Source organism: Phytopseudomonas seleniipraecipitans (assembly GCF_900102335.1).
Lineage (GTDB): Bacteria > Pseudomonadota > Gammaproteobacteria > Pseudomonadales > Pseudomonadaceae > Aquipseudomonas > Aquipseudomonas seleniipraecipitans.
In genome coordinates this window covers 169,286-225,140 of record NZ_FNBM01000009.1, presented here as the reverse complement: position 1 = coordinate 225,140, position 55,855 = coordinate 169,286, and the positions used below count along the sequence as shown (strand labels likewise).

Below are 55,855 nucleotides of genomic sequence, written 5' to 3'. Positions count from 1 at the left end.
TCGAGTGTAACTGGAATTAGGGGTGGATCACATTTTGGCGCCGGTAATACGGCAGTCCATTCGTAGAATTGTGCAGTTTCGGTGCGGCAATTATTGATGAGTCAGTGGGTAGAGGGTCGCGTTCGAGCTTTTTCGAGGGCATAAAAAACCTGGGCGTCGCTTCGCTCGACCCAGGCTACGGTGGTTGCTGCACAGCGCCGCATCCTTGCGGCGGTCTGTGCAGGCGGCTTAGCTTGCGATCAGTTGGCGCAGCACGTAGTGCAGGATGCCGCCGGCCTTGAAGTACTCCACCTCATTGAGGGTGTCGATACGGCAGAGCACTTCAACGCTCTCTTGCTTGCCGTCCGGGTAAACGATTTCCAGCATCAGCGGCATGTGCGGGCGTACTTCCACGCCGTCCAGGCCTTTGATGGACAGCGTTTCCTTGCCGGTCAGGCCCAGGCTCTTGCGATCGGTGCCTTCGCTGAATTGCAACGGCAGCACGCCCATGCCCACCAGATTGGAGCGGTGGATGCGCTCGAAGCTTTCGGCGATCACCGCCTTGACGCCAAGCAGGTTGGTGCCCTTGGCGGCCCAGTCACGGCTGGAGCCGGTGCCGTATTCCTTGCCGGCGATCACCACCAGTGGCGTGCCTTCTTGCTGGTAGCGCATGGAGGCATCGTAGATGTCCAGCTTCTCGCCGCTGGGCACGTGCAGGGTGACGCCGCCTTCTTCGCCGTCGAGCATTTCGTTGCGGATGCGGATGTTGGCGAAGGTGCCGCGCATCATCACTTCATGGTTGCCGCGGCGCGAGCCGTAGGAGTTGAAGTCGCGCGGCTCGACGCCTTGTTCGCGAAGGTAGCGCCCAGCCGGGCTGTCTGCCTTGATGTTACCGGCCGGGGAGATGTGGTCGGTGGTCACCGAGTCGCCGAGCAGGGCCAGGATGTTGGCGTTCTGCACGTCACCGATGTGCGGTGGCGCATCGGCGATGCCTTCGAAGAACGGCGGGTGCTGGATATAGGTGGAATCGTTCTGCCAGGAATAGGTATCGGCTTCGGGCACGGCGATGGCCTGCCACTGCTCGTCACCGGCGAACACTTCGGCGTATTCCTTGCGGAACATGGCGGTGTCGACCTTCTGCACGGCCTCGGCAATTTCCTTCTGGCTCGGCCAGATATCGCGCAGGTACACCGGCTTGCCGTCGCGGTCTTCGCCCAGCGGCTCTTCGGCGATATTGATCCGCACACTGCCGGCCAGGGCATAGGCGACCACCAAGGGCGGAGAGGCCAGCCAGTTGGTTTTCACCAGCGGGTGCACGCGGCCTTCGAAGTTACGGTTGCCGGAGAGCACCGAGGCGACGGTCAGGTCATGCTCCTGAATGGCTTTCTCGATCGGGTCCGGCAGCGGGCCAGAGTTGCCGATACAGGTGGTGCAGCCGTAACCGACAAGGTCGAAACCCAGCTTGTCGAGGTACTCGGTCAGCCCGGCAGCGGCGAAGTATTCGGTCACCACCTTGGAGCCGGGCGCCAGCGAACTTTTCACCCATGGCTTGCGCTGCAGACCCTTCTCCACGGCCTTCTTGGCCAGCAGGCCGGCGGCCATCATCACGCTCGGGTTGGACGTGTTGGTGCACGAGGTGATCGCAGCGATCACCACGGCGCCGTCGCTCAGCGGGTAGCGATGGCCGTCCATTTCATACTGTATTTCGTTCTGCGCGGCATTGCCGACCGCTACACCGCCACCGCCTTCGCTTTCCAGGCGGCCCTCTTCCTTGCGGCCGGGCTTGAGTTGCAGGCCAAGGAAATCATCGAATGCCTGGCTGATATTGGGCAGCGCGACGCGATCCTGCGGGCGCTTCGGGCCGGCCAGGCTGGCTTCGACGCTGCCCATGTCCAGTTCCAGGCTGTCGGTGAACACCGGCTCGCTGCCGGCGTTGCGCCACATGCCTTGCGCTTTGGAATAGGCCTCGACCAGCTTGACGGTCTCTTCGGGGCGGCCGGACAGGCGCAGGTAGCCGAGGGTGATGTCATCAACCGGGAAGAACCCGCAGGTGGCGCCATATTCCGGCGCCATATTGGCGATGGTGGCGCGATCCGCCAGGGGCAGCTCGGCCAGGCCATCGCCGTAGAATTCGACGAATTTGCCGACCACGCCTTTCTTGCGCAGCATCTGCGTGACGGTGAGCACCAGGTCAGTGGCGGTGATGCCTTCCTTGAGCTTGCCGGTCAGCTTGAAGCCGATCACTTCGGGAATCAGCATGGACACCGGCTGGCCGAGCATCGCCGCTTCCGCTTCGATGCCGCCTACGCCCCAGCCGAGCACGCCGAGGCCGTTGATCATGGTGGTGTGCGAGTCGGTGCCGACCAGGGTGTCGGGGTAGGCGTAGGTCACGCCGTCCTCTTCTTTGGTCCACACGGTGCGGCCCAGGTATTCGAGATTCACTTGGTGGCAGATGCCGGTGCCCGGCGGCACCACGCTGAAATTGTCGAAGGCGCTCTGGCCCCAGCGCAGGAACGCATAGCGTTCGCCGTTACGCTGCATTTCGATCTCGACGTTTTCGCCAAACGCTTCGGGTGAGGCGAACTTATCGACCATCACCGAGTGGTCAATGACCAGATCGACCGGCGACAGCGGGTTGATCTTCTGCGGGTCGCCGCCGGCCTTGGCCATCGCGTCGCGCATGGCGGCGAGGTCGACCACCGCCGGCACGCCGGTAAAGTCCTGCATCAGCACGCGGGCAGGGCGGTACTGGATCTCGCGGTCGGAGCCGCGCTTGTGCAGCCAGTCGCTCATGGCCTGCAGGTCGTCGCGGGTGACGGTCTTGTCATCTTCCCAGCGCAGCAGGTTTTCCAGCAGCACCTTGAGCGACACCGGCAGTTTATCGATGTTGCCGAGTTGCTTGGCGGCGTCGGGGAGGCTGAAGTAATCGTAGGATTTACCGTCCACGTCCAGTGTGCGGCGGCAGTTCAGGCTATCGATGGAAGGCATCGTGCATCTCCTTGTGGCTTGCACGGTACAAGCCGTTGTGATTGTGGCAGAGGCATGTTGCAGCTCTGCGCGACGATTCCCCTTACGGCTTGCGATGAGCCGAAGTCCGGTCTTGCGCCGGGCGTACAAACGCCAGTGTAGCGGAGCCGGCCAATGCTGGGATTGTGTTCACTGGACAGGGAGCAGGCGCCGTGGGTTCCAGTTTTTCGCTATCATGCGCGGCCCAAGGAGAGCCCCGATGAATACTTTGTTGCTGCACTGCCGCCCCGGTTTCGAAAACGAGGTGTGTTCGGAAATTTCCGAGCATGCGGCGCTGCTCGATGTGCCTGGTTATGCCAAGGCCAAACCGAACACTGCTTATGCGGAGTTCATTTGCAGCGACGAGGATGGCGCAGTGCGGTTGATGGCAGGGCTGCGTTTCAGCCAACTGATCTTCATTCGCCAGTGGGCGCGGGGCAGCTTTATCGAGCTGCCGGAAAAGGACCGCATCAGCGTGCTGCTCGAACATCTGGCGTCACTACCGGTATTCGGCAGCCTGTGGCTGGAGGTGCTGGACACCAACGACGGCAAGGAGCTGTCCGGCTTCTGCAAGAAATTCGAAGGCCCGCTGCGCAAGGCGCTGACTGCCGCTGGCAGGCTGGTGGAGAACGAGCGCGCGCCACGGCTGCTGCTGACCTTCAAGAGCGGCCGCGAAGTGTTCCTGGGCATGGCCGAGGCGAACAATTCGGCCATCTGGCCGATGGGTATTCCACGCCTCAAATTCCCCCGCGAGGCGCCCAGCCGCTCGACACTGAAGCTCGAAGAGGCGTGGCACACCTTTATTCCTCGCGATCAATGGGATGAACGCCTGTCGGACGAGATGACCGGTGTCGACCTCGGCGCAGCGCCCGGCGGCTGGACCTATCAGTTGGTTCGCCGCGGCATGCTGGTGACTGCCATCGACAACGGCCCGATGGCCGAGAGCCTGATGGACACCGGCCTGGTGCAGCACCTGATGGTCGACGGTTTCACCTGGAAGCCCAAGCAGCCGGTGGACTGGATGGTCTGCGACATCGTCGAAAAGCCCGCGCGCAGTGCGGCGCTGCTGGAAACCTGGATTGGCGAGGGACATTGCCGCGAAGCGGTGGTCAATCTCAAACTGCCGATGAAGCAGCGCTATGCCGAGGTGCGCCGTTTGCTCGAGCGCATCGCTGATGGCCTGGCGGCGCGCAAGGTCAAGGTCTCGATTTCCTGCAAGCAGCTGTATCACGACCGCGAGGAAGTGACCTGCCACCTGCGGCGGTTGAGCAAATAAGGCGGTGTACCGCCAAGCTCGTTATTGATTCGATACTGCGGAGCCCCTGATGCTGGATTCAACACCCGATGACACCCTCGACGCCACCGGGCTGTTCTGCCCCGAGCCGGTGATGATGCTGCACAACAAGGTGCGCGATCTGCCGGCTGGCGGCCTGCTCAAGGTGATCGCTACCGACCCGTCGACGCGCCGCGATATCCCCAAATTCTGCGTGTTTCTCGGCCACGAGCTGGTCGAGCAGGCGCAGGACGCCGATACCTACCTCTACTGGATTCGCAAGAAGGTCGATTGAGTTGGAGCTTGGATCGCCCCGGGTATCGCTGCGCTCAACCCAGGCTACGAGATGGTTGCTCCGTAGCCTGGCGTCGAGCGCAGCGACACCCAGGGTTCATTGATCAGAGGCCCTGGCTGGCCGCTAGACTCAGCTGAATCCGCCGTCCGGCGCTGCGCTTGAGGCGCAACATGAGCATCAACGCGGCGCAGGTCAGGCCGGCGATCAAGCCTTCCCACAGCCCGGCGGGGCCGCTGGCGGCACCGAGCAGGTCGGTAAGGCCGAGCACGTAGCCGACCGGCAAACCGATACCCCAATAGGCGAACAAGGTCATGATCATCGTCGCGCGAGTGTCCTGATAGCCGCGCAGGGCGCCTGCAGCGGTCACCTGAATGGCATCGGAAAACTGGAACAGCGCGGCATAGACGATCAGGCTCGCCGCCAGGGCAATCACCTCCGGCGCCGGCGTATAGATCTGTGCGATCTGTTCACGCATCAGCAGCATGCCGCTGGCCGATACGCAGGCGTAGGCGAGCGCCGTCACGATGCTCACGCCCGCCGCGAAGCGCGCCTCACGCGGCTCGCCACGGCCCAATGCCTGGCCGATGCGCACCGTCGCGGCCATGCCGATGGAGTAGGGGATCATGAACACCAGCGAGGCAAAGTTGAGGGCAATCTGGTGGCCGGCCACCACGGTCGCACCCAGGCCGCCGATCAACAGGGCAATCACCGAGAAGATGCTCGATTCGGCAAACACCGAAATGCCAATTGGCATGCCGATACCCAGCAGCCGTTTGATCGGCGGCCAGCGTGGCGGCTCGAAGCGCTGCAGCGGCGTGGTGTCTTTATAGATGGGCGCGCGGCGCACCCACCAGACCATGCTGAGTAGCATGAACGCCATGCCCATTGCTGTGGCCCAGCCACAACCGACGGCGCCCAGAGCCGGCAGGCCGAGCTTGCCGTAGATCAGCACGTAGTTGAACGGGATGTTCACCAGCAGGCCGAGCAGGCCGATGACCATGCTTGGGCGCGTACGGCCAAGGCCGTCGCTGTAGCAGCGCAACACATGAAACAGCGCCACGCAGGGAAAGCCGAACGCCACACCACGCAGGTAGCCCATGGCCGGTTCGATCAGCGCCGGGTCGACGTTCATCAGGTGCAGCACGAACTCGGCATTCCACAGCGCCGCGCCTGCCAGGCTGCCGACCACCAGCGCCAGCCACAAGGCCTGGCGTACCAGTGGGCCGATTTCCGCACGCTGCCCGGCGCCGAAGCGCTGCGCTACTTTGGGTGTGGTCGCCAGCAGGATGCCGGTCATCAGCAAAAACACCGGCACCCAGATCGAGTTCCCCAGCGCTACGGCGGCAAGCGCCTGCGCGCTGAAACGGCCGGACATCACCGTGTCGACGAAGCCGATCGCGGTGTAGGCCAGTTGCGCAATGATGATCGGGGTGGCCAGAGCCAGCAGAGCGCGCAATTCGGTGCGCACGCGCTGTAGGCGAGAGAGGGCAGGCATGATGGTTCCGCCGGGCGTGGAAAACCGCACAGTCTACGCGCTGACGGATCGGTCAGGAAAGGCGCCAGGCAGTGCATGCGGTTAGAATGGGCGTCTGATTGTGGAGATCACCATGCGAATAGTCGCTGACGAGAATATTCCCCTGCTCGATGAGTTTTTCGCCGGCTTTGGCGAGATTCGCCGGCTGCCAGGCCGGGCCATCGACCGCGCTGCGCTCGGCGATGCGGAGCTGCTGCTGGTGCGCTCGGTAACGAGGGTTGATCGGGCACTGCTGGAAGGCAGCCGGATTGGTTTTGTGGGCACCTGCACGATCGGCACCGACCATCTGGACGTCGATTACCTTGCCGAGGCCGGTGTCCCCTGGAGCAGCGCGCCGGGCTGCAATGCCCGCGGCGTGGTGGACTATGTGCTGGGCAGTCTGCTGGTGCTTGCCGAGCGCCTTGGCGTTGAATTGCCGCAACGCACGTATGGAGTGGTCGGTGCCGGCCAAGTGGGCGAGCGATTGGTTGGCGTGTTGCGTGGCCTGGGCTGGCGCGTGCTGGTCTGTGATCCTCCACGCCAGCGCGCCGAAGGCGGTGAGTACGTCGATCTCCACCAGATTATCGAGCAGTGTGACGTAATCAGCCTGCACACACCGCTGCTGCGCGACGGCGAATTGGCCACCCGGCACCTGATCGATGCTCAGCGCCTCAAGCAGCTGCGTCCTGGCGCCTGGCTGATTAATGCCAGCCGCGGCGAAGTGATTGATACCGACGCCTTGCGCGAGCATCTGCAGCAAGGTGCCGACCTGCATGTGGTGCTGGACGTCTGGGAAGGCGAGCCGCTGGTTGATCCTGCCCTGGCTGCGCTTTGCCATATCGCCACGCCGCACATCGCTGGCTACAGCCTGGATGGCAAGCTGCGCGGCACGGCGCAGATCTACCAGGCTTTCTGCAGGCACCGCGGCATCACCCCGACGTTACAACTGGAGTCGTTCACCCCGGAGCGCTGGTTGCCGCGCCTGAGCATCAAGGCTGGCAGTGATCCAGCCTGGGTCCTGGCCACCCTGTGCCGGGCGGTTTATGACCCGCGGCGCGACGACAGCGATCTGCGTCGCGGTCTGGGCGGCGATGTGCAGGCGCGCAAGAGTAATTTCGATCTGCTGCGCAAGCGTTATCCAATGCGCCGGGAAGTGCAGGGGCTGGAGGTTGAGCTGATAGGCGAGGATGCACACTTGCGGACGCTGATCACGGCGCTGGGTGCACGCGTAATCAGCGGGTCATAGCGAGGAACGGCTGAGACTATTCAGGCGCGCTGTCTTTCGGCGGCTCGACCAGCTCTTTCTCCAGCTCACTGCAGGCATTCTGAATCATTCCCTCGGTGATCGGTATTTCGCGGCCGCTTGGGTCAATCACCGCACCGTGGGCAATCTCCGTTTCGGTGCTGGGCTGATCGGTGGCTCGTTGGTCAGGGCTGCTCATGGCTGTTTCCTCGTCAGGTTTATGCAGGTCTACCGAATCGGGTGGTGCCGCGCGACACCAGTATGGAACGACGTTGGGGCACTGCGGTAGGGCTTCAAGCGCTTATCGTGTAACTGTTGCAAAAAAAATCCTGTGCAGGTCCCTGGCCGACCAGCGGCGGTGATAGGCGAAGCGCACAGAAACGAAAAAGCCCCGCGCCTGTTGGGCTGCGGGGCTTTTTGTTGGAGCAGGAACTACGCGTGGTGGTAGTTGATCACGCTGTCCTGTTCCTTGAGCATCTTGCGCATTTCAGCCGGGATATTGCCGGCTCTGACAGCGAGCTCCAGGCGGATATCTTCGAGGCTTTGCGCGAAGGCATTCGAATCGTTGAGCTGCAGCTTCTGCAGAACCCGGCTGTAGGCGGTGGTATCGGCTTCATCGATCAGAGAAAGGACGATGCTGCCATCCGGGCGAGGCCGACTGAAGGTGGCGCGTAGGGGGGCGAATAGCTGGTCGACAAGTTGTCGATTACTATTTTCCATTGACGAACTCCAGTTGAAGTATGAATACCTATGAGTAACTGGGATTCATTTAGTTCGACGATGGCTGCTATTTCGCGCCCCAAAAGCTGATTTTATTTACACGCAGCGCTGATGATCAGCGACGCAGTGCCTGACGGGTACGCTCGATCACGCCCTTGAGGGAATCATCACTGTACTGGCCGGGATACAGGCGCTGAGTATGCTGCGCGACACCGGTGTGGTCGACCACGGTGAAGCTGAAGCTGCCTTTGCGAGCTGCGAGGATGTGGCAGGCCAGCGGCGCGAATGCGTTGGACAGGGTGTGGATAGCGGTCTGAATTTGTTGATTGGTATTCATATTCGGGTGTTTCCTGATACTACGGGCGCATGATCGCGCCATATAAAGAGGGCTCCGGGCATTGGCAGGGCCAACGGGATTGATAATCGGAGCGGACTGCGCGCTTTTAAGTTCCACCTATATAGATGAGGTGGAAACTAGAGCGGGTCTGTACTTCGGAAGGCTGGCGAAGGTCGACGCGTGAGCGGGACGGCCAGATCAGTCAGCGGAGGGGGTCTTGGCGAGTAAGCGTGCATCGTTTGGATGCCGATTGCCAGGAAACCATCAGGAAGGCCATAAGGCCGAATGACTTGCAGCGTGGTACGAACGGGACGGACTATACGCTGCTGTATAAAATTTAGCCAGCTCGGATCGTGATCTTTTTACGTCCGCTGATCGGCGTCGCACTGCCAGGCCGATTTGAGCTAGCATTAGCCCTCTTTTGCTTTCCTCTGGCGACGGTTTTCAATGAGTTATCAGGTTCTTGCACGCAAATGGCGCCCGCGTTCGTTTCGCGAAATGGTCGGGCAGACCCATGTGCTGAAAGCGCTGATCAATGCTCTCGACAGCCAGCGCCTGCACCACGCCTACCTGTTTACCGGTACCCGCGGTGTGGGCAAAACCACCATCGCGCGGATCATCGCCAAGTGCCTGAACTGCGAAACCGGCATCAGCTCCACACCCTGCGGCACCTGTTCGGTGTGTCGGGAGATCGACGAGGGTCGTTTCGTCGACCTCATCGAAGTGGATGCTGCCAGCCGTACCAAGGTGGAGGATACCCGCGAGCTGCTCGATAACGTGCAGTACTCGCCGAGCCGCGGGCGCTTCAAGGTTTACCTGATCGACGAAGTGCACATGCTCTCCACCAGCTCCTTCAACGCGTTGCTGAAAACGCTCGAAGAGCCGCCGCCCCACGTCAAATTCCTGCTCGCCACTACCGATCCGCAGAAACTGCCGGTCACCGTGCTGTCGCGTTGCCTGCAGTTCTCGCTGAAAAATATGCCGCCGGAGCGCGTGGTCGAGCATCTGACCCACGTACTGGGCGCGGAAAACATCCCGTTCGAAGACGACGCGCTGTGGTTGCTCGGCCGCGCTGCCGACGGTTCCATGCGCGACGCCATGAGCCTGACCGACCAGGCCATCGCCTTTGGTGAGGGCAAGGTGCTCGCCGCCGATGTGCGCGCCATGCTCGGCACACTGGATCATGGCCAGGTATACGGCGTGTTGCATGCGCTGATTGAAGGTGACGCGCGTGGTTTGATCGAGGCCGTGCGGCAACTTGCCGAGCAAGGGCCGGACTGGAGCGGTGTGCTGGCAGAAATGCTCAACGTACTGCACCGCGTGGCGATTGCCCAGGCGCTGCCAGACGCTGTGGACAATGGCCAGGGCGACCGCGACCGGGTGCTTGCGCTTGCCGAGGCATTGCCGGCTGAGGACGTACAGTTCTATTACCAGATGGGTCTGATTGGTCGTCGTGACCTGCCATTGGCGCCGGACCCGCGGGGCGGCTTCGAGATGGTGCTGTTGCGCATGCTGGCGTTCAGGCCGGCAGGCGAGGCCGCTGCGCCGAGGGTGGCGCTAAAGCCACTGGGGATCAGCCAGGCCAAGGCTGATCCCCGGACAACACCGGTGGCCGACGCAGCGCCTGCTGCGTCGCCAGCTGTTGTCACGGCCCAGCCTGCAGTCGCATCCACACAGCCTGCGCCAGTCGCTGCAGCGCCTGCGCCCGCGCAGCCGATGGTGGCGCCTGCAGCAATCTCTCCCGTGGCAACTGCCCCAGCGGTAACGCCGCCCTGGGAAGAGGCGCCGGTCGAAAGCAACGCCGTCGAGGCCACGCAGGCCGAGCCTGCAGCGCCTGTGAGCGAGGCGCCTCAGCCTGCGGTCGCGGTTCAGGCGCCGTCGGAGCCGAATACGCCAGTGCCGCCCAGCGCTGCAGAGCATGAGCCGGAAGCTGCATTGCCGGCCCCAGAGCTGGCCGACGTTCCGGTTATTGATAGCAGCGACCTGAACCCGCCCGACAGCGATGACGAGCCGCCACCTGGCGACTACGACTATGTGGCGATGGACGCCGAGAACCTCGATTACGATTTCGAGCACGCGCTTGCCGATGACCAGCAGGAAGTCGAGCCCGAGCCTGCTTCGTTGCCGGCCACCGGCCTGGCGGCAGAATGGCTCGAGCTGTTCCCCAAGCTAGGGCTCGGCGGCATGACCGGCAGCATCGCCGCCAACTGCTCGTTGATCGCGGTTGATGGCGACAAATGGGTGCTGCACCTCGACCCGGCCCACAGTGCGCTGTTCAACGCCACTCAGCAGCGTCGTCTTAACGATGCGCTGAACGCCTATCATGGCCGCGAGCTGCAGCTGGATATCGCGCTCATCAAGCCCGAGCAAGAGACGCCGGCCCAGGCTGCTGCGCGCAAACGGGCCAATCGTCAGCGCGAGGCTGAAGCATCGATCCAGAGCGATCCATTGATTCAACAGATGATTTCCCAGTTCGCCGCCTCTGTGCGTGCGGGCAGCATTGAACCCGTCGACACCGTCGTTAATCCCTGACTACCGAGGACAACATCATGATGAAAGGTGGCATGGCCGGCCTGATGAAGCAGGCGCAGCAGATGCAGGAAAAAATGCAGAAGATGCAGGAAGAGTTGGCTAACGCCGAAGTCACCGGTCAATCCGGCGCCGGTCTGGTCAGCGTGGTGATGACCGGTCGTCATGACGTCAAGCGCGTCAGCCTCGACGACAGCCTGATGCAGGAAGACAAGGAAATCCTTGAAGACCTCATCGCCGCGGCCGTCAACGACGCCGTGCGCAAGATCGAAGCCAACAGCCAGGACAAGATGTCCGGCATGACCTCTGGCATGCAACTGCCGCCCGGCTTCAAGATGCCGTTCTAAAACCACTTCCTTTTGGGAGCGGGCCATGCGCGCGATTCGCGGGTATGGCCCGCTCCGTAGGATGGGTCGGGCCGCGTAGGTGAAACCCATCAATCGTCGATGGGTTTCACCCATCCTACGGCCTGTTTCACCTTCCCGCTTTACCCTCTTCGAGCACTCGCACCATGAGTTTCAGCCCCCTGATCCGCCAACTGATCGATTCCTTGCGCATCCTGCCTGGCGTTGGCCAGAAGACTGCCCAGCGCATGGCCCTGCAGTTGCTTGAGCGCGACCGCAGCGGCGCCACGCGCCTGGCCCAGGCCCTGAGCCAGGCCATGGAAGGTGTTGGTTACTGCAAGTCGTGCCGCAGCCTGAGCGAGGACGAGCTGTGCCAGATCTGCCTCGACCCGCGTCGCGACGACAGTCTGCTGTGCGTGGTCGAGGGGCCGATGGATGTGTTCGCCGTGGAGCACACCGGTTTTCGTGGGCGCTACTTCGTGCTCAAGGGTCACCTGTCACCGCTTGATGGTCTGGGGCCGGAGGCTATCGGCATTCCCGAGCTGATGGCGCGTATCGAGGCAGGCCAGTTCAGCGAAGTGATCCTGGCCACCAACCCGACCGTGGAGGGCGAAGCGACCGCCCACTACATTGCCCAACTGCTGGCCGGAAAAGGCCTGATCGCCTCGCGCATCGCCCATGGCATGCCGCTTGGTGGTGAGTTGGAACTGGTGGACGGCGGCACCCTGGCTCACGCCCTGGCAGGGCGTCGCCCGATCTCCGCCTAGACGCTTGCGCGCGTAGCCGGGTCGAGTGCAACGACCTCGCACAAAGGCAGAAGAAAACGCGTCTCTGACTTCGGTCAGTGGCGCGTTTTTCGTTGCTGCGCTCAGCCGGCGTTGCGTAACCGCAGCATGTCGCGCAGCGGCGGGGCGCCGAACAGGCGGCTGTATTCGCGGCTGAACTGCGACGGGCTTTCGTAGCCGACGCGGAAGCTGGCTGATGCTGCCTCCAGGCATTCGCTGAACATCAGCCGGCGGGCTTCCTGCAGACGCAGTTGCTTCTGGTACTGCAACGGGCTCAGGGCGGTGACCGCTTTGAAGCGGTGGTGCAGGGTCGAGGCGCTCAGGTTGACCTCGCGGGCCAGTTCTTCGATGCGCAGCGGTTTGTCGTAATGCTGGTTGATCCACTCGATGGCGCGGGCGATGCGATGGCTCTGGCTGTCGGCCATCACCAACTCGCGCAGGCGCTGGCCTTGGGGGCTGCGCAGTAGGCGATAGAAGATCTCGCGTTGTGCCAGGGGCGCCAGCATGGCAGCGTCGCGTGGCGTATCGAGCAGGCGCAGCAGGCGTATCACCGCATCCAGCATCGCCGGGTCCAGCCGGTCGACGAACAGCGCGCGATTGGGGCCTGGGTCAGGCAGGCCAATCGGGCCAGCGTCGGCGAGCAGGCTGCTGATCATCGCCGGATCGATATCCAGTTTCAGGCTGAGGTAGGGCGATTCGGGTGTTGCCTCGATCACTTGGCCGGTAACGGGGAGGGTGACGGAGGCCACCAGGTAATTGAGAGGATCGTAAAAGTATTGCTCGGCGCCCAGACGGACCTCTTTGCGGCCTTGGGCAATGATGCACAGACAAGGGCGATACAGGGTCGGCATTGGCAGGCTTGGTGCCGTCGTGCAGGCCAGGGCCAACCCCTCTATCTGGGTGTCGTGCATGCCTTCTGCGGGAACATTACGTTTTATAAGGCTGGCGAGTTCGCTTTGCTGCACGGCCAGTTCATCGATGGGATCGAGTTGCATCATCGGGGCGCTCCTGAGTCTCGGCGCAGACTATCCGGGATTTGCCCAAACGTCCCGCGCGACAACAGCGCTTCGCAGGAATGGGCAAGCATGTGAGAGTAATAGGCAATTCATGATCACTTGGCCAGCATCCATGGGGCACGACAGAGTTGGTTAACACGTAGCTTTGCAGAATCAGGCAATAATCCTCCAGCAATCGACTAACGAAAAATCCTTCAACTGCCTACTCTCTGGAGTCACCGCGGCGCAGTGAGCCGCACTCACCAGAGGATCGTGTCATGTCCAATATCCAAGAAAAAGTTGTACTGATCACTGGCGCCAGCAGCGGTATCGGCGAAGGCTGCGCGCGGTTGCTGGCAGAGAAGGGCGCCCGGGTCGTGCTAGGCGCACGGCGTGTCGAGCGGCTCCAGCAACTGGTAAAAGAAATCCAGGCTGCTGGCGGCAAAGCCATCGCTCGCCGACTGGATGTCACTGACGCAGCCGATGTGCAGGCTTTCGTCGATGCTGCCATGACCAAATACGGCCGCGTCGACGTGCTGCTCAACAACGCTGGGGTGATGCCGCTGTCGATGATCGAAGCGCTCAAGCTCGACGAGTGGAACCAGATGATCGACGTCAATATCCGCGGTGTGCTGCATGGCATCGCTGCGGCCCTGCCGATCATGCAGAAGCAACGCAGCGGCCAGATCATCAACGTGGCGTCTATCGGTGCCTATCGGGTATCGCCGACGGCAGCGGTCTATTGCGCCACCAAATATGCAGTGCGGGCGATCAGTGACGGTTTGCGCCAGGAAGTCGGCGGGGATATTCGCGTCACCCTGGTATCGCCCGGCGTGGTCGAGTCCGAGCTGGCGGAAACCATCTCTGATGAAGGTGCGCGCGAGGCCATGCGCGAGTTTCGCAAGGTTGCCATCAGCCCGGAAGCAATCGCCCGAGCTGTGGCCTATGCCATCGAGCAGCCGGCGGATGTCGATGTCAGCGAGCTGGTGATTCGTCCCACCGCAAGCATCCATTGAGCCGAGGAGCGCTGATCATGAACAATTCATGGTTCACCCTGCCAACATTGCTGCTGGCAATTGCCGTAGTGCCTGCCGAAGCAACCCAGGACGAGCGCCGTGTGCGAGGCGAAAAGGTCATCGAGACGCTCGCCGGCACAGGCGGCCAGCCGGTGCTGCAGCAAATGCACAAGGATTTTCCGTTTCTCGCTGGCGCCATCACCGACTACGCGTTGGGTGATGTTTGGGGTCGCGAGGTGCTCGACCATCGCACCCGCCAGCTCGCTACCGTGTCGGCGTTCGCGGCTCAGGGCAACCTGCCGCAGATGAAAATCCACGCCGGCTACGCACTGAGACTGGGCGTCACGGCCGATGAGCTCAAGGAAATCATCTACCTGACCACCGTCACGGCCGGTTTTCCTCGTGCCATCGATGCGGCGCAAGCACTGCGTGAGGTGCTCGCCAGTGCCGATGCCTCGCCGCCGTGATGATCATGAAAGGAGATACGCAGATGCAGACCCATATCACCGTTCTTGACGCTCCACCTGGTCGCAGTGAAGAGCTGGGCGGGTATTTGCGCGATCTGCTGGAACCGATGCGTGGCCTGGAAGGTTGCCTGGCGTTCGAGCTGCAGCGCGACCGGGATCATTGGCAGCTATCTGGTCGTTGGCGCAAGCCCAGTGATCTGGATCGTTACTTTCGCGCGCCGCTGCTTCAGGAGGTACTGGACAGCGCCTGGCGTAACGGCGTCATCCAGCACCTGCAAAGCCGTGCCGCTTGAGCCGCAACGCAAACGCCCCGGAAGAGTCCGGGGCGTTTGCGTTTCAGCGCGAGACGATCACTCGACCAGCGTCAGGGTCACGTCAATATTCCCGCGCGTGGCGTTGGAGTAAGGGCAGACGATGTGCGCCTTGTCGATCAGCGCCTGTGCTTCTTCACGGTCCAGGCCTGGCAGGGTGATCTTCAGTTCCACTTCGATAGCGAAACCGGTGGGCACGGCGCCGATGCCGACGATGCCTTCGATCCAGCTGTCCGGCGATACCTTGTGCTTGTCACGGGCGCCGACAAATTTGATCGCACCCAGAAAGCAGGCCGAGTAGCCCGCAGCGAACAGTTGCTCCGGGTTGGTGCCCTGGCCGCCAGCGCCACCGAGTTCCTTGGGCGTGGTCAGCGCAACGTCGAGTACGCCGTCAGAGGAAATGGCACGGCCTTCACGGCCCCCAGTGGCTTCAGCGTAGGCGCGGTAGGCAACGGTTTCGATAGACATGATGGATCCTCGCTCAGGAAATGTAATTCGCATTAAAATTTAGTGCGCAAACTAGTTGCTTGATGCGAACTCTAGTCGTGATTTATTTAGTGCGCAAGGTATTTTCGATATTTCGTCTGTTAGCGCTTCAGCGGCTATCACCGTAGAGCCAGGAGCAGGCGTGAGTATCAGAGAAGGGGTTACAGCCTGGCTCAGCCATTCACTGCGTTGGTATCAGAGGCTGTCATGAAGCTGCTTGCGCAGCGCAGTGAGTTCCGCAGTGAGCGCGGAGAGGCGTTTGGCGGTTTGTGCGCTGGCGTTGATGATGCAGCCTGGAATCTGCCGTGCCTGTTCACGCAGCGCCCGGCCTTTGTCGGTCAGTTGCAGGTGCACCACCCGTTCATCGCTGCTGCTGCGGGTGCGATTGAGCAGGCCTTCGGCTTCGAGGCGCTTGAGCAGCGGGGTCAGCGAGCCCGGGTCGGTCAGCAGCCGCGCGCTGATATCACCCACGGTGATGCCATCGCGCTCCCAGAGCACCAGCATCGCCAAATACTGCGGATAGGTCAGGCCGAGCTTTTTGAGCAGTGGCTTGTAGACCTTGGTCATCATCAGCGAGGTCGAGTGCAGGGCAAAGCACACCTGATTGTCGAGCAGTAGGTCGGCGCAGGTGTCGTCGGTGGTCATGAAAACTCCGAAATCAGGGCAGGGCAGAGAGCAATTTATCGGGCCATCCATGTCGATACTAGCGCAAGCCCGCATGGGACTGCTTGCTGGCCAGTAAAGGAGGTTTGGCACTCGTCAGCGTGGCTGTCGATTATATGATCTTGTGCAGCGCCGTGGCCTGCCTTCATGCCTACAATGCCGCTTCGCCGCTTTCGACTTTCTGCGGGCAGGCGACCCGATCTGCTTTCTCTGGAGTGAACGCCATGAAAACCCTGATGGCCGGCGTGCTGGCCGTGCTGATGCTGGCCGGCTGCGGCAGCCACAACACCTCGTCGATAGCGCAGGCGCCGGTCGGCGGTAAGGTCAATCCGACGCGCTTTCTGGTGATCCCGGCTGACGCCGACGTTGAAGCGGCGAAAAATAGCCTGTTCTCCGCGGTGGAGCAGGACGGCGTGACGTTCGACGCGTTGTTCGGCACCGCTGCCAGCCCCGCCGGCGATGACCTGGCGGTATGCGGCCACGCCAGCCGCGACGCTCAGGATCGCGCCCTGTATTTCGCTTACTACAACGGTGAACTGCTGCTGTGGGATGAAACCGCGCCACACGGCTCCAGCACCGAAAACCAGTTTTTGGCGATGATCTGCTCTTACCGCTGAATATTTCGGCCCGCTGGCGCAGCGCAGCTAGCTGATATCCGGGCGGTCAGCCATTTCCCAATAGACGCTGCGGGGCCGGCAGGCGTTTCAGCGTGGCGGCTGGCGTTCTGGACGCCATGCGGCGTTTTGCTGGGCAGATACCGGTGACGCCGCGAAACACTCCCAACGCCCCGGCGGCGATATCCACTAGGCCAAACATGCCGCGTACCGCCAGCCCCTTGCGTATCAGCAATACCCCGCCGGCGATGGAGATGACGCGCTCCACCGGTGCCAGGTTGATTGCGCTGTGCTGCTGGTTGCGTTCGCTCATGCCATTACTCCGCTCGAGAGGCTTATTTCAGGGCGCTGACCAGATCGGCCTTGCGCAGGGTCGAGTGCGCGCCGATTTCCCCGGCGCGCGAGGTTGATGAGTAGCTGCAACTGGCCCTTGCCATGCGTGGACGCTCAGTTTTAGCGCGCCGCGGCCTTACGTTTGGGCTGGGTTCAGTGCCGCATTTCACCGGCACCTTGCCAAGCGTGATGCAGCGCTGCGTTGCCAACCTGTGCAGCTGTGAAGCGCCGTGCTGTCGCGAGTTCCTGGCGGTGGATGAGTGGTCGTCTACCAATCGGTCCAATGGGTTGAACTCTGCCTAGGGTGGGGCACTCATTGCTAAGTGCTTTTGGGCAGGGCGCTGGCTCTGCAATGCGCCCGCCAGCCGCTGACTAATTTATGAGGAGATCGACGATGAAACGAGATTGGGAACTGATCCGTGAGCTGCTGCTGCAGATCGAGGCACTGGAAACCGGCCACCATTTCTACCCGCAGAGCGTCGGCCAGCATTGTGCCGAAGCGGTCAGCTATCATATTCATCTCATGTGCCAGGCCAATCTCATCGAATGTTCCCAGCACCATCCGTGGAACGGCGCACCTGTTGCCATCGCCAACGGCCTGACCTTGACCGGTCACGACCTGCTCGATGGCATTCGCGAAACGTCGCAGTGGCAAGCCAAGAAGGCATTTCTACAGGCGCGCTCCGGTGGCATCACCTATGAAGGATTGAAAAACGCGCCAACCGCCGACTCCATGCTATACGCCGCCAACAGCGGTGCCGAAGAGGGCCACAACGGGCACGTCTACAACTGATTCAGGGAGTAAACCTGTGATGGCCGAGGAAGCAGCGAAAGCAACAGACCCAGTCGAGACTTTCAAACAACTGATCCTGGCCAAGCTCAGGTATTCGGTCGGCAAGGATCCGGGTAACGCCTATGGTCACGATTGGTTCGAGGCCGTCGCGCTGGCGGCTCGCGACCACCTCATCGATCATTGGGAAGACGCTTCCTTGCAGGTCGACCGACAAAAGCAGAAGCGCGTCTATTACCTGTCACTGGAATTTTTGATCGGCCGCTTGCTGGTCGATAACCTCAGCAACCTCGGCCTGCTGGATACGGCCCGCGAGGCGCTGGCGCAGCTTGACGTGGACTTTGATCAGATCCGTAATCTCGAGCCGGATGCCGCGCTGGGCAATGGCGGCTTGGGCCGCCTGGCTGCATGCTTCATGGAAAGCATGGCGTCACTGAATATCGCTGCGCACGGCTACGGCATTCGCTACGAGCATGGCCTGTTTCGCCAGGTGGTGGTCGACGGTTGGCAGCAGGAACACACAGAAACCTGGCTGGACTTCGGCAACCCCTGGGAGTTTGAGCGGCCCGAGGTGAGCTACCGCGTCGGGTTCGGCGGTAGCGTCGCCAACCTTGCCGAGTCCAGCGAGGCACCGCGGCACGAATGGCTGCCTAACGAGCAGGTCCGTGCAATCGCCTATGACACGCCGGTAGTGGGCTGGCGCCATTCCAGCGTCAATACTCTGCGACTGTGGCGCGCCCGCGCCGAAGAAGACCTCAAACTGGAGCGATTCAATGCCGGAGACCATTTTGGCGCCGTTGCCGATGTGGTCCGGGCGGAGAGTATTTCCCGCGTGCTGTACCCCGCCGACAGCACCGAGGCCGGGCAGGAGTTGCGCTTGCGCCAGGAATTCTTCTTCGTCTCCGCGTCGCTGCAGGATCTGATCGCCCGGCACCTGGAGCTGAATCTCGACATTCATTCGCTGCCCGACCGCGTTGCCATCCAGCTCAACGACACCCACCCGGCCATCGCCGTGGCCGAGCTGATGCGTTTGCTGGTCGATGACTACCGTCTGGAATGGGCCGAGGCGTGGAAGCTGACCGTCGCCACGCTGTCTTACACCAATCACACCTTATTGCCCGAGGCGCTCGAGTCCTGGCCGGTGTCGTTGATGGAACGCCTGTTGCCGCGGCACATGCAGATCATCTACCTGATCAACTCGTACCACATCGATTCGCTGCGGGCCAAAGACATCCATGACTTCGAACTGCTGCGCTCCATTTCGCTGATCGATGAAGACCACGGTCGCCGCGTGCGCATGGGCAACCTGGCGTTTCTCGGCTCGCACAGCATCAATGGCGTGTCGGCGTTGCATACCAACCTGATGCGCAAGAGCGTGTTCAGCGATTTCCATCGCCTATATCCGGAGCGCATCAATAACAAGACCAACGGCGTGACCTTCCGCCGCTGGCTGTATCAGTCCAACCCACAGCTGACCGAGTTGCTGGTCAGTGCGGTCGGTGAGGAGCTGCTCGATTCACCGGAAACCACACTGCGCAAGCTCGAACCGTTTGCTGCCAAATCGTCTTTCCGCAAGCAGTTCGCGGCACAGCGCCAGCATGCCAAGCGTGAACTCGCTGAGCTGATTCGCGAGCGCATGGGCATCAGCCTGGATACGCAGGCGATTTTCGATGTACAGGTCAAACGCATCCACGAATACAAGCGTCAGTTGCTCAACCTGCTGCATACCGTGGCGCTGTACCAAGCGATGCGTAACGACCCGGCTACCGACTGGGCGCCGCGGGTGAAGATTTTCGCGGGCAAGGCGGCTGCCAGTTACCACCAGGCCAAGCTGATCATCAAGTTGGCCAATGACATCAGCCGCACCATCAACGTCGATCCGACGCTGCGTGGCATGCTCAAAGTGGTGTTCATCCCCAACTACAACGTCAGCCTCGCCGAGGTGATCATCCCGGCGGCGGATCTCTCCGAGCAGATTTCCACGGCAGGGCTGGAGGCCTCGGGCACCAGCAATATGAAGTTCGCCCTCAACGGTGCGCTGACCATCGGCACGCTGGACGGCGCGAATGTGGAGATGTCCGAGCAGATCGGCCGCGAGAACATGTTCATCTTTGGTATGACTGCTCAACAGGTGGCTGCGCGTTCGCGTCGGGACCTGAACATGCATGCCGAGGTGGCCGCGTCCGAGCGTCTGGCCGGTGCCTTGGAGGCGATTCGTTCCGGGGTGTTTTCGCCGGATGATCCGGGCCGTTATGTTGGCCTGATCGACGGCCTGCTGGCCCACGACCGTTTCCTGGTCTGCGCCGACTTCCAAGCTTACTGGGATGCGCAGCGCAAGGTCGACATGCTGTGGCGTACGCCGGATCGCTGGTGGCAAGCTGCGGTTCTCAACACCGCGCGCACGGGCTGGTTCTCGTCGGACCGCACCATTCGCGAATATGCCAAGGACATCTGGAAAGTGGCCGGCATTGATGACTGAGTGATGCAATCAGAAAACGCCCGTACTCGGTACCGAGACGGGCGTTTTTTTATGGGCTGGTGTTTTTGCGCAGGTGCCAGACGCTGATGCAGCAGTTCAGGTCCGCGCCCGGTCTCAGGCGTTCAACGCGTGCTGGTGCTGCTGATAAGTGCGGTAGGCACGTTCACGCAGGCGCGCACGGCGTGGCGCATGCTGACGGCGCCAGGCGGGCGTGCTGGGGGAGGTCGGCAACGGTGGAAACTCCTCGGCCAGCTGGGCTTCGAGCTGATAGCGGTTGACCAGACGCAGCATGCCCCAGAGCATGGCGGCAGACAGCATCAGCCAACCGGAAATCATCAACAGGATATAGCTTTCAGGACTCATGGGGCCTCCTCGGCCTGCGGGCGAGCGTCGACGCGTATGCGTTGTTTGGCGCTCGTTCCCGGCAGGCATTGGTCTATCACGCTGCAGGCGTAATGTTGCAGGGTGATGATTGCAGTAGGGTCATTGGTCTGGCTGTCGCTCGCCCGGTTGCCCGGCGCATCCACTAGCGTCCAGGCCAACGGGGATTTGTGCAGGCTGTGTTGCAGGTGCTCGATTTTCTCGGCTGGCAGCTGTGCGGCATCGTCCAGCCAGGCGTGGTCGCCGATCAGGATCAGGCGCTCCACGCGCGCGGTGGGCAGCCCTTCGAGTAATGCGATGATCGCGTCATAGGTGCGCTCGAAACCGTCGGCATCACACCCCGCGCGCAGCTGACGGCTGCTCAGCACGGCTATTACCGAGTCCACGCCAGCCACGCTGCGTGCGACGCTGGCAGCGTCGAATGGATTGCCACTCTTGGCGCTCAGGTTTGCACGAGCTGCGATATCGGTTGGGTCGTCGACAATAACGACCACCCGCAAGCCTTTATCCAGCAACGCCTCCAGCAGAGCATCGGTCATGCGATCCGGTGCACCGTACAGGGCGATTTTCTCGATCATTAGTGGCTCGTTCATGGTGTTCGCTCAGGTTTGCCGGACTTGCCCAGGTTCCTGGTCGGCTGCGTCGCCCAGTGGCTTTACCTCAATGTCGGTAATTTCATTAGGCAGATCGCTGCTGTGCAAAGACTCGATGTGGTAGCGAGCCTGCTCGGGCGTCAGCACCGGCGCGCCGGTCTGCACCTCGGTTGATTTCTTCTGCTTGCCGAGCCGGTAGCTGACGAGGAAGTAATGATTTTTCGACATCCGAACCTCTATTCGTCGGGCCTGTGGCGTGCGATGAAGTCACGTCGCCGGTATCTATCAAGACTGGGCGACCAGGCAGCACGTTCAGGTTTTTTGCCCAACGGTCAGCGCTTAAAAAGCCCAAACCTATGTGCCGATGGACGGTCAATAGCGGAGCGCTAGCAGCTGTTTGTCGTGCGATGCGCATCCGGGTCATCACCGTAGGCTGGGAGCGAACATCGTGAGTTTTTGGGAAGAGGTACTGGCCACGCTGGCCAACGAATTTTCCGATCTGAGTAGCCCCGAGCAATTCACTCAGGTCACGCTGCGTCTGCTGTTGGCTGCGTTGCTGGGAGGTTTGCTTGGGCTGGAGCGCGAGGCGCATGGCAAAGCCGCTGGTATCCGCACGCATATGCTGGTTGCGATGGGTTCTGCGCTATTTGTGCTGGTGCCTGCTCAGATGGGCGCTGAGAGCGACGCCATGAGCCGGGTCATTCAAGGGCTCGTGGCGGGTATCGGTTTTCTCTGCGCGGGGACCATCCTCAAGGGCGAATCGATGTCCGAGGTGAAGGGCCTTACCACGGCTGCCGGCATCTGGCTGACTGCAGCCATCGGCATCACCGTAGGCCTGGGGCGCGAGGCCACTGCGGTGCTGAGCACGCTGCTGGCATTCTTCATCTTCAACATCGTTCCGCACTTCAATCGGTGGATCGAGAAGCGTGCGCGCTGAAAACCCTGGAACACCTGGGCCAAGCCGTGCTCCTATCAGGTAGACCTGAAGCGGTAGGAAGTTCGCCATGTTCAGAAACTTCAAGGGATGCATTGCCTGGACGGACGCCATGAAGGACGGCCAGCACTATGTTGGCCTGATCGAATACCAGCCAAAATGCGCCGGCGCTGCGGTGCAGATGCTTTGGGTGGCTGCCCCCGGCTCGATCTGCGAAAGCGAGGCGGAGACAGCTGCTGACAATATGCTGCGGCAGATCCGTGACATCACCATCGACGGCAGCGTGATCTATCGCGACGGCGTAGCCCTTTAGCGGTTCTGCCGCTTGTTGATCTGTACTGCGCTGCTGCAGTGCGGCCTTATCTGCTTGTTCACCGCCCGCTGCCCTCCGGCGGATCACTGAAACTTTTATTTTCACCGCCCGGTCACCCGTAGACGTTCATCTCGCGGGGTTTCACACATGGCGCGTGCAATCTGGAAAGGGGCGATCAGCTTCGGGCTGGTCCATATTCCTGTTTCGCTGGTATCGGCCACTTCATCGCAGGGCATCGACTTCGACTGGCTCGACTCACGCAGCATGGAGCCGGTCGGCTACAAGCGTGTCAACAAGGCCACCGGCAAGGAAGTCGACAAGGAGCACATCGCCAAGGGCGTGCAGGTCGAGAAGGGCCGCTACGTGATCATCAGCGAGGACGAGATTCGCGCTGCTCACCCCGAATCCACCCAGACCATCGATATCTTCGGCTTCATCGATGCCGAGGCGATTCCCCTGCAACACATCGAGCGCCCCTATTACCTGGCGCCGGACAAGCGCGGCGAGAAGGTTTATGCGCTGTTGCAGCAGACCCTCAAGGACACCGGCAAGGTGGCGTTGGCGCACGTCGTGCTGCACGTCAAACAGCACCTCGCGGCGCTGATGGTCGTTGACTCGGCGTTGCTGCTGGTGATGCTGCGCTGGCCCGACGAGGTGCGGGATATCGAGGCACTGGAGTTGAGCGAGGCGGTGACCGGTGCCAAGTTGAGCAAGGGCGAGCGCGACATGGCCAAGCGGCTGGTGCGCGACATGGCGGTCGACTGGGAGCCGGACGAGTACCAGGATACCTTTCGCGAAAAGATCATGGCGCTGGTCGAGAAGAAGGCCAAGGCCGGAAAAATCGAAGACGTGGAGGGCGGCGAGAGCAAACCGGCAAGCAAGAGCGCCGATGTCATCGACCTTACCGATCTGCTCAAGCGCAGCCTGGAGGGCAACTCTTCAAAGCCGGCGCGCAAGCGTTCGTCGAAGTGAGGTGAGTGGTCATGGCCAAGGCCCCCAGCGCATACAACCGCAAGCGCAATTTCGAGTCCACCAGCGAGCCGCGTGAGCCGGCGCGACGACCTCGCTCCAAGGCAGGTTCGTTGCGTTTCGTGGTGCAAAAGCATGACGCGCGTAATCTGCACTACGACTTCCGCCTGGAGCTGGAGGGCACGCTGAAAAGCTGGGCCGTGCCCAAAGGGCCGAGCCTCGACCCGTCGCAGAAGCGCCTTGCGGTGCATGTTGAAGACCATCCGCTGGACTATGCGACCTTCGAGGGCAGCATCGCCGAAGGCAATTATGGCGCGGGCGATGTAATCGTCTGGGATCAGGGCATTTGGCAACCGGACGGCGACCCCGTTGCGGGGTATCAGGCTGGCAAGCTCAAATTCGTGTTGATCGGCGAGAAGCTCAGCGGCGCCTGGACGCTGGTGCGCACGCGCTTGAAGGGCAGCGGCGATAAACAGCAGTGGTTGCTGATCAAGGAGCAGGACGACGTGGCGCGTCCGGCGGCCGAATACGACATCGTCAGCGAGTTGCCAGCCAGCGTGATCAGCGGCACCCTGGTTGGTGGTATGCAGAAGCCGGCCGCCAACCAGTCGCAACCCTCGGCCACCAAGAGCAAGCGCAAGGCTGCTTCGAAGCCGGCGACCCGGGCGAAGGCAGGCGGCAAGCACCAGGACGAGCCGATGCCGGATTTTCTCTCGCCGCAATTGGCAACCCTGGTCAGTGAGCCGCCGACCGGCGATTGGACGTATGAAGTCAAATACGATGGTTATCGCATTCTGACGCGCGTCACCGATGGTGAGGTGAAGCTGTTCAGCCGCAATGGCCATGACTGGACGCAGCGTCTGGCGCCCCAAGCCGCGGCGCTGGCCAAGCTCAAGCTTGGCGACAGCTGGCTGGATGGCGAAGCAGTGGTGCTCGACGAGCACGGCATGCCGGATTTTCAGGCTCTGCAGAATGCCTTCGACGAGCAGCGCAGTGCCGATGTGGTGTATTTCCTTTTCGATGCGCCCTGGCTCGACGGCCAGGACCAACGCAGCCTGCCGGTACAGGAACGGCGTGCCTTGTTGCAGAAGAAACTGCCGAAACGGCGCAGCCTGCTGCGCTTCTCAGAAGCGTTCAGCGTCGACCACCAAAGCGTACTCGACAGCGCCTGTGCGCTCGGCCTGGAGGGGGTGATCGGCAAGCGTGCGGGTAGCCCTTATCGCTCTGCGCGCAGCCCTGACTGGATCAAGCTCAAATGCCGCCAACGTCAGGAGTTCGTGGTGGTGGGCTTTACCAAGCCCCAGGGTAGCCGCTCAGGATTTGGCGCGTTGCTGCTGGCAGTCAATGATGCCGACGGCCTGCGCTATGCCGGGCGTGTGGGTACCGGCTTCAACCAAACGTTGTTGAGCAGCCTGCACGAACGTATGCAGGCGCTGGCCCGCAAGGATTCACCGCTGCATAAGCAACCGAGCGCGGCGCAGCGGCGGGGAGTGCAGTGGATCGAGCCGCAAATGGTGGTGGAGGTGGCCTTCGCCGGGTGGACCAACGATGGGCTGGTTCGCCAGGGTGCATTCGTTGGCGAGCGCAGCGACAAGCCGGTCGAACAGATCGTTCGCGAACACGCTGCCTCGGCAAAGGATCTCAAGGCGCCGCCAAAGCCTGCGGTTGCCAAGCCGCGTCGCCAGGGCAGAGAGACCATCGCCGAGGTGTCCGTCAGCCACCCGGAGCGGGTCATCGATTCACAGAGCGGCACCACCAAGGCCGACCTCGCCAGGTTTTACGCAGAGATCGCCGAGTGGCTGCTACCGGAAATACGTAAGCGCCCGGTGTCGTTGCTACGCGCGCCAAGCGGTGTGGGCGATGAGCAGTTCTTCCAGAAACATGCCGAGCGCCTGTCGATTCCCAATATCCGCCACCTCGACCCGGCGCTCGATCCTGGGCACGACCGGCTGATGGCGATCGATAGCGTGCCGGCACTGGTCGGCGCCGTGCAGATGGGCACCGTCGAGCTGCACACTTGGAACGCCGAATACGCCAGCCTCGAGCGACCGGATCGGCTGATCCTCGACCTTGATCCCGATCCAGCCTTGCCTTGGCGCGCTATCGCCGAAGCGACGCGGCTCAGTTTGTCAGTGCTCGACGAGTTGGGCCTTGAGGTCTTTCTCAAGACCAGTGGCGGTAGCGGCATGCACCTGGTGGTGCCGCTCGCACGACATGTTGACTGGGACACCTTGAAGGCATTTGGGAAAGCAGTTTCGCAATTCATGGCCAGTGAACTGCCGGACCGTTTCAGCGCCCGCATGGGGCCGAAGAACCGCATCGGCAAGGTCTATCTGGACTATCTGCGCAATGGGCGTGGCGCCAGCACGGTGGCCGCCTATTCGGTGCGGGCACGGCCCGGGCTGCCGGTTTCCGTGCCGATCCGCCGCGAGGAGCTGGCCCAGCTGCAACATTCAGCGCAGTGGCACATCGGCAACCTGCAACAGCGACTGGCGCAGTTGCAGGGCGACCCCTGGGAGGGCTATGCCAACCGGCAGCGAATCACTCGCGGCATGTGGAAAAAACTGGGGGTCGACGCGCCGTGATAGCTCGATGCCAGCTGCGTTGCAGCGCGTCAGCGGCACTTTGGAAACTCTGAACTTAGCTCAATCCGGCAGGTTCGGAGATAGACAGGTCGCGCTACCTCGCAACGGAGAATGACCCTGATCGTCGAGGCCTTTTGAACTCCAAAGGCGTTATGACGCAACAGCGTTACCGGCTGCAGTACACCGTGACCAATCCGCATTCAGGTACGCACTTTCGCGTACGGCCCATGGCGCATGCCATGGGGCAACAGCTTATACGCCTGCAAGGCGTGAGGAGCCCGTTTCGATGCCGTCTGCTCAACTGCAAACCCCTTATCTGCAAGAGCCTGTCCGTCTGAGTCATGGTCAGTTGTCACTTGAACAGGCGCTGGAGTTACCACGCCTGGCCATCGAAGAAGTGGAGCCGCAGGTCGAGCAGGGCCGTTTCGCAGTCAAGGCGATAGCCGGCGATGAGGTAACGGTCAGCGCGCTGATTTTTGCCGATGGTCACGACAAACTCGCGGGTGAAGTGCTGTGGCGAGATCAGGGCGCCGAGCACTGGCATCGTGAGCCATTGGAAGACATCGGCCACGATCGCTGGCAGGCAGTGATCACGCCGCAGAAAGTCGGTGAAGTCGAGTTTCTCATCGAGGCCTGGTGGGACATCTACGCCAGTTATTGCTATGAGCTGTCGAAAAAATTCGGCGCCGGGGTGACCATCAACCTGGAGCTGCAGGAGGGCGAAGCGCTGTTGCGCGAGGCTGCCGGGCGCGCCGAAGGCGATCTGGCCATGACGCTGCAGGCTGTGGTCGATGAGCTGGGCGAATTGCAGAGCCTCGACGAGCGCGTGGCATTGCTGCTGGCGCCCGATACTCAAGCTGCGGTACGTCGCGCTGAAGGGCACCCGCATCGCACTCGCAGCGCTGTCTACCTGCTCGATGTCGAGCGTCCGCTGGCGCGTTTCGCCAGTTGGTACGAACTCTTTCCCCGTTCCGAAACCGATGATCCCACTCGCCACGGTTCGCTGAGGGACGTGATCAAGCGCTTGCCGGCCATTCAGACGATGGGCTTCGACGTCCTCTATTTTCCGCCCATCCATCCCATCGGCACCACCCACCGCAAGGGCCGCAACAATTCGCTGACCGCCGGCCCGGAAGATCCCGGCAGCCCTTACGCGATCGGCAGCCACGAGGGCGGCCATGACGCGATTCACCCGCAACTCGGGACCCGCGAGGACTTTATCGCCCTGGTCGAGGCGGCGCGCGAACATGACCTGGAAATCGCCCTGGATTTCGCTATTCAGTGCTCGCCTGATCACCCGTGGCTGCAACAGCATCCCGGCTGGTTCAGCTGGCGCCCGGACGGCAGCATCCGCCATGCGGAAAACCCGCCGAAGAAGTATGAAGATATCGTCAACGTCGACTTTTACGCCCAGGACGCGATCCCCGAACTGTGGCTGGCGCTGCGTGACGTGGTACGCGGCTGGGTCGAACTGGGCGTGTACCAGTTCCGCGTCGACAACCCGCACACCAAGCCGCTGCCGTTCTGGGAATGGTTGATCGCCGATATCCGCAAGACGCACCCGCAGGTGATGTTTCTCGCCGAGGCTTTCACCCGTCCGGCGATGATGGCGCGCCTCGGCAAGCTCGGCTTTACCCAGAGCTACACCTACTTCACCTGGCGCAACACCAAGGCCGAGCTGGAGGCATACCTAACCGAGCTGAACGAAGCGCCGTGGCGCGATTGCTACCGGCCGAACTTCTTCGTCAACACGCCGGACATCAACCCGTACTTCCTGCACCACAACGGCCGTGCCGGGTTCCTCATTCGCGCGGCGCTGGCGACCATGGGCTCGGGCCTGTGGGGCATGTACTCGGGCTTCGAGATCTGCGAGTCGCTGCCGGTACCGGGCAAGGAGGAGTACCTGGATTCGGAGAAGTACGAGATCCGCGTTCGCGACTATCAGGCGCCAGGCAACATTGTCGCCGAGATCGCCCAACTCAACCGTATCCGCCGTCTCAACCCGGCCTTGCAGACGCATCTGGGCTTCAAGGCGTACACCTGCTGGAACGACAACATCCTGTATTTCGGCAAGCGCACTGCTGACCGCAAGAACTTCATCCTGGTTGCCATCAGCCTCGATCCGCACAACGCCCAGGAGGCCAACTTCGAATTGCCGCTGTGGGAGCTGGGCCTGGATGACAACGCCACCACCGAGGGCGAAGACCTGATGACCGGCCACACCTGGCAGTGGCACGGCAAGGTGCAATGGATGCGTATCGAGCCGTGGCATCAGCCGTTCGGTATCTGGCGTATTCGCGTGGCGAGCTGAGGGAGTCATTCAATGTCACGCAAAGCCGACGCCCGCCGCGGAGCGTTTCTCGACGACCCCCAGTGGTACAAGGACGCGATCATCTATCAGGTGCACGTGAAGTCTTTCTTCGACGCCAACAACGATGGCATCGGCGACTTTGCCGGACTGATCGCCAAGCTCGATTACATTGCTGATCTGGGCGTCAACACCTTGTGGCTGCTGCCGTTCTATCCGTCGCCGCGCCGCGATGATGGCTACGACATCTCCGAGTACCGCGGCGTGCACCCCGACTACGGCACGATGGGTGACGCTCGCCGGTTTATTGCTGAAGCGCACAAGCGCGGCCTGCGAGTGATCACCGAGCTGGTGATCAATCACACCTCGGATCAGCATCCCTGGTTCAAGCGTGCGCGTGCAGCGAAGCCCGGCAGCAAGGCGCGCGACTATTACGTGTGGTCCGATGATGATGGCAAGTACGACGGCACACGGATCATTTTTCTCGACACCGAGAAATCCAATTGGACCTGGGATGCAGAAGCGGGGCAGTACTACTGGCACCGCTTCTATTCACACCAGCCTGACCTGAATTTCGATAACCCGCAGGTGCTCAAGGAAGTGCTCGGGGTGATGCGTTTCTGGCTCGACATGGGCGTCGACGGTTTGCGCCTGGACGCCATTCCGTACCTGATCGAGCGCGACGGCACCAACAACGAAAACCTGCCGGAAACCCACGAGGTGCTGAAGAAGATTCGCGCCGAGCTGGACGCCAAGTACCCGGATCGCATGTTGCTTGCCGAGGCCAATCAGTGGCCCGAAGACACCCAGCTGTATTTTGGTGGCCAAGACGGCGGCCCCGGCGATGAATGCCACATGGCGTTTCACTTTCCGCTGATGCCGCGCATGTACATGGCTATCGCTCAGGAAGACCGCTTTCCGATCACCGACATCCTGCGCCAGACCCCGGAAATTCCGGATAACTGCCAGTGGGCGATCTTCCTGCGCAACCATGATGAACTGACCCTGGAAATGGTCACCGATCAGGAGCGCGACTACCTGTGGAATTACTACGCCGCGGATCGTCGCGCGCGCATCAACCTGGGTATTCGCCGTCGCCTGGCGCCACTGGTCGAGCGTGACCGGCGGCGTATCGAGTTGCTTAACAGCCTGCTGCTGTCCATGCCGGGCACACCGACGCTGTACTACGGCGACGAGATCGGTATGGGCGACAACATCTTTCTCGGTGACCGCGACGGTGTACGCACGCCGATGCAGTGGTCGCCCGACCGCAACGGTGGCTTCTCCCGCGCCGATCCGGCCAGCCTGGTGCTGCCGCCAGTGATGGACCCGCTGTATGGCTTCCAGAGCATCAACGTGGAAACCCAGTCGCGCGACCCGCATTCGCTGCTCAATTGGACCCGGCGCATGCTCACCATTCGCAAGCAGCACCGCGCTTTCGGCCGCGGCACCTTGAAGATGCTCAGACCGAGCAACCGCCGGGTGTTGGCCTATGTGCGCGAGGCCACTGATGCCGACGGCAATCCTGAACTGATTCTCTGCGTGGCCAACCTGTCGCGTTCTGCTCAGGCGGTCGAGCTGGAGTTGTCCGCGCATGAGGGCAAGGTGCCGGTGGAGATGGTCGGTGGCTCGTCCTTCCCGCCGATTGGCCAACTGAATTACCTGCTGACCTTGCCGCCCTATGGCTTTTACTGGTTTCTGCTCGCCGAGGAGGCGCAAATGCCCAGCTGGCACGTACCACCGGTCGAACGCATGCCGGAGCTGACCACTCTGGTGATCAAGAATGAACTGAGTGAGCTGCTGCAGCCCCCTGCACGCGGCATGCTTGAGCAGGAGTCGTTACCCGCGTATCTGCCCAAACGGCGCTGGTTCTCCGGGCAGGCCGAAGACCTGCGCGAGGTGAAGATGCTCTACGCGATTCCCTTTGGCGAGGCGGACGAACTGTTCGTGCTCAGCGAGGTGGAAGTCAGTCGCGCCAGCGGCGCCAGCGAGCACTATCAGGTGCCGCTAGGCTTCGTCGGCGAGCATGAGGCTGGTAGCAGCGTGCCCCAGCAGTTGGCCCTGGCGCGCTTGCGTCGCGGTCGCCAGGTTGGCCTGCTGACCGACGGCTTCACGCTCAACGGCTTCGTGCGTCACGTGATGCGCCATCTCGACACACGCAGCGTGCTCGATTGGCAGGGCAGTGAAATTCAGTTCGTGCCGACGCCGCGCCTCGAGGCACTGGGCGACCTCGGAGAGGCTGATATCCGCTTGATTTCTGCCGAGCAATCCAACAGCTCGGCGATCATCGGCGACCAGGCGGTGCTCAAGCTGGTGCGCCGCGTACTGCCCGGCATTCATCCTGAAGCCGAGGTGGGTGGTTATCTGACGGCGGCCGGCTTCGAACACATCGCACCGTTGCTGGGCGAAGTGCGCCGGGTCGACGAGCAGGGCGTGCCGCACACGCTGATGATCCTGCAGGGCTTTCTGAACAACCAGGGTGATGCCTGGCAGTGGACCCAGAACAACCTGGAACGCGCGATCCGCGACGAACTGGCCGGTGGCCTGTCGCAGCAGGAAAACCAATACACCGCCTTGGCTGAGCTGGAAACCTTCGCCGGTTTGCTGGGCCGCCGCCTGGGTGAAATGCATGTGGCCCTTGGGCAGGCCAGTGACAACCCCGACTTCGGCTACCACGAAACCACCGAAGCCGACGTGGCTGAATGGTCGAAAAGCATCGCCGCGCAGGTCAACGAAGCGCTGAATGTGATCGCCGAGGGCCGCGGGCATTTGCCGAGCGAGGCTGCCAATCAGGCTGACTGGCTCGCCGCCCGCCACGAGCAGATCATCGCTCTTGTCGACGACCTGGCGCGCCGCTCGGCGGGTGGCATCCGTATGCGCGTACACGGCGACTTGCACCTCGGCCAGGTATTGGTCGTGCAGGGCGACGCGTACCTGATCGACTTCGAGGGCGAGCCGACCCGCACGCTGGACGAGCGTCGGGCGTTCTACAGTCCGCTCAAGGATGTCGCCGGCATGTTGCGTTCCTTCGATTATGCCGCGGCCATGGCCATGCGCAATGCGCAGAGCGCCGACGTATCCAGCGAGGCCGAGCAGGCTCGCCATGACATTGCCGGGCTGTACCGCAGCCAGGCGCGAACTGCCTTCAACGAAGCCTATCGCCTGGCTGCCGCGAACCTGCCTCATGCCTGGCATGACCGTGAAGGTGAAGTGGCCGCTCTGGCGCTGTTCTGCATCGAGAAGGCGGCTTACGAAATTCTGTATGAAGCGCGCTATCGACCCGATTGGCTGGAGGTTCCAGTGCAAGGGCTGATAGAGCTGACCAAATATCTGTTGGGGAGCGGTAAACGATGAGCAATGGAGAAACCGATCGCCAAGTGGCGGGTATCGAGCGCGCCGCAATCGAGGCTCTGGTAAGGGCTGAGCATGGCGACCCGTTTTCGGTCCTGGGCCCGCACGCGCTGGCCCACGGCATAATCATTCGCGCCTACCTGCCTGGGGCGCTGGGTGTCGAGCTTATCCACTCGGTAAGCGGCGAGGTGCTCGGCGCCCTGGAGCAATCCAGTGTGCCGGGGCTGTTCAGCATCCGCGTCGAGCAGCGCGTGCCTTATCACTACCGTATCCACTGGAGCTCGGGTGTTCAGGAAACCGAAGACCCGTACGCCTTCGGCCAACTGCTCGGCGAGATGGATCTCTATCTGTTCGCCGAGGGCAATCACCGCGAATTGGGCAAGAGCCTGGGTGCGCAGCTGACCAGCCATGAAGGTGTCGAAGGTGTGCGCTTTTCCGTGTGGGCGCCGAATGCTCGGCGTGTGTCAGTCGTCGGGAGCTTCAACGGCTGGGACGGTCGCCGTCACCCGATGCGCTTGCGTCAGCCAAGCGGTGTCTGGGAATTGTTCATCCCGCGCCTCGGTGCCGGTGAAGTCTACAAGTACGAAATTCTCGGCCGCGACGGCATCCTGCCGCTCAAGGCTGACCCGATGGCATTGGCCACCGAACTACCGCCGGCGACCGGTTCGGTAGTGTCGGCGCCGCTGCAATTCGAGTGGCGCGATGACGACTGGATGCAGCGCCGTGAGGCGCAACAGGGCTACCAGGCACCCATGTCGATCTACGAAGTACACGCCGGGTCGTGGCGCCACGAAGCGGGTGAAGAAAGCCGCGTGCTCAGCTGGAAAGAGCTCGGCGAGCAGTTGATTCCCTATGTACAGCAACTGGGCTTTACCCATATCGAGCTGATGCCGATCATGGAGCACCCGTTTGGCGGCTCATGGGGCTATCAGCTGCTGTCGCAATTCGCGCCTACCGCGCGCTATGGCAGCCCGGCTGATTTCGCGGCGTTCGTCGATGCCTGTCACCAGGCCGGCATTGGCGTGATTCTCGATTGGGTCCCTGCGCATTTCCCTACCGATGCCCATGGCCTTGGCCAGTTCGACGGTACGGCTCTGTACGAATACGCGCACCCCTTCGAGGGCTTCCACCAGGACTGGGACACGTTCATCTACAACCTCGGTCGCAATGAAGTGCACGGCTTCATGCTGGCGTCGGCGCTGCATTGGCTGCGTGCCTATCACATCGACGGCCTGCGCGTAGATGCGGTGGCTTCGATGCTCTACCGCGACTATTCGCGCAAGGATGGCGAGTGGATTCCCAATCGCCATGGCGGCCGCGAAAACCTGGAAAGCATCGATTTTCTACGTCACCTCAACGACGTGGTCACCCAGGAAGTGCCTGGCGCGCTGGTGATCGCCGAAGAGTCGACAGCCTGGCCAGGTGTCAGCCGACCGACTCAGGAAGGTGGCCTGGGCTTCGCCTACAAGTGGAACATGGGCTGGATGCACGACAGCCTCAAGTATGTCGCGGAAGACCCGCTGCACCGTCGCCATCATCACCATCAGATGACCTTCGGCCTGCTGTATGCATTTTCCGAGCATTTCGTGCTGCCGATTTCCCACGATGAAGTGGTACACGGCAAGCGCTCGTTGCTGGACAAAATGCCGGGTGATCGCTGGCAGAAGTTCGCCAACCTGCGCCTGTACCTGAGCTTCATGTGGAGCCATCCCGGTAAGAAGCTGCTGTTCATGGGCTGCGAGTTTGGTCAATGGCGCGAGTGGAACCACGACAACGAGCTGGACTGGTACCTGTTGCGGTACGGCGAGCACCAGGGCGTTCAGCAACTGGTCAGCGACCTCAATGCGCTGTACCGCCATGAGCCTGCATTGCACCAACTCGATGGCAAGCCGGAAGGCTTCGCCTGGTTGATCGGCGACGATGCCACCAACAGTGTGTATGCCTGGCTGCGTCAGGATGAAAGCGGCGAGCCATTGCTGGTGGTGCATAACTTCACGCCGGAGCCGCGCAACGGTTATCGCGTCGGCGTGCCGAAAGCGGGCGCCTGGCACGTGCTGCTCAACAGCGATGCCGAGCGTTATGCCGGCTCCAATGCCGGTAGCCAGGGTGGCGTGGTGGCCGAGGCAATTGCCAACCATGGTCAGCCGCAATCGCTGCTGCTGGATCTGCCGCCCCTGGGCACGCTGGTAATCAAGCCGCAGTAAGCGGGCGCGGCTCAGCTGAAGGGCGATCTGTCATGGCTGACAGATCGCCCAACTGCTCAAACGTAGGATTGCCCGGCGAAACCGCGCGGTAGGCGATGCGTACCTGGCAGGTCAGTCAGGTGTTGCTGCCAGGCAGCACGCCAATCGGTACGTGGCGGTGACGTTCGGGTTTTGCGCGTAGCGCGGCGCGCTGCATTGCGGGTGTCGCGACGGGCCTGCTTATATGCCTCGGTGTTGCGACAATTACGGCATTTCACTCGATTCAGCTCTGCGCTCGAAGCGAGGTTTTCGCCGTGCGTGCCGCAGGCCAGATGGCCATCGTTCTTGTAATGAGTAACCATGGGTGGATCTCCTTGTGTCGATCCGGAAGCGGAACGTGCTCCGTGTCTGCCGGCCTGTTGATTCAAGCCATCGACCTAAGGTAGACCGCAGTTGGCTGCGCCGGTTCGCTTGTGCTCCTCGGGTGCCCAAGGCTGCAACGGCTGTTGCCGGCCTTGCTGAAATTATCCCGAAGCGGCTTGGTGCTGGCGTTGTCTCAGTTGCGTCATGTTTATCCGAGGACGTTGTTGGTGAAACCATCGTTGCTGCGTATCCCCTGCGTACTGCTGGTTCTGTTGCTGGCGGGCTGCTCCAGCCGGTCGCAGGTGCCTGCGCCCAATCCGGCCGAGGTGCGTGCGCAGATCGTCCGCCTGCTACCGGCGCAGACGGCGGATCGCCAGGGCTGGGCCACCGACATCTACGCGGCGTTCGCCGCCCAGGATATCCCGCCGACCACCGAAAACATCTGCGCCGTATTGGCGGTGACCGAGCAGGAATCGACCTTCAACGCCGACCCCCAAGTGCCGGGGCTGGCAAAAATCGCTCGGGCGGAAATTGACCGCCGTGCGGCCCGCCTGCACGTGCCGCGTTTTGTGGTGAATGCCGCGCTGAACATCGACTCGCCCACCGGCAAAACCTATCAGCAGCGTCTTGATCGTGTGCGGACGGAGAAGCAGCTTAGCGAAATCTTCGACGACTTTACCGGCATGGTGCCGCTCGGCCGGCAGCTGTTCGGCACCCTCAATCCGGTGCGTACCGGCGGACCGATGCAGGTCAGCATCGCCTTCGCCCAGGCCAATGCCGACGGTTATCCCTATCCGCCCGACGGCTCGATTCGCCGTGAGGTGTTCAGTCGCCGCGGCGGCATGTACTTCGGCATCGCCCATCTGCTCGGCTACCCGGCCAATTATCCGAAACCCTTGTATCGCTTCGCTGATTTCAATGCCGGCTGGTACGCCAGCCGCAACGCCGCCTTCCAGCATGCGGTCACCACCGCGTCGGGCATTCCGCTGGCACTGGACGGCGACCTGATCATCCACGGCAGCAGCAAGGCCGGCTCCACCGAATTGGCGGTGCGCTCCCTGGGTGATCGCCTGAACATGAGCGACCGGGCGATTCGCCGGGCGCTGGAAGAGGGCGACAGCCTGGACTTCGAGTCCAGTCGCCTGTACGAGCGCGTGTTCGCTCTTGCTGACGAGGCCGAAGGCAAACCGCTGCCGCGGGCGGTGCTGCCGGGCATCGTGCTGAAAAGCCCGAAGATCACCCGACGCCTGACGACCGCCTGGTTCGCCGACCGGGTCGACACTCGCCACCAGCGTTGCATGGCGCGCGCCCGGTAAAACTACCGGCGTTGCCATCGCTGCTTGCCTTGGGCTGCTTGCCTTGCCAACGGGAAGGGTGTTCCCTGTGCTGCACAAAACTTCCAGAATGCTACGAATGAGTCGGTTAGCATGAGCGATTGGCAGAGCATGGCGCTGGAGCAGGCATGAGCGCGCAGAGTTGGGTCGACCTGGCCCAGGACGAAGACACCGGCATCGAGACCATCCGCGCGCATTTTCGCGGGCATGCCTACGATCCCCACTGGCATGACGCCTATCTGGTCGGCTTCACCGAGCAGGGCGTGCAGCAGTTTCATTGCCGCAAGCAGCTGAACAGCAGCCTGGCAGGGCAGGTGTTTCTGCTCGAACCCGGTGAGCTGCACGATGGCCACGCGCCGGAGCCGGAAGGCTTCACTTACTCGATGCTATACCTCGATGCCCACTGGCTGGAGCGCGAGCTGCGCAGCCTGTTCGAGCAGGCGCCGGCAGACTGCCTGCCGGGTTTCAGCGCAACGCTGGCCAGCGAGCCGCGCCTGCTGGCGGCAGTTGGCCAGGCCTTCAGCGCGCTGCATCGCCATGAGATGCGCATGCTCAGGCAGAGCGCGCTCGATGGCCTGTTGACGCGCCTGACCGAGCAGCTGCATTGGCGTCGACGTCTCGACCCGGACCCGCGCCTGCCGTTGGTGGCGCAGCGGGCGAGGGATTTTCTGCATGACCAGCACACCCGCGACATCGGCCTCGATGACCTAGCCGCTGCCTGCGGTGTGGATCGCTTTCGCCTCAGCCGTGCCTTCAAGGCCGCCTTCGGCCTGGCGCCGCACGCCTATCTGGTGCAGTTGCGTCTGGCCCGTGCCAGGCATCTGCTGGCCCGTGGCGAGCCGCCCGTGCAGGTTGCCGCCGTGCTTGGTTTCGCTGACCAGAGCCACCTCGGCCGCTGGTTCCGACGGGCTTACGGCATGACACCGGCCCATTACCAGCGCCGCTGCTCAAACCTTCCAGACGCCTGAGCCGGGCCGGCCGATCATCAACGCTCGCCTAGCCGTGGAGCCCGTTGATGAGTCAGTTGTTGCCGTTCATGTTGTTCGCCTTCGTCGCCTCCATTACCCCTGGGCCGACCAACGTGCTGGTGCTGGGCAGCAGCGCGCGCCATGGCGTGATGGCCACGTTGCCGCTGGTGCTTGGCGCCTGCCTGGGGGCTGCGGGGATCGTGGTGGCAGTGGGGCTTGGCCTGGGCGAACTGTTGCAGCAGCACCCGCGCGTGCAGTGGGCGATGGCCGGGTTCGGCGTGCTGTGGCTCAGCTACCTGGCGTGGCGGATTTTGCGCAGCCCGCCCGTTGCGCTGGATGATTCGGCTGAGCAGCCTGGCGAGAAACGACTCGGGCTGTTCGCCGGCGCCGCCTTGCAGCTGATCAACCCGAAAACCTGGATGATGGCCCTGGCAGTGGTCAGCGTGTTCGCCGCGCCTGGCCCTGGGCAAGCCATGCGGGTGACCTTGCTCGCAGCAGTGTTCCTGGCGATTTCACTACCATGCCTGGGCTGTTGGGCATTGCTTGGGCGCGGCGCTGCCAGGCTGTTCACCTCGGCCCGGGCGATGACCCGGTTCAATCAGGCCATGGCGCTGTTGCTGCTGGTTTCCGCCTGGCTCGGCGCGCCCTGGTAATCGCATCGCCTGCAAACCTCGGTTAACACAACCACGTAGCAGCGTGCTTGCCGCCGATCCGTGGCCGTGATGCCTGGTCACGGTAGGGCCGCTGTCGCTTTCGCGCCGAGGGCGACACTCCTAGCCGATTGGTTGTTACCTCGCGACGCCGTGTAGGAGCCGCGCCCCGCGGCCAATGGCGGCCACGATGCGGTTTTGCAGGATGGCCACAATCGTGTCGCGCGAAAAATACCTAGCGGGCACGCAGCGCTTCCAGGCGCTGACGCTGCTTGCCCTGCTCATCGAAATTGTCGGGCGACAGCCAGCGCTGCAGCGCATCCCGGCACTGCGGCCACTCGCTGTCGATGATCGAGAACCAGGCCGTGTCGCGGTTGCGCCCCTTGATCACCGCGTGCTGACGGAACAGGCCTTCCTGCACGAAACCCAGCCGCTCGGCTGCGCGCAGCGAGCGTTGATTGCGGCCGTTGCACTTCCACTCCAGGCGCCGATTACCGAGGGTGTCCATGGCCAGGCTCATCAGCAGCCAAATCGCTTCGGTGGAGGCAGGGGAGCGCTGCATGGCGCGGCCAAAAGCGATATGGCCGATCTCGATACACCCGTCGTTTGGCGCAATACGCAGGAAGGACAGCAGCCCGACGGCGCGCCCGGTGGTCTTGTCGACCACGCTGAAGAACAGCGGGTCGCTGGTGCTTTGCTTGTCCTGCAGCCAAACATCGAAAGCGGCACGTTCGGCGAAGGGACCGTAGGGCAGGTAATCCCACAATGCCGGGTCGCTGTCGGCGCCTTGCAACGCGAGCCAGAGATCGTCGCCATGCGTGGCGCTATTCAGGGGCTCCAGGCGCACATAGCGGCCGTCGAGGGTGCTGCGAGGCGGCGGCGAAACGGGTTTCCAATCGAGCAAGGTGTCGTGGTTCATGGTCTGGCTCCTGGTTACAGCAGCTTGCGGTATTGCACGAAGCCAGGGCGCTCGGCGATGTGATCGTAGAGCTGCATGGCGGTGGTGTTGCTTTCATGGGTCAGCCAGTGCACCCGCGACGCACCGGCGAGGCTGGCCTGGTTGTAAACGTGTTCGATCAGCTTGCGCCCGGCGCCGCTGCCCCGAACGTGTTCGTCGACGTACAGGTCCTGCAGGTAGCAATAATCGCCGGTGGTCCAGCAGGAACGGTGGAAGATCCAGTGCACCAGGCCTATGGCGCGCCCTTCGTGCCACGCGAGGGCGGCATGCATCGGCTCGTCGGCAGCCAGGAAGCGTTGCCAGGTCACGGCACTGATGGCCTCGGGCAACGCGTGTCGGTAGAAACGCAGATAAGCCTGCCAGAGCGGCGCCCAGGCAGCGTGGTCGTCAGCGGTGATGGCACGTATTTCCATGGTCGAGAGGTTCCTGCTGGTTAGCCGTTCATGCGCTGCGCGAGGTCGCGGTCGCGCGGCTCGGTGCTGTTGGCGAGGCCGTCGTGTACGCCTCGGCGATCGGCCTCGCTGCGGTTCTGGCCGAGCTTCCATTTGCCTTCCAGGCGCTCGATGGGCAGGGCGAAGCCGACCACGGCACGCAGCATGCCGGCGATATAATCCTGGGGCGCATCGTCCATCGCCCAGGGTTGCGGGCGCGGGCCTTCGTGGCGCTCGGTCAGGCCTGCGAGCAAGCTGCGCAGGCGTTCGGCGTCGTCGAAGACCTCGGCACGCCCGTAAGCGTGCACCGCGATGTAATTCCAAGTCGGCACCACCTTGCCGTGCTCGGCCTTGGCCGGGTACCACGACGGGCTGACATAGGCGTCGGGACCGTTGAACATCACCAACGCCTCGGTGCCTTCGGCCAGCACCTGCCAGTGTGGGTTGGCCCGCGCCAGGTGGCCGTACAGCGTGCCGTAGCGGCCTTCGTCAGGGCGCAGCAGCAACGGCAGATGACTGGCTTGCAAGCCGTTCTGGCCGTGGCTGACCAGGGTGGCGACGCGACAATTGCCGATCTCCCTGTGCAAGGCGGGGAGGTCGGTCTGGCGGAAAGCGGGAGGCACGTACATGAGGCATTCCAATGAGTGGACGCGCCTATGCTAGAGCTGCTATTGGTCTGTTGTAAGATCCATTTTCAGTGACTTTCGTGGGGCCAATCATGGTGTCTTCAGCATCCTTGCCGGTTGATCTGTCAGGCCTGCGTTTACAATCTGGCAGCGGCTTGGCCCGTCAGCTCTATCAGGCCCTGCGCGAGCGTGTGTTGGATGGTCGCCTGCCGGGCGGCACGCGCCTGCCCGCCAGCCGGCAACTGGCCGAACGCCTGGGCGTGTCTCGCAATACCATAAACCGTGCGCTCGACCAGCTGTACGCCGAAGGCTATGTGCAGGGGCGCGTTGGCGACGGCACCTATGTGGCCGACATCGTTGCCAAGCCGCAGCCGCCAGTTGCCGACGCGCCAGTGGGCACGCGCAGTGCCGCCCGGCAGATGCTCGACGCGCACCATCTACCGCCGCCATTGTCGGGCCCGCCACGGGCTTTTCGGGTCGGCGTACCGGCTTTCGATCTGTTTCCGTTCGACACCTGGGCACGACTGTCGGCACGTTTCTGGCGGCGGCCTTCGCCGGCGCGGCTTGGCTACGGTGACCCGGCTGGGGATGCGCAGTTGCGCGAGCTGATCGCCGCTTACCTGCGCAGCAGCCGCGGGCTGCAGTGCGACCCCGGGCAGATCGTCGTCACCTGCGGCTCCCAGCAGGCCATCAGCCTCTGCGCGCAACTATTGATCGAACCGGGCGATTCGGTGGCCGTGGAAGATCCCGGCTATCGCGCCGCTGCCCACGCTCTGTCGATTGCCGGAGCGCAGCTGCGCGGCATCGCTGTCGACGGTGAAGGTCTGGACGTCGCGGCATTGGAGCAGGCCGGGGCTTGCCGCCTGGCCTACGTGACGCCTTCGCACCAGTACCCGACCGGCGTCACGCTGTCGCTGCCCAGGCGTCTGGCGCTGCTCGACTGGGCCGAGCGCAACGAAGCCTGGATTATCGAGGACGATTACGACGGCGAGTACCGCTACAGCGGCACGCCCCTGGCGCCGTTGGCCGCGCTGGACCGTGGGCAGCGCGTCGTCTACGTCGGCACCTTCTCGAAAATTGCCTTTCCGGGCCTGCGGCTGGGCTATCTGGTGCTGCCACCGTCGCTGGCCCGCGCGTTTGCCCGCCGTCGTGCTGTCGATATCCGCCATTCGGAGATCGGCACCCAGGCGGTAATGGCCGAGTTCATCGCCGCAGGACACTTCCAGCGGCATATCCGCCGCATGCGTAACGCTGCCCGTACACGTCGCGATGCCTTGCTCGCCGGTTGGCCCCAAACCGTGCCGGGCTGCCAGTCATTGCCGGATGTGCAGGCTGGCCTACACCTGAGCGTGCGCTGCGACAGCCTGGCGCGCGAGCGAGAATTGATTGCCCGCGCCGCCGCCGTAGGTGTCGAGATCAACCCCCTCAGCAGCCAGTGGCTGCCGGACGGCGAGACCGTGCACGACGCCCGTGCGGGGCTGGTATTGGGCTTCGCAGCGGTGCCCGAAGCGCAGATCGAGTCGGCGCTGCAGGCGCTGCGTGGCGCCTGGGGCCTACCTGCCTGAGCGCGTTGCGCGTTGCCCGCCGCTAAGCAGACGGGGTCGTTTGCTGGTGTACGTTCAACGCCATCCATAAGCGTTCAGGCGAACCGTTGAGCCAGCGAAACGGCTCTGCACAGGCCTGAGCGGGCGATGGCCGGTCTCCAATCAGCTTCAACTTCACGCTGCGGGCGTCAGTCCATAAAAGACCTATGGACGATTAGGGAGCCCTCACTCATGCCTGTGCCTAGAGATTCCCACCTCGACAGCTCCTTCGCCTTGCTCCGCGAAGGGTATGGCTTCATCGGCAATCGCTGCCGCCGACTGCGCAGCCCAGTGTTCCAGTGCCGCATTCTGCTGCAGCGGACTTATTGCCTGCAGGGCCACGACGCCGCTGCGATGTTCTACGAGAATCCCAACCTCAGCCGCGTCGGCGCGGCACCGCGCATGCTGGTCAAGACGCTGTTCGGCGCGGGCGCGATTCAGGGCATGGACGGGCCTGCGCATCACGACCGCAAAGCCCTGTTTATCGAACTGCTGACGCGCGAGTCCGCTGCACGGCTGGTTGAAGGCGTCGAGCAAGAGCTGCTCGATTCGCTGGACGCCTGGGTGGCCGCCGAATCGGTGGACGTGCTGAGCGAGCTGCAGGGCGTTCTCTACCGGGCAGTGAACCGCTGGGCGGGGGTGCCGGCGGAGCACCTGTCTGCCCGGCACCAGGCGCAACTGGTAGCGCTGATCGAAGGTGCCGGCAGTGCTGGCCTGGAGCATTTTCGGGGGCGCAGCGCGCGCAAGCAGGCCGAGCGCTGGGGTGCGGAACTGATCGAGGCGCAACGTCGCGCCGGGGGTACGCTGCTACCGGCCGATAGCCCGGCAGCGAAAATCGCGGCCTATCGAGAAAACGCTGAACTGTTGGCGCCGAGAGTCGCCGCCGTGGAATTGCTCAATGTGCTGCGGCCGATCGTAGCGGTCGCGTATTTCGTGCTGTATGGGCTGGTGGAACTGGCGCGTCATCCGCAATGGCGTGAATCGCTGCAGGATGATGATCGCCTGTTACTGCCATTCGTGCAGGAAGTGCGGCGGTTGTACGCCTTCTTCCCGTTCACCGCTGCGCGGGTGGTCAATGATTTCCAATGGCAGGGCCTGGAGCTCAAGCGCGGATCGCGGGTGCTGCTGGACCTCTACGGCAGCAACCGCGACCCGAAGGTATGGCCCGAGCCGGATCGATTCCACCCGCCACGCTTCGTGGATCTGCCGCTCGATGCATACACGCTGATCTCCCAGGGCGGCGGTGATCATCACACCGGGCACCGTTGTGCGGGCGAGTGGTTGACCATCGACATCATGCAAACCTGCCTGCAGGTGCTGTGTCGACGGGTGCGTTATCAGGCGCCGGTCATCGAAGAGCAACCATTGCGCAATTGTTTCCCGATGAAGTTCTCCCGGCGGTTCGAGATCAGCCGCGTGCAATGGCTGGCCGAGCAGCGCCGCACTTCTGAGTGACGGCGGTCTACGGTCGAGCGTTTCGTTCGATGCCGTTATGATGGGCGCCCGCTCAAACCCGAGGACCTGTCGATGTTGCCGTCTGCCGAATTCCAGCCGCGCCTGCGTGATGGGTTGATCGAGTTTCCCGTGCATCACGTACGCGGCGGCACCTCAACCGGGCTGGTGCTCTGGGAGCCCTTTGCCCCGCGCGAACCAGAATTGAGGGAAGAGCTGTTGCGTCATCTGATGGGCGTGCCGCTGAGTGGCACGCACCCAGGCAATCGGCAGATCACCGGCCTGGGGCGTGGCGCACCGACCAGCAACAAGGTGTTCTTTGCCGACTGGGAAACGCACGCAGGCGCTGGCCGGCTGGTCAGCACCCTGGCGCAGTTGGCTGGGGATCATGCGGCCATCGATTGGAGCGTCAATTGCGGCAATCTTTCCAGCGCCTTACCGCTCTGGGCGCTGGACGTCGGGCTGGCCAGCGTCGCGGCGGGCGAGACTGCCGATATCAGCATTCGCAACAGCAATACCGGGGTGATCAGCACCGGGCGTATCGGTCGTGGGGCTGATGGTGCGCTGGTCCGTGCATCCATTCCCGGCGTCGACGGCGAGTTTCCCTCTGTCGATCTGTTCCTGCATCACCCCGTAGGCGCCAAGACCGGTCAGTTGTTGCCGACCGGCCAGGTTGTCGATCGGATCGACGGGCGCGCGGTGTCCTGCGTCGATGTGGCAGTGCCGATGGTCATTGCTCTGGCCAGTGATTTCGGCAAGACCGCCCACGAGTCGCTCGCCGAGCTGCAAAGCGATCATGCCTTCATGAGCCAGCTGCGCGATGTTTGGGTGGCAGCCGGCCTGCGCATGGGCCTGCGCCGCCGTGACGGCGAATTGATGAGCGCCGACGAACTGGCACGCAGCGAAACCCAGCCAAAGGTTTGTATCGTCGGGCCACCCAAGGGCGACGGTAACATTGCCGTGCGCTACTTCACCCCGCAGTCGCTGCACGCCTCGATGGCGGTGTCTGGCGGCTGCTGCCTGGCCGCTGCGGCGTTGATTCCGGGCTCGGTAGCCTGGCAGGTCGCCAAGGGGCTTGATGCGCCGTCAGGCGAATTTGCCGATATCGAAGTGGCCATCGAAAACCCCGCCGGTATCCTCGCCACGACGGTGGTGGCGCGCGAGTGCGAGGGGCGGCTGGAGGTAGACAGCGCCGCTTATCGACGCACCGCGCAGGTGCTGCTGCGCGGGCATGTGCCGCTGTACCGGGCTTCGCCACAGTTAATCGCTGCATTGCGACCGTAGCGAGATACACAGGAGTAGGTCATGAAAATAATAATAAGGCTCGCCAATCACGCTGATATCGATGCCATTTTTCATATTCGCACCAGCGTCCGGGAAAACCATTTGTCTCACGCCCAGTTGACGGAAATGGGCATCACCCCCGAAGCGATACGAAAGGCGATTGCCGAGGCTCCCTGTGCCTGGGTCGCCGAGGTCGACGATGTTCCCGTCGGTTTTTCCATGGCTTATCGCGAGGAAGGCTGCGTGTTCGCCGTTTTTGTTCTCCCTGCATTCGAGGGGTATGGGCTGGGGCGTAGTTTGATGGGCAAGGCGGAGGCGTATCTGTTCCAAAAACACCAGACGATAGGGTTGGAAACCGCTGAAGCCAGCCGCGCGAGTGGTTTTTACCGACACCTCGGCTGGCAGTCCGTAGGGCATCTAGCGGATGGTGATGTGCGTTTTGAAAAGCGCCTGAGGTAACGACCCGACGTCACCGAACAGGCGCTAATCCTGCGCGTCAGGCCGGATCGCTGGCTTCTGCGGAATTGTCCTGATTGCTGTTCTGACGCAGCTTCTTGGCGCGCTTTTCCAACACCAGATACACCACACAGGCGACCGCCAGCGGCAGCAGGAAATAGATCGCCCGGTAGCCGATCAGCGCGGCGACGATGCTGCCCTTGGACATCTCGTGCTGCAGCATGGCGATAAATACCGCCTCGATCACGCCCAGCCCGGCTGGGATATGGGTGATCACCCCGGCAATGCTACTGATCATCAGAATGCCGAGAATCATCGGGTAGAAGGCTTCTTCCGGCAGCAGCAGGTAGATGATCAGCGCCATCAGCGACCAGTTCAGCGCACCAAGGCCGGCCTGCAGCAGGGCCATGGGCAGCGCAGGCAGGGTCAGCTCATGGCCGCGAACGCTCCAGGTACGGCGCTTGGAAAACTGGCAGGCCAGCAGGTAACCGATGCCCACGACCAGCAACGCCACGCCGATGATGCGCAGGCCCGTAGCACCGATTGCCCAGCCTTCCGGCAGTGGCAGCAGGCCAAAGGTGAACAGCACGCCAGCCAGCAGAATGTAGCCGAGCCAGTTGGTGATCAGGCTCATGCTTAGCACGCGGGTGATGGTTGAAACCTTCAGCCCAAGGCGCGAGTACAGCCGATAGCGCAGGGCTACGCCGCCAACCCAGGAGCTGAGGTTGAGGGTGAAGGCGTAGCAGACGAAGGTCAGCGGCAGGATCTGCCGCGCCGGCAGTTTATGCCCGGTGTAGGCGCGCCCGATCAGGTCGAAGCTCGAATACACGGCATAGCTCAGTACTGTCACGCCGATTGCAGCGAACAGAATGCCGCTGCTGTAGCCTCGCAGCGCCTTGCTGACTTCGTCCCAGTCGAGGTTCTTGACCAGCATGAACAGCAGCACCGGCACCAGAATGAAGAAACACAGGGTCAACAGCCGCTTGGCCCAGCGCCATGCCGGCTTGCCTTGCTTGTCGTCGGGTTTGCTCACGACACTTTCTCCTGATCGACCTGCAAGTTGCCGCATTGCGCGGCATCGACTTTCGGTTGCAGCAACTTGAGCCGCGGCGAGTGGGCGGGGAACCAGCCGGCGATGGCCGGAAAGTGCCGCAGGAAGTGGAAGCACAGGAAGATCAGCGGCGCGCGCCACCAGTAACCGCGCATCACTCGTTTCAGCGGCACCGACTTGCAGCTGGCGGTGGCCAGTTCCATCAGGTGGTCATACAGCCGGCGGTTGAGTGCCGGATCGCGGATGATCACGTTGGCTTCTAGGTTCAGCGACAGGCTCAGTGGGTCCAGGTTGCTGGAGCCCACCGTCGACCACTCGTGGTCAGCCAGCGCTACTTTGCCGTGCAGCGGGCGCTGGCAGTATTCGTAGATCGTCACGCCATCGCGCAGCAGGTAGTTGTAAGTCAGGCGCGAGCACAGGCGCACCAGCGGCATGTCTGGCTGGCCTTGCAGAATCAAGGTGACCTTGACGCCACGACGCGCCGCGTTGCGCAGTTCGCGCAGCAGGCGATAACCCGGGAAGAAATACGCATTGGCCACCACCAGACGGTGCTGGGCATTGCGGATCGCATCCAGGTAATGCTGTTCGATGGTGTTGGTGTCTTCGCCATTGTCGCGGATGGTCATCAACAGCCGGCTGTTGCCAGCATGCCGGTGCTGAGTCGGCTGGTTGCTGCGACGCAGCGCGATGTCGCGGTCGTCACGGGCCTCAAGCAGTCGCTCGCTGGCCGCATGCAGGTCGGCGACGATTGGCCCGCGCACCCGTACCGCGTAGTCCTGCTTGGCCATTGGGCCGTATTCCATCAGGTGATCGACCCCATAATTGATGCCGCCGATGTAAGCGACCTCGCTGTCGACCACGACGATCTTGCGATGCAGGCGGCGAAACAGGTTGGTGCGCATGCCCAACAGCCGCTTGCCAGGGTCGAACATATGAATACGCACGCCAGCCTCGACCAGCGCAGCGACATATTCCTGCGACAGGTCAGCGGTGCCGTAGCCATCCACGGTGATCTCCACGCGGGCGCCGTTGCGCGCCGCGCTGATCAGCGCTTGCTGCAGCTCCATGCCGACCTTGTCTTCGAAGATGATGAAGGTCTCCAGCAGCACCTCGCGTTGCGCATTGCGGATGCTTTCAAACACAGCGGGAAAAAACTCCTCGCCGTTGATCAGCAAATCGACCTGGTTGCCATCACGCCAGTCGTACTTCATAGCCGTATCTCCACAGCCAACGGTGCATGATCCGACAGGTGCGACCAGGGGCGGGTCGATAGCACCTGCGGATGGTGAGTGGTTGCATTGCGTACGTAGATGCGATCCAGGCACAGCAGCGGCCAGCGCGCCGGGAAGCTCTTGGCAGGTGCGCCGTGCTCGCTGACGAAGGCCTCCTTGAGGCCGCTGGCAGCCAGCAGCCCATCGGCGCGCTTGCGCCAATCATTGAAGTCCCCGGCGACGATCACTGGCGCATCGCTGGGCAGGCCGTCGAGCACCTTGCAGAGCAAGCCGAGTTGCTGCTTGCGGTGAATTTCCCGTAGCCCCAGGTGCACGCAAATGGCATGCACTTCGGCATGCCCAGGCACGTCGAGCACGGAATGCAGCAGCCCGCGTTGTTCCTGGGTGCCGATGGAAATATCTAGATTCTCGTGACGCAGAATCGGGAATTTCGACAGCAACGCGTTGCCATGATCGCCGTGCGGGTAAACCGCGTTGCGCCCGTAGGCGAATTGCGGCCACATGCTGTCGGCGAGGAATTCGTATTGCGGCGTCGGCGGCCAATCTTCGTAGCGCTTGGCGTGGTGCTGGTGCGTGCCATGCACCTCCTGCAAGAACACCATGTCCGCAGACAGGGTGCGTACGGCATCGCGCAATTCCGGCAGGATGAAGCGCCGGTTCAGTGCGGTGAAACCCTTGTGGGTGTTGACCGTGAGAATCTTCAGCGAATGGACCGCGCCGGCCAACTCCGTTGGTGCCGGTTGGTGAGTCGTCATGATGCTGCTCCTGGCGACTGGCCGGGCGCGTTGGGTAGCGCCCTGGCCAGGTCGAACTTCTCTAAAAGCGAATAGGCGTCGTAGGGCGCGCGGACCTTGAGGTCGTTGTCGAAGTAGCAATACACGTCGCGCGATGCGCGTGCCCGTGGCTTGTGTGGGTCGATCAGCTGGGCATCGCCGGGCTGATGGCCACGGCTCCAGGTGGCGATGCGCTGGTGCCAGTGCGCCAGAGCTTCGGCGTCGTATCCACTTTCGTAGAGCTTGCCGTTGCCGTGCAGGCGCAGGTAAACGAAGTCGCTGGTTAAATCTTCGGCGTAGGGCCACTTGCCGCCGCTGTCGGCGACGACCAAGGCAACCTTGTGCTTGCGTAGCAGCTTGATAAACGCAGGGTCGCGAAAGCTGTCGTGGCGTATTTCCACGGCATGCCGCAAGCGCTGATGATGCGGGACCTTGGTGCTGTCTTCGCCGTGACGATCAGCTTCGCGGGCGCAGCGCTGCGCCTGTTCGGTGTCATGCGGCAGCAGGTCGAGGAATGCGCCGAAGCGTTGTTCGTCGAAGGCCATGCTGGGCGGGAATTGCCAAAGAATCGGCCCGAGCTTTTCGCCCAGTTGCAGTGGGCCCGAGGCGAAGAAGTTGGCGATCGGGGTCGCCACCTCTTTCAGGCGGCGTACATGGGTGATATAGCGTGGCGCCTTGACCGCGAAGCGAAAGCCGTCCGGCGTTTCGGCCGCCCAGCCGGCATAGCGCTCTGGCGTTTGCAGGGCATAGAACGAACCGTTGATCTCGATGCTGTTGACGGCGCGTGAGGCGAACTCCAGCTCCTCGCGCTGACGCAAACCTTCAGGGTAGAAATCACCCCGCCAGGGCGCATAGCGCCAGCCGGAAATACCGATATGGATGTGGCTCACAAGCGGTCACCGAACCGAGCGGTGGCAGATGACAGGCCAAGCTGGCAGGCAAACCCATAGCGGGCCGCCTGCTTGCGCGTCGCCTGTATCGGCATGGCTCAGTGCGCCTCGGTGACGCGGCGCAGCAGCGCCATGCTGGCGTCACTGTCGCCGCCCTGGGCGATATTGCCCAGCGACACCACGCCTACCAGTCGCTTGTCGCGGCTGAGCACGGGCAGGCGCCGCACCAGGTTCTCACCCATGTTGCGTGCCACGTGCTCGACGTCTTCATCCTCAAAGCAGTAGCGGATTTCGCCGCTCATCACTTCAGAGATCGGCGTTTCACCGGGCATGCCGGTGGCCACGGCGCGGATGGTGATGTCACGGTCGGTGATCATGCCGATCAGCCGATCGTCCTGATTGACCAGCAGGGCGCCGCAGTCGATGCGCGCCATCATTGCCGCCGCTTCGTGGATGGTTTGCGACGGGGTAATGGTCTGTACGCCGCGAGTCATGATATCGCTGACTTTCATTCTGTCCTCCGGTCGGTGGTCAAGGTGGTTCAGCGAGGCGCCTGGTGGCTGCGTGGGGCAGCCATCGGTGTTCCAGGCATCGTTAAATTCCGACTGGACGGGCAGGGCGGCGGTTCAAGGTTTTTACGGTGTAGGCGCTGCGTGAGGGCAGCATTTACGCCTGCTAGAGCAATGATTTCAGGTAATCGCCGAAGCCGCCGCGCGCGCGGCAGTCAAGCCGCGCACTGGTATACACCTGCGGCAGACAGCTCCAGGCGATACGCGCGCCAATTCGTTCGAAGGCCGCTACGAGCTGAACGTCTTCGTTCACCGGCAGCATCTTGAATCCACCGGCGTGCCGATAGGCGCTGGCGCTGAACGACAGGTTGGCACCATGGATGTGCCGATGCCCGTCGCGGGCGTGGTAAGCGCTGTGGTAGCGCGCCTGCAGCGCTTCGCCGAGGTCTCCCCATTCAGCGATCTGCACCGTACCGCACACCATATCGGCGTTCAGACGGCGCTGTTGCACTAACCAGTCCGGCGCGACGCGGCTGTCGGCATCGGAGCAGGCGAGCCAGCTGGCGCCATGGGACAGCAGCCACTCCACCCCAGCGGCCCGCGCCAGGCCGACGTTATGTGCACATACAGACAAAACATCGACCGGGTAATTGGCAGCGATTGACGCAGAACCGTCACTGCAGCTGTCCAGCACCACGAGGATGCGCACAGGCTCATCCAGCTCGGGATGAGCAGCCGCGGTCAGCGCTGCGTCCAGACACTGGTCGAGATATTGCTCTTCATTGTGGGCGGGGATGACGATGCCAATCACGCTGTGGACTCGTGTCCAGCGAGCGGCGCAAGGCCCTCGCGCTGCGCCACCGAGGTCGGCTGGGTGCCCCAGACTTCGAGGAGCATGTCGGCTTCTTCGAGGCGCGACAGGCGCGGCAGGCCAAGCCCGGCATGCAGGCGCTGGTGGACCTCGTCACCGCTCAACGGGCATTCATCGATCGGCCAGCGCCAATGGCAGGCGAGCAGGTTGCCGCCCTGGTTGAGCGAGGCCCGCGCGTGTTCGATAAGCCGGTCGAGGTCCTCGCTGTCGAGGTAGTAGCACAGCTCACTGAGCACGATCAGGTCGAAGCGGCCCTGCGGCCATTGCTCAGGCAGGCGGGTTTGCAGCAAGCGCACGTTGCAGCGATGCTCAAGGCGAGTACGCGCCAGCTCCAGAGCGATTGCCGAGGTGTCGCTGCACAGCAGTTGGCTGCAGCGTTCAGCCAGGCGCACGCTGAGTTCACCATTGGCGCAACCCGGCTCGAAAATGTTGCCGTAATGGCTGCGCGGCAAGGCGGCCAGCGTCAAGTTGCGCTTGCGCTGTTCATACCAGCGTTCACGAAACGACCAGGGATCCTCGCTGCTCCGGTAGAGCTTCTCGAAGTAGTTGTCGGCCACGCTCATAAAAACACCACCTCGAACGGTTGCTGCAGACGTTCAACTGTCACCGCGGAGAGCACGGGCTCGTGGCCGGTATCCGGGTCGCTATACAACTGGCTGGCGAAGGCCTGGATGGCGTGGCGTTTGCGCGCCTGGGCCCATTTGTCCAGCGGTAGTTTGCGAGCTCGATCCCATGGAATGCGCGGATCTTCCGGGCTGGCCCAATGCCAAGCCCACACGGGTATCTCGTGCACCCGCGCGCCACGCGCCTGGGTGGCGGCAAGCGAGGCCCGACCCACCGCCTCGTGGTCGCTATGGCCGTCCTCTCTCCAGGTGGTGAACACCACGTCGCTGGGTTGCAGGTAAGTGCTGAGAAACGCCACCAGCTCGCTTTCCCGGCTGGCAACGCCGGTATCCGGAAAGCCACCATGGACCCATTGCATCTGGTTGAGCGGCAGGCCGAGGCGTTTGAGGGCGTCGGCGCTTTCCAGCGGCCTGGCGATGCTCAGCCGCTCGGGTGTCCAATAGCTGGATGTCGGGTGGCTGGCGCTGCCGTCTGTGACGGAAATCAGCAGAACCTGGCGATGTTCGCGGGCGAGCCACTGCAGCAGGCCGCCACAGCCGAGAATCTCGTCGTCCGGGTGCGGTGAGATGATCACTGCCCGCGAGCCAACCGGCACCAGCTCGGCGCCATCGATATCGGCCACTGCGGCGAGGCGACGTGAGGCTTTCCACGCTTGGGGCGAGGTGCCCTGTCCCTGAATCGGATTGGTATTCATAACATCCAGCTTCCTTGTGGTTGGCGCGCCGCCAGCTGGCCCAATGCCGCGAGGTCGCGCTCGGCATGGCTCTGGCGCAGGTACACGGGCAAATCGGCAAGGTGTTGGGCAAGCGTGGCGTCGCGGCAATAGGGCGCTGCGCCCAGAGCGCGGCCGACGTGATGAATGACCTGCTCGGCGCTGTTCTCACACACCGCGCGTACCCGTCGCACCGGCAGTTCAGCATCGGCGTGCTGATTGTCGTCGATCCAGCTGGCGCACTCGCGCAGGGCGGTGGCCGCTGCCAGCAAAGCAGTGTCGACCTGGCCAAGGTGGGCGAGGGCGTGGGGTTCATCGTGCCGGGCACAGTGCTTGCGCAGCGCTTCACCGATGGTTTGCGCCGAGCCGTACCAGCAGGCAGCAATGCCCGCGCCGCCTTGCCAGAATCCGGGTCGTTGCAGATAGCCGTTGGCGGGGCCGACGAGCAGACCATGGGCATCATCGAACTCGATTTCGACGCTTTGCGTGGCTTGCATACCGATCGCCTGCCAGCCTTGGTCGGTGACGTGTACACCCGGTTGGGCCAGCGCCACGGCGACCAATTGCTGTTCGCCGCGACTGTTCCATGCGGTCAGCAGGCCATGGCTGAGCACCTTGGCGCCTGAGCACCAGGCCTTGCGACCGTACAAGCGCGCGCCGGCTTCAGGCTGCTTGGCATCGATGTCGGTATCAACAGTGACGCGGGCCTGCGGCGGCTCGGCGGCCCACATGCCCCAGGTGCTGTCGACCGGCGCGGGCACGGCGTGGTGCTCGAGAATCGCCAGCGCGTCGGTGTGGCCTTCGTACAGCTTGCACAGGCTCAGGTCGTGCGCCGCTACGGCCGCCAGCGCCTGCCAGCGTTGCAGGGTCTGGCCGTGGCCAGGCTGCGGTAATTGGTCGAGGCCCGCGCGACACAGCGTTTGCAACGCGTGGGCGAGGGCCTCGGAGTGTATCGGTGCAGCAAGCGGCAGCTCATTCAGCAGGACACCAAGGCGCTCTGTCGAATGGCCGCCGCCGTTCATACCACCTTTTCCTTCTGAAGCTCGAAGAGCACCAGCGAACGGTGGGTGACGATGAACTCGCTGCCGAACTGGAAGGTTTCGTCTTCCAGCTCGTCGGTGCGGTTGGTGTCGATCATGCAGGTCCAGTGGCTGCCCTGGGCAACTTCCGGCAGGCGGAAATTGACCACGTCATGGTGCGCATTGACTACCAGCAGCAAGGTCGCGTCAGCGCCGCTACGGCGAATGCCGGTCGGCTGAGCACGGCCATCGAGCAGCATGCCCATGCAGCGGGCATGCGGGTCGTGCCAGTTTTCTTCGCTCATTTCCTCGCCGTTCGGTGCCAGCCAGGTGACGTCCTTGACGCCCAATTCCTCGTTGTAGGCGCCGACGAAGAAGCGCCCGCGACGCAGAATCGGGTAGCTCATGCGCAGCTTGATCAAGCGGCTGACGAAGGTTTGCAGTTGCTTGCCCTGCTCACCAAGGTTCCAGTCGATCCAACCGATTTCACTGTCCTGGCAGTAGGCATTGTTGTTGCCGTGCTGGGTACGCGCGAACTCATCGCCAGCCACCAGCATCGGCGTGCCTTGAGCGAGCAGCAGGGTGGCCATGAAGTTGCGCATCTGGCGGAAGCGCAGGTCATTGATTTCCGGATCGTCGGTCGGACCCTCGACGCCGTGGTTCCAGGACAGGTTGTTGTTGCTGCCGTCCTGGTTGTTCTCATCGTTGTCCTCGTTGTGCTTGTCGTTGTACGACACGAGGTCATTGAGGGTGAAGCCGTCGTGGGCGGTGATGAAATTCACCGAGGTGAACGGCCGGCGGCCACGCTGGTTGTACAGATCGCCCGAGGCCGTCAGGCGGCTCGCAAGCTCGGCCAGTTGGCCTTCGTCGCCTTTCCAGAAGCCGCGCACGTTGTCGCGGAACTTGTCGTTCCACTCGGCCCAGCCCGGCGGGAAACCACCGACCTGATAACCGCCGGGGCCGCAGTCCCACGGCTCGGCAATCAGCTTGACCTTGCTCAGCACCGGGTCCTGGCGACAGGCGACAAGGAAGCTGTGGCGTTCGTCGTAGCCATCGTGGGCGCGAGCGAGGATGGTCGCGAGGTCGAAACGGAAGCCGTCGACACCCATTTCCTTGGCCCAGTAGCGCAGCGAGTCGGTGACCATCTGCAGCACACACGGGTGGCTCAGATCGAGCGTGTTACCGGTGCCCGAATCGTTGATGTAGTAGCGCTTGTCGTCGGGCATCAGCCGGTAGTAACTGGCGTTGTCGATACCGCGCATGGACAGAGTAGGGCCGAGCTCGTTGCCCTCGGCGGTATGGTTGTAGACCACATCGAGAATCAGCTCCAAACCGGCGTCGTGCAAGTGCGCGACCATCTCCTTGAACTCGTTGATGTGACCGCTGGCCGAGTAACGTGGGTGGGGCGCGAAAAAGCCGATGCTGTTATAGCCCCAGTAGTTGTTCATGCCCTTTTCCAGCAAGTGCTGGTCGTTGACGAAGGCATGTACAGGCAACAGCTCAACCGAGGACACACCCAGCTTGCGGATGTGCTTGATCACCTCGGCGTTGGCCAGCCCGGCGAACGTGCCGCGCTTGTCATCGGGCACTGCCGGGTGGCGCATGGTCAGGCCGCGCAGGTGGGCTTCGTAGAGGACGGTCTTGTCCCAGTCCACGCGATGGCTGCGGTGCTTGCCCCAGGTGTACGCAGGGTCGATCACCTTGCACTTGGGCACGAAAGGCGCACTGTCGCGCTCGTCGAAACTGAGGTCGCCGTCTGGGTGGCCAATTTCATAGCCGAACAGTGCTTCCGACCACTTCAGCTCGCCGACCAGTTGCTTGGCGTACGGGTCGATCAGCAACTTGTTGGGGTTGAAACGGTGCCCGGCTTCCGGCTCGTAAGGGCCGTATACGCGGTAGCCGTAGACCAGCCCCGGATGGGCATCGGGCAGGTAGCCGTGCCAGATTTCGTCGGTGTACTCCGGCAATTCGATGCGCTCAATCTCCTCCAGACCGTCGGAATCGAAAATGCACAGTTCGACCTTGGTGGCGTGGGCCGAGAAGAGCGCGAAGTTAACGCCCAAACCATCCCAGGTCGACCCTAGAGGAAAGGGTTGACCTTCGGTAATACGCGAGCGTGGTTGACTCATTCTGGGTGGCTCCTGGTGTCAGGCCTTGGGTTTCTTGGGGGTGGCTTTGGCGGCGGCAGGTTTGGCCTTGGCCGGCGCCTTGGCAGGTTTGAGCAGTGCTGGTTTCTCCGCCTCGGCGGGTGCTGCGGGCTTGCGTGCGCGGGGCTTGCTTGCAGCGGCTGGCTCGGGATCCGCGGCCTTCGGCTTGGCTGCGCGCTTGCTGGCCGCTGCGGCCTTGCCCGACGGCGTTTGTTCGGCTTCTACCAGCTTTGTGGCCATTTCCCAGTGGCGCTTGGCGTGGCCATTGGGTTTCCCTTCGGATTCCCAGATCTGGTAGGCGAATTCACGGATGCGTTCTTCTTTTGCGCTCATGGGTGTGACTCCTGAGGTTGGCTAGGGGCGATCAGCAGATTGACGGGAACCTCACGCAGCACATCGCTGACGGCGAGGTGGCCGTCGTTCGTTAGCGGGTCGGCAGGGCAGAACACGCTGTGCAGCGTTTTGCCCGCCAGCACAGGCGGCAGAGCGATACGGGTGTCGCCCCATTGGTCATGTGGGATCAGCGGCAGTGGGCTGTCGCCCAGCAGGTCGGCAGCGCGGCAAGGCACTACGACCAACGCGTGGCTGTCGCCGTCGCTGCGCAGGAAGGCGAGCAGCTTGTCGGCGTGTTGACCGTGCACGGTCAGCGGCTGGTAATCGCCCGTGGCGAATACCGTTGCCTGCTGCTGGCGCGCGGTCAGGGTTGCGGCAATCAACGCCTGCTTGACGTGACCATCGTGCCAGTGGACCAGCGCTTGGCTGATGGATTCCTTGGCCTGCAACGCCTGCTGGCGGGCAGCGAAATCCACGGGGCGGCGGTTGTCCGGGTCGACTAGCGAGAAGTCCCAGAACTCGCAGCCCTGATACAGATCCGGCACACCCGGCACGCTCATGCGCAACAGGCTTTGGGCCAGGCTGTTCAACGCTCCGGCAGGAGCCAATTGCATGGCCGCGGTGCGGATCTGCTCACGCAACTCGCGGCATTCATCGCTGCCCAGCAGGCGTTCCAGATAGGCCCGGCAGGCGCTCTCATAAGTACCGTTGGGGTTGCTCCAGGTGCTGCGCAGCTTGGCTTCGCGCACGGCCTTTTCCTGCCAGGCGATCAGCCGCTCGGCAAATGCCTGCAAGCCGTTGGCGTCATCTGCCTGCAAATCCAGCGGCCAGCAGGCCAACAGAATTTGCAGCAGCATCAGCTCGTCGCCGGGCGAGGGCGCCATGCCGTCATCCTGCTCTTCGCGCAGCGGTGCAGCCAGCTCACGCCAGTGTTGGCAGCGCGCGGCGAACCAGTCGGCACGCTCGCTGAGTACGGCAAGGCGCGCACGGGTGTCTTCGCCACGTTTGTGGTCGTGGGTCGCGGTGGTCAGCAGGTTGGCCGGGAAGTGCCGGGCCCGTTCCACACTGCCGTCATGGAAGGCATCGATAGGCGCGCTGAACTGCTGCGGGTCGAAGCCCACATCATTACGCGACAGCAGCACGGCGCTGCGGTAGCAGGCGGTGTCTTCCACAGCCTTGGCGGCGGCGGGCGAGGTCAGTTGCTGGAAACGTTCGATCATTTTCGCCCTGAGCTTGCGCTGTGGGCTTGGCTGCAGCTCGGACAGTGCCTGAGCGCCCAGCCAGCTATTGAGGTGCTCGAGCAGCGGCCAGTCGCCTTCGGCCAGGCGAGTACGCGCGCCTTCCAGCGCCTGGTCGAACACCGCCTGATCGCTGACGCTGCGGCCCGCGGCAGACACATAGGTGCGGTACACCGGGAAGTGCACGATCAGCTCCAGCACCGCGCGACGAATGGCGCCGAGGGTCAGGTCGCGGGTGGCGATGTCATCCCGGGCGATCAGCAGCAAGCCTTGGGCGAGCGCTTCGAGGTCGCCGGCCAGGGAGGTAGTCAGTACCAGATGGCGCGCCTGGCGCACTTCTTCCATGAAGTCGGCATCACGGCCGCTGGTCTCGCTCCATAGCTGCGCCAATGCGGCTTCGCCTTCAGGGGCGTGCTGCAACAGCGACACCTGGTTCATGAATTCATAACCGGTGGTGCCATCGACGCCCCAGTCGCGCGGCAGATGCTCACCTTCGCCGAGGATTTTCTCGACGTAGATCGGGAAGCGCGCTCCGCGTAATTCGGCAGGGCGCTGC

Annotated in this window: 54 protein-coding genes (1 of these 54 only partly in view); 26 read left to right on the top strand and 28 right to left on the bottom strand. The window is 62.7% G+C overall.

Annotated elements, in window-relative coordinates; all coding sequences use genetic code 11:
* Positions 1-228: 228 nt before the first annotated feature.
* Entirely contained in the window at positions 229-2,967 is a 2,739-nt protein-coding gene (gene acnA / locus BLS60_RS18220; RefSeq protein ID WP_092370886.1) for an aconitate hydratase AcnA, read from the bottom strand.
* A gap of 238 nt (positions 2,968-3,205) precedes the next feature.
* Here acnA and rlmM point away from each other — a divergent pair, with 238 nt between their 5' ends.
* The gene (gene rlmM / locus BLS60_RS18215) at positions 3,206-4,261 is read left to right on the top strand and encodes a 23S rRNA (cytidine(2498)-2'-O)-methyltransferase RlmM (RefSeq protein WP_092370883.1); all 1,056 of its coding nucleotides are present in this window, start codon (positions 3,206-3,208) and stop codon (positions 4,259-4,261) included.
* Positions 4,262-4,310: 49 nt separating this feature from the next.
* Complete coding sequence (tusA, locus tag BLS60_RS18210) at positions 4,311-4,553, top strand: sulfurtransferase TusA (protein ID WP_092370880.1); 243 nt, start codon at positions 4,311-4,313, stop codon at positions 4,551-4,553.
* Between the two features lie 103 nt (positions 4,554-4,656).
* Here tusA and BLS60_RS18205 read toward each other — a convergent pair whose 3' ends face one another.
* Positions 4,657-6,048, bottom strand: coding sequence for an MATE family efflux transporter (locus BLS60_RS18205; protein ID WP_092370877.1), 1,392 nt, complete (start codon positions 6,046-6,048; stop codon positions 4,657-4,659).
* Positions 6,049-6,160: 112 nt separating this feature from the next.
* Between BLS60_RS18205 and pdxB the strand changes: the two genes are divergently transcribed.
* A complete protein-coding gene (pdxB, locus tag BLS60_RS18200) occupies positions 6,161-7,312 on the top strand; it encodes a 4-phosphoerythronate dehydrogenase PdxB (protein WP_092370874.1) in 1,152 nt (383 codons plus the stop codon).
* A 16-nt stretch (positions 7,313-7,328) separates the two neighbouring features.
* Here pdxB and BLS60_RS18195 read toward each other — a convergent pair whose 3' ends face one another.
* The 3 genes from BLS60_RS18195 to BLS60_RS18185 all read right to left on the bottom strand — a co-directional run bounded on the left by BLS60_RS18195 (position 7,329) and on the right by BLS60_RS18185 (position 8,366).
* Positions 7,329-7,508, bottom strand: coding sequence for a PA1571 family protein (locus tag BLS60_RS18195; RefSeq protein WP_092370871.1), 180 nt, complete (start codon positions 7,506-7,508; stop codon positions 7,329-7,331).
* 233 nt (positions 7,509-7,741) lie between these two features.
* Positions 7,742-8,029 (bottom strand): DUF3509 domain-containing protein, encoded by a 288-nt coding sequence (locus BLS60_RS18190; protein WP_070883574.1) that lies wholly within the window; start codon positions 8,027-8,029, stop codon positions 7,742-7,744.
* 115 nt (positions 8,030-8,144) lie between these two features.
* Positions 8,145-8,366 (bottom strand): hypothetical protein, encoded by a 222-nt coding sequence (locus BLS60_RS18185; protein WP_092370868.1) that lies wholly within the window; start codon positions 8,364-8,366, stop codon positions 8,145-8,147.
* Positions 8,367-8,813: 447 nt separating this feature from the next.
* Here BLS60_RS18185 and dnaX point away from each other — a divergent pair, with 447 nt between their 5' ends.
* The 3 genes from dnaX (at position 8,814) to recR (ending at position 12,006) form a co-directional block, all read left to right on the top strand.
* Positions 8,814-10,898 carry a DNA polymerase III subunit gamma/tau gene (dnaX, locus tag BLS60_RS18180; protein ID WP_092370865.1) on the top strand — a complete coding sequence of 695 codons (2,085 nt, stop codon included), beginning with the start codon at positions 8,814-8,816 and terminating at the stop codon, positions 10,896-10,898.
* Between the two features lie 17 nt (positions 10,899-10,915).
* Positions 10,916-11,242, top strand: a complete 327-nt coding sequence (locus BLS60_RS18175) for a YbaB/EbfC family nucleoid-associated protein (protein ID WP_042555660.1) — start codon at positions 10,916-10,918, stop codon at positions 11,240-11,242.
* A 164-nt stretch (positions 11,243-11,406) separates the two neighbouring features.
* Positions 11,407-12,006 (top strand): recombination mediator RecR, encoded by a 600-nt coding sequence (gene recR / locus BLS60_RS18170; protein ID WP_092370862.1) that lies wholly within the window; start codon positions 11,407-11,409, stop codon positions 12,004-12,006.
* 101 nt (positions 12,007-12,107) lie between these two features.
* On the opposite strand, the gene BLS60_RS18165 is transcribed toward recR, so the two are convergent.
* Positions 12,108-13,019, bottom strand: coding sequence for an AraC family transcriptional regulator (locus tag BLS60_RS18165; RefSeq protein WP_092370945.1), 912 nt, complete (start codon positions 13,017-13,019; stop codon positions 12,108-12,110).
* Between the two features lie 278 nt (positions 13,020-13,297).
* Between BLS60_RS18165 and BLS60_RS18160 the strand changes: the two genes are divergently transcribed.
* From BLS60_RS18160 to BLS60_RS18150, 3 genes are read left to right on the top strand one after another with little or no spacing between them, the layout of a single operon-like run.
* Positions 13,298-14,035, top strand: a complete 738-nt coding sequence (locus BLS60_RS18160; protein WP_092370859.1) for an SDR family oxidoreductase — start codon at positions 13,298-13,300, stop codon at positions 14,033-14,035.
* A gap of 17 nt (positions 14,036-14,052) precedes the next feature.
* The gene (locus BLS60_RS18155) at positions 14,053-14,502 is read left to right on the top strand and encodes a carboxymuconolactone decarboxylase family protein (RefSeq protein WP_092370856.1); all 450 of its coding nucleotides are present in this window, start codon (positions 14,053-14,055) and stop codon (positions 14,500-14,502) included.
* A gap of 23 nt (positions 14,503-14,525) precedes the next feature.
* Positions 14,526-14,795 carry a putative quinol monooxygenase gene (locus BLS60_RS18150; protein WP_092370854.1) on the top strand — a complete coding sequence of 90 codons (270 nt, stop codon included), beginning with the start codon at positions 14,526-14,528 and terminating at the stop codon, positions 14,793-14,795.
* Between the two features lie 57 nt (positions 14,796-14,852).
* On the opposite strand, the gene BLS60_RS18145 is transcribed toward BLS60_RS18150, so the two are convergent.
* Positions 14,853-15,281: an organic hydroperoxide resistance protein gene (locus BLS60_RS18145; RefSeq protein ID WP_070883565.1), complete on the bottom strand. Its 429-nt coding sequence runs from the start codon at positions 15,279-15,281 to the stop codon at positions 14,853-14,855.
* 213 nt (positions 15,282-15,494) lie between these two features.
* Complete coding sequence (locus BLS60_RS18140; protein WP_070883564.1) at positions 15,495-15,944, bottom strand: MarR family winged helix-turn-helix transcriptional regulator; 450 nt, start codon at positions 15,942-15,944, stop codon at positions 15,495-15,497.
* Positions 15,945-16,186: 242 nt separating this feature from the next.
* On the opposite strand from BLS60_RS18140, the gene BLS60_RS18135 reads away from it, so the two are divergent.
* On the top strand, positions 16,187-16,579 hold the full coding sequence (locus BLS60_RS18135) for a putative periplasmic lipoprotein (RefSeq protein WP_092370851.1): 393 nt from the start codon (positions 16,187-16,189) through the stop codon (positions 16,577-16,579).
* Between the two features lie 46 nt (positions 16,580-16,625).
* Here BLS60_RS18135 and BLS60_RS18130 read toward each other — a convergent pair whose 3' ends face one another.
* Positions 16,626-16,889, bottom strand: coding sequence for a YgaP-like transmembrane domain (locus BLS60_RS18130; protein ID WP_070883562.1), 264 nt, complete (start codon positions 16,887-16,889; stop codon positions 16,626-16,628).
* A 414-nt stretch (positions 16,890-17,303) separates the two neighbouring features.
* On the opposite strand from BLS60_RS18130, the gene BLS60_RS18125 reads away from it, so the two are divergent.
* Positions 17,304-17,702, top strand: coding sequence for a DUF2513 domain-containing protein (locus BLS60_RS18125; RefSeq protein ID WP_167357684.1), 399 nt, complete (start codon positions 17,304-17,306; stop codon positions 17,700-17,702).
* 19 nt (positions 17,703-17,721) lie between these two features.
* The gene (locus BLS60_RS18120; RefSeq protein WP_092370845.1) at positions 17,722-20,178 is read left to right on the top strand and encodes a glycogen/starch/alpha-glucan phosphorylase; all 2,457 of its coding nucleotides are present in this window, start codon (positions 17,722-17,724) and stop codon (positions 20,176-20,178) included.
* A gap of 114 nt (positions 20,179-20,292) precedes the next feature.
* Here the strand turns inward: BLS60_RS18120 and BLS60_RS18115 are convergent, their stop codons facing one another.
* From BLS60_RS18115 to BLS60_RS18105, 3 genes are read right to left on the bottom strand one after another with little or no spacing between them, the layout of a single operon-like run.
* Complete coding sequence (locus tag BLS60_RS18115) at positions 20,293-20,541, bottom strand: hypothetical protein (protein ID WP_070883559.1); 249 nt, start codon at positions 20,539-20,541, stop codon at positions 20,293-20,295.
* Positions 20,538-21,152: an NAD(P)H-binding protein gene (locus BLS60_RS18110; RefSeq protein ID WP_092370842.1), complete on the bottom strand. Its 615-nt coding sequence runs from the start codon at positions 21,150-21,152 to the stop codon at positions 20,538-20,540. The genes BLS60_RS18115 and BLS60_RS18110 overlap by 4 nt, the downstream gene beginning before the upstream one ends.
* A 9-nt stretch (positions 21,153-21,161) precedes the next feature.
* Positions 21,162-21,380 (bottom strand): hypothetical protein, encoded by a 219-nt coding sequence (locus BLS60_RS18105; protein WP_092370839.1) that lies wholly within the window; start codon positions 21,378-21,380, stop codon positions 21,162-21,164.
* A 217-nt stretch (positions 21,381-21,597) separates the two neighbouring features.
* Here BLS60_RS18105 and BLS60_RS18100 point away from each other — a divergent pair, with 217 nt between their 5' ends.
* The 7 genes from BLS60_RS18100 to glgB all read left to right on the top strand — a co-directional run bounded on the left by BLS60_RS18100 (position 21,598) and on the right by glgB (position 33,816).
* Positions 21,598-22,089 carry an MgtC/SapB family protein gene (locus BLS60_RS18100; protein WP_070883556.1) on the top strand — a complete coding sequence of 164 codons (492 nt, stop codon included), beginning with the start codon at positions 21,598-21,600 and terminating at the stop codon, positions 22,087-22,089.
* A gap of 109 nt (positions 22,090-22,198) precedes the next feature.
* Positions 22,199-22,399, top strand: coding sequence for a hypothetical protein (locus BLS60_RS18095; protein ID WP_241077694.1), 201 nt, complete (start codon positions 22,199-22,201; stop codon positions 22,397-22,399).
* A 147-nt stretch (positions 22,400-22,546) separates the two neighbouring features.
* Entirely contained in the window at positions 22,547-23,371 is an 825-nt protein-coding gene (gene ku / locus BLS60_RS18090) for a non-homologous end joining protein Ku (RefSeq protein ID WP_070883554.1), read from the top strand.
* Between the two features lie 11 nt (positions 23,372-23,382).
* Positions 23,383-25,953, top strand: coding sequence for a DNA ligase D (gene ligD / locus BLS60_RS18085; protein ID WP_092370836.1), 2,571 nt, complete (start codon positions 23,383-23,385; stop codon positions 25,951-25,953).
* A 286-nt stretch (positions 25,954-26,239) separates the two neighbouring features.
* Positions 26,240-28,264, top strand: coding sequence for an alpha-1,4-glucan--maltose-1-phosphate maltosyltransferase (locus BLS60_RS18080; protein ID WP_092370833.1), 2,025 nt, complete (start codon positions 26,240-26,242; stop codon positions 28,262-28,264).
* Positions 28,265-28,276: 12 nt separating this feature from the next.
* Positions 28,277-31,615, top strand: a complete 3,339-nt coding sequence (treS, locus tag BLS60_RS18075) for a maltose alpha-D-glucosyltransferase (protein WP_092370830.1) — start codon at positions 28,277-28,279, stop codon at positions 31,613-31,615.
* Positions 31,612-33,816 (top strand): 1,4-alpha-glucan branching protein GlgB, encoded by a 2,205-nt coding sequence (gene glgB / locus BLS60_RS18070; RefSeq protein WP_070883551.1) that lies wholly within the window; start codon positions 31,612-31,614, stop codon positions 33,814-33,816. Before treS ends, glgB begins: the two co-directional genes overlap by 4 nt.
* Before the next feature lie 56 nt (positions 33,817-33,872).
* Here the strand turns inward: glgB and BLS60_RS21680 are convergent, their stop codons facing one another.
* A complete protein-coding gene (locus tag BLS60_RS21680) occupies positions 33,873-34,157 on the bottom strand; it encodes a hypothetical protein (RefSeq protein ID WP_070883550.1) in 285 nt (94 codons plus the stop codon).
* Positions 34,158-34,385: 228 nt separating this feature from the next.
* Between BLS60_RS21680 and BLS60_RS18060 the strand changes: the two genes are divergently transcribed.
* From BLS60_RS18060 to BLS60_RS18050, 3 genes are all read left to right on the top strand, one after another.
* Positions 34,386-35,474 carry a DUF1615 domain-containing protein gene (locus BLS60_RS18060; RefSeq protein WP_420848486.1) on the top strand — a complete coding sequence of 363 codons (1,089 nt, stop codon included), beginning with the start codon at positions 34,386-34,388 and terminating at the stop codon, positions 35,472-35,474.
* A 146-nt stretch (positions 35,475-35,620) separates the two neighbouring features.
* Entirely contained in the window at positions 35,621-36,460 is an 840-nt protein-coding gene (locus BLS60_RS18055) for an AraC family transcriptional regulator (protein WP_070883549.1), read from the top strand.
* A gap of 47 nt (positions 36,461-36,507) precedes the next feature.
* On the top strand, positions 36,508-37,113 hold the full coding sequence (locus BLS60_RS18050; RefSeq protein WP_092370827.1) for a LysE family translocator: 606 nt from the start codon (positions 36,508-36,510) through the stop codon (positions 37,111-37,113).
* A 232-nt stretch (positions 37,114-37,345) separates the two neighbouring features.
* Here BLS60_RS18050 and BLS60_RS18045 read toward each other — a convergent pair whose 3' ends face one another.
* The 3 genes from BLS60_RS18045 to BLS60_RS18035 are packed head-to-tail and all read right to left on the bottom strand — an operon-like array spanning position 37,346 to position 39,128.
* A complete protein-coding gene (locus BLS60_RS18045; protein ID WP_092370824.1) occupies positions 37,346-38,029 on the bottom strand; it encodes a GNAT family N-acetyltransferase in 684 nt (227 codons plus the stop codon).
* Between the two features lie 14 nt (positions 38,030-38,043).
* Complete coding sequence (locus tag BLS60_RS18040) at positions 38,044-38,481, bottom strand: GNAT family N-acetyltransferase (RefSeq protein WP_092370821.1); 438 nt, start codon at positions 38,479-38,481, stop codon at positions 38,044-38,046.
* Positions 38,482-38,501: 20 nt separating this feature from the next.
* Positions 38,502-39,128 carry an FMN-binding negative transcriptional regulator gene (locus BLS60_RS18035; RefSeq protein WP_092370818.1) on the bottom strand — a complete coding sequence of 209 codons (627 nt, stop codon included), beginning with the start codon at positions 39,126-39,128 and terminating at the stop codon, positions 38,502-38,504.
* A gap of 89 nt (positions 39,129-39,217) precedes the next feature.
* Between BLS60_RS18035 and pdxR the strand changes: the two genes are divergently transcribed.
* The 4 genes from pdxR to BLS60_RS18015 all read left to right on the top strand — a co-directional run bounded on the left by pdxR (position 39,218) and on the right by BLS60_RS18015 (position 43,903).
* A complete protein-coding gene (gene pdxR, locus BLS60_RS18030; RefSeq protein WP_092370815.1) occupies positions 39,218-40,690 on the top strand; it encodes a MocR-like pyridoxine biosynthesis transcription factor PdxR in 1,473 nt (490 codons plus the stop codon).
* A 210-nt stretch (positions 40,691-40,900) separates the two neighbouring features.
* The gene (locus BLS60_RS18025; protein WP_167357683.1) at positions 40,901-42,163 is read left to right on the top strand and encodes a cytochrome P450; all 1,263 of its coding nucleotides are present in this window, start codon (positions 40,901-40,903) and stop codon (positions 42,161-42,163) included.
* A gap of 72 nt (positions 42,164-42,235) precedes the next feature.
* On the top strand, positions 42,236-43,444 hold the full coding sequence (locus BLS60_RS18020; RefSeq protein WP_092370809.1) for a PrpF domain-containing protein: 1,209 nt from the start codon (positions 42,236-42,238) through the stop codon (positions 43,442-43,444).
* Positions 43,445-43,465: 21 nt separating this feature from the next.
* Positions 43,466-43,903, top strand: coding sequence for a GNAT family N-acetyltransferase (locus BLS60_RS18015; protein WP_092370806.1), 438 nt, complete (start codon positions 43,466-43,468; stop codon positions 43,901-43,903).
* Between the two features lie 37 nt (positions 43,904-43,940).
* On the opposite strand, the gene BLS60_RS18010 is transcribed toward BLS60_RS18015, so the two are convergent.
* The 12 genes from BLS60_RS18010 to BLS60_RS17955 all read right to left on the bottom strand — a co-directional run.
* Entirely contained in the window at positions 43,941-44,969 is a 1,029-nt protein-coding gene (locus tag BLS60_RS18010; protein ID WP_420848485.1) for a lysylphosphatidylglycerol synthase domain-containing protein, read from the bottom strand.
* Positions 44,930-46,162: a cardiolipin synthase ClsB gene (clsB, locus tag BLS60_RS18005; RefSeq protein WP_092370800.1), complete on the bottom strand. Its 1,233-nt coding sequence runs from the start codon at positions 46,160-46,162 to the stop codon at positions 44,930-44,932. Before clsB ends, BLS60_RS18010 begins: the two co-directional genes overlap by 40 nt.
* On the bottom strand, positions 46,159-46,938 hold the full coding sequence (locus tag BLS60_RS18000) for an endonuclease/exonuclease/phosphatase family protein (RefSeq protein WP_092370797.1): 780 nt from the start codon (positions 46,936-46,938) through the stop codon (positions 46,159-46,161). Before BLS60_RS18000 ends, clsB begins: the two co-directional genes overlap by 4 nt.
* Positions 46,935-47,846, bottom strand: coding sequence for a DUF72 domain-containing protein (locus tag BLS60_RS17995; protein ID WP_092370794.1), 912 nt, complete (start codon positions 47,844-47,846; stop codon positions 46,935-46,937). The genes BLS60_RS18000 and BLS60_RS17995 overlap by 4 nt, the downstream gene beginning before the upstream one ends.
* Before the next feature lie 98 nt (positions 47,847-47,944).
* On the bottom strand, positions 47,945-48,358 hold the full coding sequence (locus tag BLS60_RS17990; protein ID WP_070883536.1) for a CBS domain-containing protein: 414 nt from the start codon (positions 48,356-48,358) through the stop codon (positions 47,945-47,947).
* Positions 48,359-48,521: 163 nt separating this feature from the next.
* Positions 48,522-49,166 (bottom strand): glycosyltransferase family 2 protein, encoded by a 645-nt coding sequence (locus BLS60_RS17985; protein ID WP_092370791.1) that lies wholly within the window; start codon positions 49,164-49,166, stop codon positions 48,522-48,524.
* Positions 49,163-49,789, bottom strand: coding sequence for a class I SAM-dependent DNA methyltransferase (locus tag BLS60_RS17980; RefSeq protein ID WP_070883534.1), 627 nt, complete (start codon positions 49,787-49,789; stop codon positions 49,163-49,165). Before BLS60_RS17980 ends, BLS60_RS17985 begins: the two co-directional genes overlap by 4 nt.
* Positions 49,786-50,544, bottom strand: coding sequence for a PIG-L deacetylase family protein (locus BLS60_RS17975; RefSeq protein WP_092370789.1), 759 nt, complete (start codon positions 50,542-50,544; stop codon positions 49,786-49,788). The genes BLS60_RS17980 and BLS60_RS17975 overlap by 4 nt, the downstream gene beginning before the upstream one ends.
* Positions 50,541-51,584, bottom strand: a complete 1,044-nt coding sequence (locus tag BLS60_RS17970) for an acyl-CoA dehydrogenase family protein (protein WP_244153436.1) — start codon at positions 51,582-51,584, stop codon at positions 50,541-50,543. The genes BLS60_RS17975 and BLS60_RS17970 overlap by 4 nt, the downstream gene beginning before the upstream one ends.
* A complete protein-coding gene (gene glgX, locus BLS60_RS17965) occupies positions 51,581-53,710 on the bottom strand; it encodes a glycogen debranching protein GlgX (RefSeq protein ID WP_070883532.1) in 2,130 nt (709 codons plus the stop codon). Before glgX ends, BLS60_RS17970 begins: the two co-directional genes overlap by 4 nt.
* A gap of 18 nt (positions 53,711-53,728) precedes the next feature.
* Positions 53,729-54,061 (bottom strand): DUF2934 domain-containing protein, encoded by a 333-nt coding sequence (locus tag BLS60_RS17960; protein ID WP_070883531.1) that lies wholly within the window; start codon positions 54,059-54,061, stop codon positions 53,729-53,731.
* Positions 54,058-55,855: the 3' portion of a malto-oligosyltrehalose synthase gene (locus tag BLS60_RS17955; RefSeq protein WP_092370786.1), read on the bottom strand. It continues 1,007 nt past the right edge of the window; only the last 1,798 of its 2,805 coding nucleotides appear in the window; its start codon lies off the right edge, out of view; it ends in the stop codon at positions 54,058-54,060. The genes BLS60_RS17960 and BLS60_RS17955 overlap by 4 nt, the downstream gene beginning before the upstream one ends.

Bases quoted from the DNA above. Each gene is read 5' to 3' on its own strand.
- BLS60_RS18040 (WP_092370821.1), bottom strand. From the start codon at position 38,481: ATGGAAATACGTGCCATCACCGCTGACGACCACGCTGCCTGGGCGCCG.
- BLS60_RS18055 (WP_070883549.1), top strand. From the start codon at position 35,621: ATGAGCGCGCAGAGTTGGGTCGACCTGGCCCAGGACGAAGACACCGGC.
- acnA (WP_092370886.1), bottom strand. From the start codon at position 2,967: ATGCCTTCCATCGATAGCCTGAACTGCCGCCGCACACTGGACGTGGAC.
- BLS60_RS18105 (WP_092370839.1), bottom strand. From the start codon at position 21,380: ATGTCGAAAAATCATTACTTCCTCGTCAGCTACCGGCTCGGCAAGCAG.
- BLS60_RS18025 (WP_167357683.1), top strand. From the start codon at position 40,901: ATGCCTGTGCCTAGAGATTCCCACCTCGACAGCTCCTTCGCCTTGCTC.
- BLS60_RS18095 (WP_241077694.1), top strand. From the start codon at position 22,199: ATGAAGGACGGCCAGCACTATGTTGGCCTGATCGAATACCAGCCAAAA.
- BLS60_RS18010 (WP_420848485.1), bottom strand. From the start codon at position 44,969: ATGCGGCAACTTGCAGGTCGATCAGGAGAAAGTGTCGTGAGCAAACCC.
- BLS60_RS18035 (WP_092370818.1), bottom strand. From the start codon at position 39,128: ATGTACGTGCCTCCCGCTTTCCGCCAGACCGACCTCCCCGCCTTGCAC.
- BLS60_RS18145 (WP_070883565.1), bottom strand. From the start codon at position 15,281: ATGTCTATCGAAACCGTTGCCTACCGCGCCTACGCTGAAGCCACTGGG.
- BLS60_RS18190 (WP_070883574.1), bottom strand. From the start codon at position 8,029: ATGGAAAATAGTAATCGACAACTTGTCGACCAGCTATTCGCCCCCCTA.
- glgB (WP_070883551.1), top strand. From the start codon at position 31,612: ATGAGCAATGGAGAAACCGATCGCCAAGTGGCGGGTATCGAGCGCGCC.
- BLS60_RS17990 (WP_070883536.1), bottom strand. From the start codon at position 48,358: ATGAAAGTCAGCGATATCATGACTCGCGGCGTACAGACCATTACCCCG.
- BLS60_RS18205 (WP_092370877.1), bottom strand. From the start codon at position 6,048: ATGCCTGCCCTCTCTCGCCTACAGCGCGTGCGCACCGAATTGCGCGCT.
- BLS60_RS18125 (WP_167357684.1), top strand. From the start codon at position 17,304: ATGAAACGAGATTGGGAACTGATCCGTGAGCTGCTGCTGCAGATCGAG.
- BLS60_RS17975 (WP_092370789.1), bottom strand. From the start codon at position 50,544: ATGAATACCAATCCGATTCAGGGACAGGGCACCTCGCCCCAAGCGTGG.
- recR (WP_092370862.1), top strand. From the start codon at position 11,407: ATGAGTTTCAGCCCCCTGATCCGCCAACTGATCGATTCCTTGCGCATC.
- BLS60_RS18110 (WP_092370842.1), bottom strand. From the start codon at position 21,152: ATGAACGAGCCACTAATGATCGAGAAAATCGCCCTGTACGGTGCACCG.
- BLS60_RS18185 (WP_092370868.1), bottom strand. From the start codon at position 8,366: ATGAATACCAATCAACAAATTCAGACCGCTATCCACACCCTGTCCAAC.
- BLS60_RS18140 (WP_070883564.1), bottom strand. From the start codon at position 15,944: ATGACCACCGACGACACCTGCGCCGACCTACTGCTCGACAATCAGGTG.
- BLS60_RS21680 (WP_070883550.1), bottom strand. From the start codon at position 34,157: ATGGTTACTCATTACAAGAACGATGGCCATCTGGCCTGCGGCACGCAC.
- BLS60_RS18015 (WP_092370806.1), top strand. From the start codon at position 43,466: ATGAAAATAATAATAAGGCTCGCCAATCACGCTGATATCGATGCCATT.
- clsB (WP_092370800.1), bottom strand. From the start codon at position 46,162: ATGAAGTACGACTGGCGTGATGGCAACCAGGTCGATTTGCTGATCAAC.
- tusA (WP_092370880.1), top strand. From the start codon at position 4,311: ATGCTGGATTCAACACCCGATGACACCCTCGACGCCACCGGGCTGTTC.
- pdxB (WP_092370874.1), top strand. From the start codon at position 6,161: ATGCGAATAGTCGCTGACGAGAATATTCCCCTGCTCGATGAGTTTTTC.
- BLS60_RS18195 (WP_092370871.1), bottom strand. From the start codon at position 7,508: ATGAGCAGCCCTGACCAACGAGCCACCGATCAGCCCAGCACCGAAACG.
- BLS60_RS18160 (WP_092370859.1), top strand. From the start codon at position 13,298: ATGTCCAATATCCAAGAAAAAGTTGTACTGATCACTGGCGCCAGCAGC.
- BLS60_RS18045 (WP_092370824.1), bottom strand. From the start codon at position 38,029: ATGAACCACGACACCTTGCTCGATTGGAAACCCGTTTCGCCGCCGCCT.
- BLS60_RS18130 (WP_070883562.1), bottom strand. From the start codon at position 16,889: ATGAGCGAACGCAACCAGCAGCACAGCGCAATCAACCTGGCACCGGTG.
- BLS60_RS18020 (WP_092370809.1), top strand. From the start codon at position 42,236: ATGTTGCCGTCTGCCGAATTCCAGCCGCGCCTGCGTGATGGGTTGATC.
- BLS60_RS18000 (WP_092370797.1), bottom strand. From the start codon at position 46,938: ATGACGACTCACCAACCGGCACCAACGGAGTTGGCCGGCGCGGTCCAT.
- BLS60_RS18135 (WP_092370851.1), top strand. From the start codon at position 16,187: ATGAAAACCCTGATGGCCGGCGTGCTGGCCGTGCTGATGCTGGCCGGC.
- dnaX (WP_092370865.1), top strand. From the start codon at position 8,814: ATGAGTTATCAGGTTCTTGCACGCAAATGGCGCCCGCGTTCGTTTCGC.
- rlmM (WP_092370883.1), top strand. From the start codon at position 3,206: ATGAATACTTTGTTGCTGCACTGCCGCCCCGGTTTCGAAAACGAGGTG.
- BLS60_RS18120 (WP_092370845.1), top strand. From the start codon at position 17,722: ATGGCCGAGGAAGCAGCGAAAGCAACAGACCCAGTCGAGACTTTCAAA.
- BLS60_RS17980 (WP_070883534.1), bottom strand. From the start codon at position 49,789: ATGAGCGTGGCCGACAACTACTTCGAGAAGCTCTACCGGAGCAGCGAG.
- ligD (WP_092370836.1), top strand. From the start codon at position 23,383: ATGGCCAAGGCCCCCAGCGCATACAACCGCAAGCGCAATTTCGAGTCC.
- BLS60_RS17960 (WP_070883531.1), bottom strand. From the start codon at position 54,061: ATGAGCGCAAAAGAAGAACGCATCCGTGAATTCGCCTACCAGATCTGG.
- BLS60_RS18155 (WP_092370856.1), top strand. From the start codon at position 14,053: ATGAACAATTCATGGTTCACCCTGCCAACATTGCTGCTGGCAATTGCC.
- BLS60_RS18165 (WP_092370945.1), bottom strand. From the start codon at position 13,019: ATGCAACTCGATCCCATCGATGAACTGGCCGTGCAGCAAAGCGAACTC.
- BLS60_RS17970 (WP_244153436.1), bottom strand. From the start codon at position 51,584: ATGAACGGCGGCGGCCATTCGACAGAGCGCCTTGGTGTCCTGCTGAAT.
- pdxR (WP_092370815.1), top strand. From the start codon at position 39,218: ATGGTGTCTTCAGCATCCTTGCCGGTTGATCTGTCAGGCCTGCGTTTA.
- BLS60_RS18080 (WP_092370833.1), top strand. From the start codon at position 26,240: ATGCCGTCTGCTCAACTGCAAACCCCTTATCTGCAAGAGCCTGTCCGT.
- BLS60_RS18175 (WP_042555660.1), top strand. From the start codon at position 10,916: ATGATGAAAGGTGGCATGGCCGGCCTGATGAAGCAGGCGCAGCAGATG.
- BLS60_RS18150 (WP_092370854.1), top strand. From the start codon at position 14,526: ATGCAGACCCATATCACCGTTCTTGACGCTCCACCTGGTCGCAGTGAA.
- ku (WP_070883554.1), top strand. From the start codon at position 22,547: ATGGCGCGTGCAATCTGGAAAGGGGCGATCAGCTTCGGGCTGGTCCAT.
- treS (WP_092370830.1), top strand. From the start codon at position 28,277: ATGTCACGCAAAGCCGACGCCCGCCGCGGAGCGTTTCTCGACGACCCC.
- BLS60_RS18050 (WP_092370827.1), top strand. From the start codon at position 36,508: ATGAGTCAGTTGTTGCCGTTCATGTTGTTCGCCTTCGTCGCCTCCATT.
- glgX (WP_070883532.1), bottom strand. From the start codon at position 53,710: ATGAGTCAACCACGCTCGCGTATTACCGAAGGTCAACCCTTTCCTCTA.
- BLS60_RS18115 (WP_070883559.1), bottom strand. From the start codon at position 20,541: ATGAGTCCTGAAAGCTATATCCTGTTGATGATTTCCGGTTGGCTGATG.